Origin of the sequence: Streptomyces sp. MH60, assembly GCF_002939385.1 — a bacterium.
Taxonomy (GTDB): Bacteria; Actinomycetota; Actinomycetes; order Streptomycetales; family Streptomycetaceae; genus Streptomyces.
The window spans coordinates 1-56,057 of record NZ_MULI01000012.1 but is presented as its reverse complement, the minus strand read 5'-3'; the positions used below and the strand labels follow the sequence as shown (position 1 = coordinate 56,057).

Genomic DNA, 56,057 nt, shown 5'->3' with positions numbered 1-56,057 from the left:
GGAGGGCGGCGGTCCGCTCCTCCAGGGCCGCCACGACGCCGTTGCCGTAGAGGTCGGACGGCTCGTCGAGGTCGTACAGCCCGTCGGCCCCGTCCAGCAGGGCGAGGCGCTCGCGCAGGGTCGTGATGAAGCCCGGGCGGGCGAGTACGCGCCGTGCACCGCGCAGGGCGGCCACGCGCCGCTCCCGGCCGCGGTTGTTCCTCAGCGCCTCCGGCTCCGCCGGTTCCGCCTGTTCGTCTTGCTCTGCCGTGTCGCTCATGCCGGGATCATGTCGCGCGGACCGCCCGCCGGACACCCGGGTTTCTCCACCGGCTCCGACCCGCGGCCGCGGTGTGCGCCCCGGCACCGCACGGAAACCCACAGCCTGTGGACAAACGGACGTCGTCCGGACCGATCGCGTTAACATGACGAGAAATCGTCCGGTACCCCGAGCGGACTGGAACGGGAAGGCCGTCGTCGCGTGAACACAACCCCACAGCCAGACCCCAAGGACCGCCCCGCGCGGCTCACCGTAGGCGTCGTCGGCGCCGGACGGGTGGGCCCCGCGCTGGCCGCGTCCCTCCAGCTCGCCGGGCACCGCCCGGTGGCCGTCTCCGGAGTCTCCGACGCCTCCAGGAGGCGTGCCGCCGCCCTCCTCCCCGACGTGCCGCTCACGACGCCCGCGGAGGTCCTCCAGCGCGCCGAACTGGTCCTGCTGACCGTCCCCGACGACGCCCTGCCCGGCCTGGTGACCGGGCTCGCCGAGACCGGAGCGGTCCGTCCGGGCCAGCTGCTGGTGCATACCTCCGGGCGGTACGGCGCGAGGGTCCTGGACCCCGCGCTGCGCGCCGGCGCCCTGCCGCTGGCCCTGCACCCGGCGATGACCTTCACCGGCACCCCGGTGGACGTCCAGCGCCTGGCCGGCTGCTCCTTCGGCGTCACCGCGCCCGAGGAGCTGCGGCTGGCCGCCGAGGCCCTGGTCATCGAGATGGGCGGCGAGCCGGAGTGGATCGCCGAGGACCGGCGCCCGCTCTACCACGCGGCGCTGGCCCTGGGCTCCAACCACCTGATCACCCTGGTCGCCCAGTCCATGGAGCTGCTGCGCACGGCCGGCGTGGCGGCCCCCGACCGGATGCTCGGCCCGCTGCTCGGCGCCTCCCTCGACAACGCCCTGCGCTCCGGCGACGCGGCCCTCACCGGCCCCGTCGCGCGCGGGGACGCGGGCACGGTCGCCGCGCACATCGTGGAGCTGCGCGCACACGCCCCCCAGGCCGTCGCCGGCTACCTGGCGATGGCCCGCGCGACCGCCGACCGCGCCCTGGACCACGGGCTGCTGAAGGCCGAACTCGCCGAGGACCTGCTCGGGGTACTCGCCGACGGAGCCACGGGAGCCACGGGAGCCACGGGAGCCACCAGCGGCGCCGACGGCACCGGAGCCACCTCCGGGCAGGGCCCGGACGGAAAGCCCGGCCCCGACGAAACCCCCGGCCTCGACGGCCCCGACGGACCCCCCGGCCCCGAGGGCCCCGAAGGCACCGACGGAGGCGCCCGATGACCACCACCCCGCCCGACCTGCTCCGCACCGCCGACGAGCTGCACGCGCGCGTACGGCACGGCCGCCGGGCCGTCGTGATGACCATGGGCGCCCTGCACGAGGGCCACGCCACCCTGATCCGCACGGCGCGCGACCTCGCGGGCCCCGACGGCGAGGTCGTCGTCACGGTCTTCGTGAACCCCCTCCAGTTCGGCGCCGGCGAGGACCTCGACCGCTACCCGCGCACCCTGGACGCCGACCTGGCGATCGCCGGGCGGGCGGGCGCCGACGCCGTCTTCGCCCCCGCGGTCGACGAGGTCTACCCGGGCGGTGAGCCCCAGGTGCGCATCACCGCAGGACCCATGGGAGAACGCCTGGAGGGTGCCTCCCGCCCCGGCCACTTCGACGGCATGCTCACCGTCGTCGCCAAGCTGCTCCACCTCACCCGCCCCGACCTCGCCCTGTACGGCCGGAAGGACGCGCAGCAGCTCGCGCTGATCCGCCGCATGGTCCGCGACCTGAACTTCGGCGTGGAGATCGTCGGCGTCCCCACCGTGCGCGAGGAGGACGGCCTGGCCCTGTCCAGCCGCAACCGCTACCTCTCGACGGCGGAACGCCGTACCGCCCTCGCCCTCTCGCAGGCGCTCTTCGCCGGCCAGGACCGGCACGCCGCCCAGGAGGCGCTCCGCGCGCGGGCCCGCGAAGTACCCGCCACCCGGGCACGCGCCGAGGCGCTGGGCGCCCTGGGCGAGTCCCGCGCGGCGGCCGACGCGCACGCCGTCGCCACGTCCGCGCCCGGCAGCGCCACGGCCGTCCGGGACGCCGCCCGCCTGGTGCTGGACGACGCCGCCCGCGCCACCCCGCCCCTGGAGCTGGACTACCTCGCCCTGGTCGACCCCGCCGACTTCACCGAGATCGGCGACGACCACACCGGCGAGGCCGTTCTCGCCGTCGCCGCCCGGGTCGGCGCGACCCGCCTGATCGACAACGTCCACCTCACCTTCGGATCCCTCGGAGCCGCCTCGTGACCAGCACAGGCATACGACTGCACGCCCCCGCGCCCGGCTGGGCCATCGCCGCCGACGTGGTGGTCGTCGGCTCCGGCGTCGCGGGCCTCACCGCGGCCCTGCGCTGCGAGGCCGCCGGTCTGCGGACCGTCGTCGTCACCAAGGCCCGCCTGGACGACGGCTCCACCCGCTGGGCGCAGGGCGGCGTCGCCGCGGCCCTCGGCGAGGGCGACACCCCCGAGCAGCACCTGGACGACACCCTGGTCGCCGGCGCCGGTCTGTGCGACGCGGAAGCGGTCCGCATCCTGGTCACCGAGGGCCCCGACGCCGTACGCCGGCTCATCGAGACCGGTGCGCACTTCGACGAGTCCACCGAGGGCGGCCTGGCGCTCACCCGCGAGGGCGGCCACCACCGCCGCCGCATCGCCCACGCGGGCGGCGACGCCACCGGCGCCGAGATCTCCCGCGCCCTGGTGGAGGCGGTACGCGCGCGCGGGCTGCGCACGATCGAGAACGCCCTCGTCCTCGACCTCCTCACGGACACCGACGGCCGCACCGCCGGCGTCACCCTGCACGTCATGGGCGAGGGCCAGCACGACGGCGTCGGGGCGGTCCACGCCCCCGCGGTCGTCCTCGCCACCGGCGGCATGGGCCAGGTCTTCTCGGCGACCACGAACCCCGCCGTCTCCACGGGCGACGGCGTGGCCCTCGCCCTGCGCGCGGGCGCCGAGGTCAGCGACCTCGAGTTCGTGCAGTTCCACCCCACGGTCCTCTTCCTGGGCCCGGACGCCGAGGGCCAGCAGCCCCTGGTCTCCGAGGCGGTGCGCGGCGAGGGCGCCCACCTGGTGGACGCGGACGGCGTGCGCTTCATGCTGGGACAGCACGAACTCGCCGAACTCGCCCCCCGCGACGTCGTCGCCAAGGGCATCACGCGCCGCATGCAGGAGCAGGGCACCGAGCACGTGTACCTGGACGCGCGCCACTTCGGCGCCGACATGTGGGAGCGCCGCTTCCCGACGATCCTCGCCGCCTGCCGTGCCCACGGCATCGACCCGGTCACCGAGCCGATCCCCGTCGCGCCGGCCGCCCACCACGCCTCGGGCGGCGTCCGTACCGACGACCACGGCCGTACGACGGTCCCCGGCCTGTACGCGTGCGGCGAGGTCGCCTGCACCGGGGTGCACGGCGCCAACCGCCTGGCCTCCAACTCCCTCCTGGAAGGTCTCGTCTACGCCGAACGCATCGCCGCCGACGTAGCGGCCGGCCACTCCGACGGCACCCTCCACGCGCGCGTACCCGCCCCCCTCCCGCACCCGTACCACCCGGAACACCCCCTCCTCCCGCCCGAGGCCCGCCTCACCATCCAGCGGATCATGACGGAGGGCGCCGGCATCCTGCGCTCGGCCGGTTCCCTCACGCGCGCGGCCGACCTGCTGCACGGCCTGCACACCGAGGCCCGCGAGGCCCTGCACGAGAACGGCAAGACGTCCGAGCCGGGCGTCGACACCTGGGAGGCCACCAACCTCCTGTGCGTGGCCCGGGTCCTGGTGGCCGCGGCGGCTCGGCGCGAGGAGACCCGCGGCTGCCACTGGCGCGAGGACCACGCGGACCGCGACGACACGACGTGGCGCCGCCACATCGTCGTACGGCTGAACCCGGACCGCACCCTCGCCGTGCACACCACGGACACGCCAGAATTCCCCCCTACCGTCCACGGCGCCCAGCCGACGCACCGTCCCCAGGAGCAGTGACAGCAGTGAACCCCTCCGACCCCTCCGAACTCCCCCTCGCCTCCGGCGGAGGCTGCGGCGACGGCTGCGCCTGCGGTGCGGACACCGAAGAAGACACCTACATGGAGTGCGGCCTCGACCCGGCCCTCGCGGCGCTCCTGCTGGACTCCGGACTCGACCCGGTCGAGGTCGAGGACATCGCGAACGTCGCCATCCAGGAGGACCTGGCGGGCGGCGTGGACGTGACGACCGTCGCGACCATCCCCGAGGACGCCGTGGCGACCGCCGACTTCACCGCGCGCGAGGCGGGCGTCGTGGCCGGTCTCAGGGTCGCCGAGGCGGTGCTGTCGATCGTCTGCACGGACGAGTTCGAGGTGGAGCGCCACGTCGAGGACGGCGACCGCGTGGAGGAGGGCCAGAAGCTCCTGTCCGTCACCACCCGCACCCGCGACCTCCTGACCGCCGAACGCAGCGCGCTGAACCTCCTGTGCCGCATGTCGGGCATCGCGTCGGCCACGCGCGCGTGGGCGGACGCCCTGGACGGCACGAAGACCAGGGTCCGCGACACCCGCAAGACCACCCCCGGGCTGCGCGGCCTGGAGAAGTTCGCGGTCCGCTGCGGCGGCGGCGTCAACCACCGCATGTCCCTCTCGGACGCGGCCCTCGTCAAGGACAACCACGTGGTCGCCGCGGGCGGCGTCGCCGAGGCCTTCAACGCCGTGCGCGAGAGCTTCCCCGACGTGCCCATCGAGGTCGAGGTCGACACCCTGCACCAGCTCCGCGAGGTCCTGGACGCGGGCGCCGACCTGATCCTCCTGGACAACTTCACCCCGGACGAGTGCGAGGAGGCGGTCGCCCTGGTCGCCGGCCGAGCCGCGCTGGAGGCCTCGGGCCGCCTGACCCTCACCAACGCCAAGGCCTACGCGGCCACCGGCGTCGACTACCTGGCCGTGGGCGCCCTCACCCACAGCTCCCCGATCCTGGACATCGGCCTGGACCTGCGAGCGGCGGAGTAGACCCCATGCTGCTGACGATCGACGTAGGCAACACGCACACCGTCCTCGGCCTCTTCGACGGCGAGGACATCGTCGAGCACTGGCGCATCTCCACGGACTCGCGCCGCACGGCCGACGAGCTGGCGGTCCTCCTCCAGGGCCTGATGGGCATGCACCCGCTGCTCGGCGACGAACTGGGCGACGGCATCGACGGCATCGCCATCTGCGCGACGGTCCCCTCCGTCCTGCACGAACTGCGCGAGGTCACCCGCCGCTACTACGGCGACGTCCCCGCGGTCCTGGTCGAACCGGGCGTCAAGACCGGCGTCCCGATCCTCACCGACCACCCCAAGGAGGTCGGCGCCGACCGCATCATCAACGCGGTCGCCGCGGTCGAGCTGTACGGCGGCCCGGCGATCGTCGTGGACTTCGGCACGGCGACGACGTTCGACGCGGTCAGCGCGCGCGGGGAGTACATCGGCGGCGTCATCGCCCCCGGCATCGAGATCTCGGTCGAGGCGCTCGGCGTCAAGGGCGCCCAGCTCCGCAAGATCGAGGTGGCCCGGCCGCGGAGCGTGATCGGCAAGAACACGGTCGAGGCGATGCAGTCCGGCATCGTGTACGGCTTCGCCGGCCAGGTCGACGGCGTCGTCAACCGCATGGCCCGCGAGCTGGCCGACGACCCGGACGACGTGACGGTCATCGCGACGGGCGGCCTGGCGCCGATGGTGCTGGGCGAGTCCTCGGTCATCGACGAGCACGAGCCGTGGCTGACGCTGATGGGGCTGCGGCTGGTGTACGAGCGGAACGTGTCCCGCATGTAGGTGCGCCCGGGGTGGGTGCGGGGTCGGGGGAGCGCGGCCCGACGTAGCGGGGTGCCGCCGCGCCCACCCGTGCCGCCTGGGGGACCTCCCAGGCCGTTCAGGCACTGGGGGAGGCACGACTGCCCGCAGCCGCACCAACCCGAGGCGCTGCACGGACCCCCACCAAACCCGCACAGGCGCCGCAGGCACCCGCATCCGGGTGGGCGCGCACGCCACACCTATGCCCCCTATGCGGGGTTTGTCTGATTAGCGCGTATCGTCGCCGCATGCCCACGCCCTACGGACCCCGCGGCGGCATGGCGTTCGGTGCTCAGGAGCTGCGCGTGCTCCGGCGAGCCCTCGCCCTCGCCCTGAACCCCAGCCCGGCCTCGGACCAGGAGGTCCTGGACTGCCTCCAACTCGCAGAGTCGCTCGACGAGGCGCTGCGGGAGGGGGCCAGACTGCGCGCCTTCCTGGTGGCCGACCTGGCCCGGTACCGCGCCGCCCTCCCCGGCACCGCCACCGGCTACCTCACGCTCCTGGACGAGGCGCTGGGCGCCGGTCACCGCCCCGGCGCGGACGACCTCGCCGCCCTGGGCGCCCTGCGCGGCAACCCCGCCGCGGCCGCCCTCCTGGCCCGCTGCAGCCCCGAGACGCCCACCGCGGCCACGAGGACGTCCACGACGGCCACGACGGCCACGACGGCCACAGTCACGCTCCCCGCCGCGCGCACCCGCCTCCACGCCCTCCCCGGCGGCCGGCAGCCGGACCAGGACCCCGCGCAGAAGCCCGCCCCGAAGCCGGCCTCCCCGCAGCCCGCCCCGGCCACCCCAAAGCGCCCCGTCCCCACCCCCGGCGAGGTCTTCCCCCGCCGCAAGCCCGCCCCGCCGACGCCCCCCGCCCCTGGCTCCCGGCACCACCTCGCGGCCGGCTGACGGCGCCTGGCTACCCTGGTCCCATGGACTACGTCTCCGCGCTCCTGCCCCCGGCCGTGATGGCCGTCTTCTTCATCGGCGTGATCCGGGTGATCGTGAAGACCCAGGGCGGCGCCAACAAGGCCAAGGAGGACGCGGTCGTCGATGCCGCCCTCGCGCGGGCGGAGGGCACCCGGCAGGCGTCCCCGCAGCCCAAGGCCTGACCGGCGCACACCCCGACGGCCCGCCCCCCGTACGGCTCCCACCCAGGAGCCGTACGCCCCTTTCGTGCCCGTTTTCCGGCGGAAGCGCACGTCGGCACGCGATCGCCCCGATCTCCCACTATCGTTCGAAGCGTGCCTCGCCCATTGGGAGAACTCGAAGACGCGGTCATGACGAGGGTGTGGAAGTGGAACCGCCCCTTGACCGTTCGAGAAGTCCTGGAAGACCTCCAACAGGAACGGTCCATCGCCTACACCACCGTGATGACCGTTTTGGACAATCTCCATCAGAAGGGCTGGGTGCGCCGCGAGTCCGAAGGCCGGGCCTATCGATATGAGGCGGTCTCCACTCGCGCCGCCTACGCCGCCGCCCTCATGAACGACGCCTGGTCCCAGAGCGACAACCCGGCCGCGGCCCTCGTCGCCTTCTTCGGCATGATGAGCGAGGAACAGCGCCAGGCACTCGCCGACGCCATCCGCATCGTGCAGGGACCGGAAACCCCCGCGCCGGGACCCGGCGCGGTACCGGACGGCGGCGAGCGATAGCGTCCCCCCATGCCAAATGCCATCAGCGTCCGGCGGGCCCGCACCAGCGATGTCCCCGACGTACGCCGGCTCCTCGACGCGTACGTCCGTGACCGCATCCTGCTCGACAAAGCGATGGTGACGCTTTACGAGAGCATCCAGGAGTTCTGGGTCGCGGAACGGGACGACAACGCCGAGGTGGTCGGCTGCGGCGCGCTGCACGTGATGTGGGAAGACCTCGCGGAAGTGCGCACTCTCGCCGTGAAGCCCGGTCTGAAGGGCGCGGGCGTCGGCCACAAGCTGCTGGAGAAGTTGCTGGACACGGCGCGCTGGCTCGGTGTTCGCCGCGTTTTCTGTCTGACCTTCGAAGTGGACTTCTTCGGCAAGCACGGCTTCGTGGAGATCGGGGAGACACCGGTCGACACCGATGTGTACGCGGAGCTGCTGCGTTCCTATGACGAGGGTGTTGCGGAGTTCCTGGGGCTCGAACGAGTGAAACCGAACACCTTGGGCAACAGCCGGATGCTTCTGCATCTGTGATCGCCGGGCAGCGCCAGGCGTCCACGGTCCTTCGAGGTTTATTCCACCGACCTGCCCTTCACGGGTTCCCTATGTCCGAAACGCGCATGTTTCCGGCCCGGAGTCGGGCTACCGGTCTCCGCCGGGGGTTTGTGTTTTTCCGGCAAAAGCGGTTTGCTTTCCGGCGTACTGCAGTACTGCATATAACAAGGGGCGGCGATACGGCGGACGCCGGCGGACTCCCGGCCCTCAAGTTATCGATGAAAGGAAATCCGGTGGCACAGAAGGTTCAGGTCCTTCTTGTCGATGACCTCGACGGCGGCGAGGCAGACGAGACCGTGACGTTCGCACTGGACGGCAAGACCTACGAGATCGACCTCACCACCGCCAACGCGGACAAGCTCCGCGGTCTCCTCGACCCGTACCTGAAGGGTGGCCGCCGTACCGGTGGCCGTGCCTCGGGCGGTCGCGGCAAGGCGCGCGCCGCTTCCGGCGGCAGCCAGGACACCGCGGCGATCCGCGCCTGGGCGAAGGAGAACGGCTGGGACGTCAACGACCGCGGCCGTGTCCCCGCGAAGGTCCGCGAGGCGTACGAGCAGGCCAACGGCTGATCACCCGACCCGTGCCACGGGCCGCGTCCGCGGCGGGCCGCTCGCGGTGAGCCGGACGCGGTGGCACTGCGTGGCCAGTGTGTGGACCAGCCGGGCGAGATCGAGGGCGGTCCCGGTACGTCCGGGGACCGACAGCGCCGGCAGCGAGGACTCCACCTCGCGTCCCGGCTCCGGGGGTCGCAGCCATACGGCGGCCCCGCGCAGGCCGTCGCGCTCCGGGGGACGCGGCGGCAGCCCGGCCGGGCCGGATTCCGGGACCTGGGGCGCGTCCACGAGGCCGCCCGCTCCGACCGCCGTCAGGTCGAGCGCCAGTGAACCCCACTCCAGCCACTCCAGCAGCCCGGGCAGCTCCTCCGCGGCACCCGCCGCCACGAGCAGCAGCATCCGCCCGCCCCGGACGGCCACCGGGAACCCCGGCACCGGCGAGCCCGCACCCGCCTGTCCGGTCCGGTCGGCGCACACCGGCCGGTCCAGCCGCTCCAGCGTCGCGTACCCCGCGCCGGCCGGCACGTCGAGGACGTCGAAGCGGACGCCCGTGCGCAGCCGCACCGGCTCCCCGGGCGCCGTCGGCCACCCGAGCGCGCTCTCGTACCAGCACCGCACCCGCTCCTGTGCCGAGCCGCCGCTCTCGGTGGGCCGGCGGGGCGACGGCACGACGGGGGACGCGGGAGCGACGGGGACCGGGTGCGAGGCGCCAACCATGCCAAGTGCAACCGTCCGAAGAGCCATCGGGTTACGCTGGGTGGCAATCCGAATGCACAGAGTGCTGGATGAGGGCGGCAAGAGGGGGCGTGCGGGGGTGCGGGGAGGCGCAAGGTTGTTCGCCCGTAGCGGAGGGAACCGGTGTGCGCGGCATGGAGTGTCCGTCCCAGCGGGTAAGACATCCCTAGTGGGAGGGGGCGACATGCAGATCGGGCCGTCTCGCGTTCGCCATCGGCGTACTGGCGAGTGGGGTAAGTGCCTGGCCTGCGGGAACATCGTCTCGCACCATCGGGTTGTGGCAGATGTCGGCGTCAGGGGTCAGGAGGCCATCGACGGTGTCGGCAGTTGGAATGAGCGGTCCCCGCTTGCGGGACTAAGCTGCGGAAGGACAGGGAGGGGAAGTTCCCCTTACTGCCTGACCGCTCTGAGGAGCGATTAACGATGTTCGAGAGGTTCACCGACCGCGCGCGGCGGGTTGTCGTCCTGGCTCAGGAAGAAGCCCGGATGCTCAACCACAACTACATCGGCACCGAGCACATCCTCCTGGGCCTGATCCACGAGGGTGAGGGTGTCGCCGCCAAGGCCCTTGAGAGCCTCGGGATTTCGCTCGAGGCGGTCCGCCAGCAGGTGGAGGAGATCATCGGCCAGGGCCAGCAGGCCCCGTCCGGCCACATCCCCTTCACCCCCCGTGCCAAGAAGGTTCTGGAGCTGTCGCTCCGCGAGGCCCTCCAGCTGGGCCACAACTACATCGGCACGGAGCACATCCTGCTCGGCCTGATCCGTGAGGGCGAGGGCGTCGCCGCCCAGGTCCTGGTCAAGCTGGGCGCAGATCTGAACCGGGTGCGGCAGCAGGTCATCCAGCTGCTCTCCGGTTACCAGGGCAAGGAGACCGCCACCGCCGGCGGTCCTGCGGAGGGCACCCCCTCCACGTCCCTGGTCCTCGACCAGTTCGGCCGGAACCTCACCCAGGCCGCTCGTGAGTCCAAGCTCGACCCGGTCATCGGGCGCGAGAAGGAGATCGAGCGGGTCATGCAGGTGCTGTCCCGCCGTACGAAGAACAACCCGGTGCTGATCGGTGAGCCCGGCGTCGGCAAGACCGCCGTCGTCGAGGGCCTCGCGCAGGCCATCGTCAAGGGCGAGGTGCCCGAGACCCTCAAGGACAAGCACCTCTACACCCTGGACCTCGGCGCCCTGGTCGCCGGCTCCCGCTACCGCGGTGACTTCGAGGAGCGCCTGAAGAAGGTGCTCAAGGAGATCCGCACCCGCGGCGACATCATCCTGTTCATCGACGAGCTGCACACGCTGGTCGGTGCGGGTGCCGCCGAGGGCGCCATCGACGCCGCGAGCATCCTCAAGCCGATGCTGGCCCGCGGTGAGCTGCAGACCATCGGTGCGACCACGCTGGACGAGTACCGCAAGCACCTGGAGAAGGACGCGGCCCTCGAGCGCCGCTTCCAGCCGATCCAGGTCGCGGAGCCGTCGCTGCCGCACACGATCGAGATCCTCAAGGGTCTGCGCGACCGCTACGAGGCCCACCACCGCGTCTCCATCACGGACGAGGCCCTGGTCCAGGCGGCGACGCTCGCCGACCGCTACATCTCGGACCGCTTCCTGCCGGACAAGGCGATCGACCTGATCGACGAGGCCGGTTCCCGGATGCGCATCCGCCGGATGACCGCGCCGCCGGACCTGCGCGAGTTCGACGAGAAGATCGCCGGTGTCCGCCGCGACAAGGAGTCCGCGATCGACTCGCAGGACTTCGAGAAGGCCGCTTCCCTGCGCGACAAGGAGAAGCAGCTGCTGGCCGCCAAGGCCAAGCGGGAGAAGGAGTGGAAGGCCGGCGACATGGACGTCGTCGCCGAGGTCGACGGCGAGCTGATCGCCGAGGTCCTCGCCACGGCGACGGGCATCCCGGTCTTCAAGCTCACGGAGGAGGAGTCGTCCCGCCTGCTGCGCATGGAGGACGAGCTCCACAAGCGGGTCATCGGCCAGATCGACGCCGTCAAGGCGCTGTCCAAGGCGATCCGCCGTACCCGTGCCGGTCTGAAGGACCCGAAGCGTCCCGGTGGCTCGTTCATCTTCGCCGGCCCGTCCGGTGTCGGTAAGACCGAGCTGTCCAAGGCCCTGGCGGAGTTCCTCTTCGGTGACGAGGACGCGCTGATCTCCCTCGACATGTCGGAGTTCAGCGAGAAGCACACGGTCTCGCGTCTCTTCGGTTCGCCCCCCGGTTACGTGGGCTACGAGGAGGGCGGCCAGCTGACCGAGAAGGTCCGCCGCAAGCCGTTCTCGGTCGTCCTCTTCGACGAGGTCGAGAAGGCCCACCCGGACATCTTCAACTCGCTGCTGCAGATCCTGGAGGACGGTCGCCTGACCGACTCCCAGGGCCGGGTCGTGGACTTCAAGAACACGGTCATCATCATGACGACCAACCTCGGCACCCGGGACATCTCCAAGGGCTTCAACCTCGGCTTCGCCGCCGCGGGTGACACGAAGTCCAACTACGAGCGCATGAAGAACAAGGTCCAGGACGAGCTCAAGCAGCACTTCCGGCCCGAGTTCCTCAACCGTGTCGACGACGTGGTCGTCTTCCCGCAGCTCAGCCAGGACGACATCCTGCGGATCGTCGACCTGATGATCCAGAAGGTGGACGAGCGCCTCAAGGACCGGGACATGGGCATCGAGCTCTCCCAGTCCGCGAAGGAGCTGCTGTCCAAGAAGGGCTACGACCCGGTGCTGGGCGCGCGTCCGCTGCGCCGCACGATCCAGCGCGAGGTCGAGGACACGCTGTCGGAGAAGATCCTCTTCGGCGAGCTGCGTCCCGGTCACATCGTGGTCGTGGACACCGAGGGCGAGGGCGACGCCAAGACCTTCACCTTCCGGGGTGAGGAGAAGTCGGCCCTCCCCGACGTCCCGCCGATCGAGCAGGCGGCCGGGGGCGGCGCGGGTCCGAACCTGAGCAAGGAGGCGTAGCCCTCCGGGGGTGAGCCTGGAAAGGGGCCGGCCCGGGACTTCGGTCTCGGGTCGGCCCCTTTCCGATGTCGCGTCCTCAGATCAGCTCGATCTCGGCGTGCGGGAAGAGGGCGGCGAGTCCGGCGGCGTCGACGGGGCGGGACTCGAGAATCTGGACGCCGCGTACGCCGGGGAACACGGGCAGCGCGTCCTGGCCGTGATCGAGGAACCCCGAGTGGAGCTGTAGTGAGGTCAGCCGTGGCAACCGGGAGATTTCCGCCCAGTCGGAAGCGGTGGCCCGTTGGCTGGAAAGGCCGAGGTGTTCGAGCGTGCCCCAGTGGGACAGGCCCCGAAGCCCGGTGACCTTGGTGGCTTCCCGGCCGAGGTGGAGGTGACGCAAGGGCGCGCCCGTCGGGAGCGAGTCGGTCAGGCGGGCGCCCGGCAGCTGCTGCCGGATGACCAGCTTTCGGAGTGAGTCCAGTTCGTTCAGCCCTCCGAGATCGGTGCTGCCGTAGACCGTGAGGCTTTCGAGCCGCAGCGCGGAGAGCCGCCCCAGGCCTCGTGCCGACGGGCACTCGCGCAGGGTGAGGCGCCGCAGGGAGCCGAAGCCCAGCAGGGGGGCCAGGTCGGTCAGTTCCGGGTTGTAGGCCACGAGGAGTTCCTGGAGCGTGCCCGGCTCCGGCACGCACGCCAGGATGTCGGTCATCGCGTGCGGGCCGTCGAGCCGGAGCTGGTTCCACGGCCGCATCACGGCGACCGCGCTCCGCTGCGCCGGATTCTGGCAGGTCAGGAACAGCCCCGCTCGGTCCAGGTGATCCAGTACTTCCCTGGCGTATCGCCGCGTCTCGAACCTTTCCCACGTGCCCACCAACTGCCGGCGCACCGTGAGTGAGGGATGCTCCCGGAACCGGCGCAGTACCGCCAGGGCTCCGCTCGGTTCGCTCTCGGCCAGCAGCGAGGCCGCGACGGTCACCCTGTGGGCCTGCGCGTGCGTGAGCCCTTGTGGACCCGGCAGCAGTTCGAGGACCAGGGCCCCTGCCTGTGTCAGTGCCCTCGCGTCCTCCAGCGATCCCGGCGGGATCAACGCCCCCGCCCGCGTCTCCACCTCCGCCCGCACCGCGGGGTCCAGGGCGGTCGCGTGCTCCAGGCAGGCCAGGGCCAGCAGTGTCAGACGCGGGGTGTCCTCCGCCAGCAGGCGGCGTAGCAGCACCGCCCGCTCGCCGGGCCGGGCGTGGGCCACCGCCATGCGGATGACGTCCTCCCACTGGGTGTCGCCCGCACGGCCCGCGAGGACGTCGAGGTGTCCCTCCTCGACCGCGTACCGTGCGCCCAGGTAGTCCTGGAAGGTGCGGTGGACGAAGTCCAGGGTGCCCTCGCCGGGCCGCCGCAGCAGCCCGCTGCGCAGGACCAGCGCCCGCAGCACCGTCGCCGCGTCGCCCTGCCCCGCCGCCGAGGCCACCGACGGCAGCGCCCGCTCCACGATGCCCTCGGCGGTCTCCACCGCCATCTCCGTGCGCCCGCTCAGCACCAGCGCGTACGCCAGCCGCTGGAGCAGCTCCAGCTGGGCCTCCTCGCTCAGCTCCACCGCCTCCATGCCCCGCTCCCGGTCCCGGCGGGCCAGCAGCATCGTGAGGGCGGCGTCGTACAACTCCTTGCGGCCGGTGGGGAGGTAGCCGCGGCGCTCCCGGTGCAGGGCGCAGATCAGGCCGCACATCAGGGGGTTGGTGGCGAGCCGGGCCAGGTCGCGCTTGGTGCGCAGGGAGTCCAGCAGCCCCGTCTCGAACTCGGGTGCCTCCGCGGCCGCGTGCCAGCGCCGTACGAAGGTCGCGACCTCGGGCTCCCGCATCGGGGTGAGAGACAGCTCCCGGAAGCCCTCGGCGGTCAGCCAGTCGGCGCGTACGGCGGTGGGGCGGGAGGTGAGCAGCCAGCGGTTGCCGGGGAAGGCGCGGGCCAGGGCGAGGAGCCAGTCGCGGGTACGGTGCCGTTCGGCGGCCGGGATCTCGTCCAGGCCGTCGACGAGGACCAGGCCCCGGCCGGCGCCCAGCACCCGTTCCGCCCAGCCCTCCGGAGGGGTGAGCGGGCAGCCGACGGCGGTCAGGAAGGCGGCGGGGGAGGGCAGTGTGCCCGCACGGATCAGCGTGCGCAGCGGCAGGACGTACGGGATCCGGTCGCCGTCCCGCGCGGCGGTCACCGCCAGCCACTGCACCAGCGTCGTCTTTCCGGAGCCCGCGTCGCCGCGCAGCAGTACCCGGTCGTGGGCGGTCAGCGCGGTCTCGGCGGGGAGACGGACGGTGCTTTCCGGTTCGGCCGGCTCACCCGGGAGCGCGGTCCGTTCGCCCTCCGCGGTGGCCTCCAGGCTCAGATACGCGACCTCCAGCGGCCACCGGTCCGGCGAGTCGCGCAGGTCGATGCCGTAGATGGTGATGCGGTTGTGCTGCTCGGCGACGTACGGCAGGTAGCGGCGTTCGAACGCCGTGTCGCGGGCGTCCGGGCGGGGGACGCGGGCGATCAGCTCGTCGACCTTCGCGATCAGCTCGGCCTGGCCCCGGGTCTGCTCCACCAGCGTCCGCGCCACGAACGTCGAGCGCCGGGTGAAGAACTCCAGGATGTGCAGGCAGGCCCACTCGGTCGCCGAGTCGAGGAAGTGGCGGGCGTCGGTGGAGAGCCCGTCGCCGGACCCGGCGGCCTGCCGGCGCAGCCGGGCGGCCAGCTCACCGTGCCCGAGGCGCACCGCCTGCACGTCGTCCATGTCCAGGTCGCCCAGGGCGAGGAGCCGCGCCGCCAGGGCGTCGGCGACGGCGCCGGTCTCGCCGGGGGGGAAGGGCGGTTCGCCCGGGGAGTCCAGGGCCGCCGCCACCAGCTTCCCGGCGAGCCCCCGCACCTCCCTCTCGCCCAGGGTGCGCTGCTCGCCCCGGAAGGACACCAGGCGGGTCAGCCGGACCGGCCGGTCGACCAGTCCGGCGCCGGGGCCGCCCGTCGCGAACAGCTTCTTCACCAGCGGGGCGACCAGGCTGGACGCCAACTTCCCGCCGAGTACCGCCGGTTCCATGCGCCACCCCCGTGATCGATCGACCACGGGAGCCTATCCGGCGTCAGCACTCCCGCGTCAGGACAGCTGACCGTCGTAGTCCGGGAGCTTGAAGGTCTTCTCGGCGTGGCCGCCCGACAGGTCGGTGGCGCTGTTGCCGATGTTCGCGATGATCGTGTAGCCCTTGGACTCGATCTTCGCGCGCTGCTCGGTCTTGTACACGGCGACGTCCTTGAAAAGGTCCAGGAAGCCGCGGACGTACAGCCCGGAGGACGCGTACCCGGCGTGGGCGAGGTTCCACTCGGTGGGCGCCTCGACGATGCCGGGGCGGGCGGTCACGAAGAACAGGGCGACGCCGTGCTCCTGGGCGTACTCGGCGACCTCCAGGACCGGCCGGTTGGCGGGCTGCGGGTAGCTGAAGCCGAAGTCGGTCTCCAGGGAGGTGTTGTCGATGTCGAGGACGACGGCCTGCTGCTCGCCGGGGGCGGAGTCGGCGATCCGCTCCTTCAGGTACGGCAGCGCCGCGTCCATCACGGCCCGGCAGTCCCGCTGCCAGGTGTCGTAGTCGGCGTCGGCGGCAGCGGCCGCCGTCACCGACGCGGGCGGGGTGGACTCGGCCGGGGCGGCGACGGACGGTGTGACCGTCGCGGTGAGCGCCGCCGCGACCACGGCGGCCGTGCCCGCGGCACGCCACCAGGTGCGCCGGGTCTGTCTGGTCTGTCCGGTCTGGTCGGTCATGGGGGGTGGGGTCCTCTCATGCCTGCGCGGATGCCTGACGGCACAAAGTTGTCGCGTGCATGCTTGCCCCAGCAAGTGGCCGGTCGGCAACGATTGGGTTACTGAGCGGTAGTCAGCTCCTCGGCCTGCGGCTACGCCGTGATCTCCACCCCGTCCGGCACGTTCCGCACCCGCGGCAGACGGGGATTGACCCGCAGCACCCGCAGCCGGGGGAGGCCGGAGAGCCACGAGACGTCCGTGTCGGGCAGCTCCGCGTTCAGCCACAGGTGGGTCAGCTGGTCGGGGAGCAGTCCCGCCAGCAGCTCCTCGGCCCGCATCACCCCGGCCACCTGGATGCGCGGACGCCCGCCGAGTTCGCGCAGGGCCGCCAGCTCGGCGGTGTCGGAGACCGGGAAGTAGAGGCCGTCCGGTTCCAGGTGGGCGATGATCTCCTGGGCGTACCGCTCGGTGTCGAAGTGCCGCCAGCCCCGGGCCAGTTCGGCGCGCACCGGCAGGGCGGCACGGGAGCGCAGCCGGACCAGGTAGTCGATGGCGGCGTCGTCCTGGACGCGGGTCGCGGTGTAGGCGAGCAGCAGGGCCTGCCGGTCGTCGGGGACCTGGCCCGGGTCGGGCAGCAGCTCCAGGACGATGGGGCCGACCCAGCCCAGTCCCCGGGCGGCCAGTTCCGTGGTCGGGCGCACCAGGTTCTTCGTGCGGTCGTGGACGAGGCGCTGGACGGCCGGGTCGAGTTCGGTGACGTGGTCCAGGCAGGCCGCGGCCATCAGCCGGCGGTGGTTGATCTGCGGGCGGCGCAGTCCGGGCGCGGGCGCCAGCAGCCGTTCCAGGAACTGGGCGCACTCCTCGGGGCGGGCGTGGGCGGCGGCCATGCGGATGACCTCCTCCCACTCGGACTGGTGGGCGTGGTCCACCAGCGTGGGGAAGCGGCCGCGGGCCACGATCTCCTTGGCGGCCAGGTAGTCCTGGAAGGTGCGGTGGACGAAGTCGACCGACGCGCCCGACCGTTCGCGCAGCAGACCCGTGCGGTGCAGCAGATGCCGGAAGATCTTCGCGCCGTCCCCCTGCGCGCGGGCGGCGGGCATCGCGGGCAGCGCGGCGTCCAGGATGCCGACGGCCCGTTCGCGGGGCAGCTCGGAGGCGTCCTCCTCCAGCATGGCGTGCGCCAGCTTCTGCAACAGCCGTTCCCTGGTGCTCTGCTGGAGCCGCACGTCGTCGGCGTACAGCACGTCCCGTTCGGGGTCGCGGCGCTGGAGCAGCATCTCCAGGGCCGCGTCGTACAGCTCCTTGCGGCCGCTGGGCAGGGAACCGGCCCGATCCCGGTTGAGGGCGCATATCAGCCCGCACATCAGGGGGTTGGTGGCGAGCTGGCGCAGTTCGCGGTAGATCCGTACGGAGTGCAGCAGCCGCTGCTCGTACTCGTCCAGTGTGCTGCGCTCCCGTTCCCGTTCCCGCGGTCCCGCGGAGCGGCTCTGCTCGTCGAGGCGGGCCGCCGAGTGCCAGTCCCGGATGAACCGCGTGACCTGGTCCCGTGACATGGGCGCGAGGGACAGCTCGACGAAGTCCTCCTCGGCCAGTCCGCCCCCCGACAGCCAGCCCTCCGACACCGCGGACGGCCGGGAGGTGACCAGGCAGCCGTTGCCGGAGAAGACGCGCAGCAGCCGGCGGAGCCGGTCGCGCAGCTCGCCGCGGGTCTTCTCGGGCGCCTCGTCGATGCCGTCGACCAGCACCAGTGCCCGGCCCGCGAGCAGGGTGCGCACCACCCACCCCTCCGGTGCCCGGTCGGCGAGCGGGTGCCGGACCGCGTGCAGGAAGTCGTCCGGGGCCGGGAAGCCCTCGCGGGCGAAACTGCGTACCGGGAGCACGAAGGGGACCCGGGAGCCCTCGCGGGCGGCGGCCACGGCCAGCCACTGCACCAGGGTCGTCTTGCCCGAGCCGGCGCCGCCGCGCAGCAGGACCCGTTCGTGGTCCACCAGGGCGCGGTCCGCGAGCAGCACGGTGCGCTGCTCGTCCTCGGCGCCGCGCACGCCGCCGCTGCGCTCCTCCGCCTCCAGGCTCAGATAGGTCTCCTCCAGCGGCCAACGGTCGGGCGCGTTGGGGAAGTCCACGCCGACGATGGTCAGCCAGCCGTGCTGCCGGGCGACCCACTGGGCGTACTCGGCCTCGAACGCCACGTCGTCCTGCGGCCGTTCGGCCTGCCGTGCCGCGGCCTCGGCGTCGCCCTGGTCGACCAGCTGGGCGATCCGGCTCGCCCGCCCCGGCAGGTGCCGCTGGAGGTACGGGGAGCGCCGCACCAGGTGGTGCAGGACGTGCAGGCACACCGAGACCAGCAGCGCGTCGTGGAACCAGGCCGCGTCCGGCGACAGTTCCCGGTCCGCGCCCTGCACGGCGCCCCGCAGCCGCCGCGCGTAGTCCTGCGGCCCCAGCCGTACGGCGTCGGCGTCGGTGACGTCGACCTCGGCGATGGCGAGCAGGGTGCGGGCCAGGACGTCGACGACCGGGGCCAGTTCGGCGGTGGGCGCGGTATGCCGCTCGGCGGCGAGGTGCACCAGGTCGGCGGCGGTGCGGTGGACGTCGTCCGGTGTGGCCGTGGCCGTGGTGCCGCGCCAGGTGACGAGCCCGGGGACCGGTTCGGAGAACACCGGTGGCCGGGCGGGGTCGCGGAAGAGCCGGTGGACGAGGGGGGCGGCGAGACGGGAGGGCGTGCGGACGACGGCATCCATGAAGGTGGGTTACCCCTGGCGGTCGGCGGACGGGAAGATGAGAGACACTCCGTGCGGCACTTCGCGAGCCACGGCGGGGTCCAGCTCCGTGTACACGGTGACCTCCTGGAGAGAGGGGAACGCGGACAGCCAGGACAGCCCCTCCACGGGATGCGGAGCGTCCAGGGACAGGTCGCGCAGAGGCTCGGGAACGATCAGTTCCGTCAGATCCTCGACGCGGTAGGGGGCCAGGACGTGGATCCGTTCCCAGCCACCGAGCGAGCGCAGCGCCCGCAGGTCCTCGGCCGAGTGCACGTCGACGAGGTACTGCGCGGGCAGGTGGGCGAGAATCTCGCGGGCGTACTGCTCCCGGTCGAACGCGTGCCACGCGGCGGCCAGCTGTCCACCGACATACGGGTCCGGGTGGTCCCGGAACCGGGACAGGAACTGCAGAGCGGCCTCGCTGTGTACGTGGATCGCCGTCTGCACCACCAGTGCCGCGGTCTCCGCGTCGATGCCGTCAGGTCCCGGCAGCAGCCCCAGCACCAGATCGCCCCCGGCCCGCGCCACCTCCCGCGCCGCCTCGCCGGTGGCCGGCGGAACATGCGTGGCCAGCCCGTCCTCCACCCGCCGCCGCACGGTCGGCTCCACCTCGGCCGCGTACCGCAGCCCGGCCGCCGCCAGCAGCGTCCCGCGCGAGGTGCCCAGCTCCGTGAGCCGGCGCAGCATGTGCTCCGCCTCCTTGGGCCGGGCATGGGCGAGGGCGAGCAGGATCACGTCGTCCCACTCGTCCAGGTGGGCGTGGTTGACCAGCAGGCCGAAGTCCATCTCCTGCACGGCCAGCCGGGCGCCGAGATAGTCCTGGAAGGTGCGGTGCAGGAAGTCCACCCGGCCCTCGGCGGGCTCGCGCAGCAGCCCGGAGCGCAGCAGCAGCGCGCGGTAGACCTCCTCGCCGCCGGTGTCGGCCAGGTTCAGCGCGGGCAGCGCCCGGTCCACGATGCCGAGCGCCTCGTCCCGGTCCATCTCCTGCCGGCTGTTGCGGATCAGCCACCAGGCCAGTTTCTGCAGCAGCTGCACCTGCGTGGCGAACGCGAGGCGCACCCCGTCGGAGCCGTGCAGCTCCCGTTCCCGGTCCCGGCGTTCCAGGAGCATGGTCAGGGCGGCCTCGTAGAGCGACCTGCGGTCCTGGGGCAGGAAACCGCGCCGGTCGCGGTGGAGGGCGCACAGCATGCCGCACATGAGCGGGTTGGTGGCCAGCCCGTTCAGCTCCGAGGTGCCCCGCACGGCGGCCAGCAGGGACTCCCCGACGGACGGGTCCACCTCGGCCGCCCGGTGCCAGCGCCGTACGAAGGTGGCGACGCCGTCGCGGCCCATCGGGGCGAGCACCAGTTCGTGGAAGCCCTCGGCGGTCAGCCAGTCCTCCGGTACGGCGGACGGGCGCGAGGTGACCAGCCACAGGTTCCCGGGAAAGGCCCGCACCAGCTCGCGCAGCCAGCGCCGGGCGGCGGCCCGGCGGTCCCCGGCGATCTCGTCGATGCCGTCGACCAGCAGCACCCCGCGCCGGGCCCGCAGGACGCGCTCCACCCACCCCGGCGGCTGCTCCCCGGCGACGGGGCAGCCGACCGCGCGCAGGAAGTCGCCGGGGAAGGGCAGCTCGGCCCCCGGCCGGACGATCCGGCGCATCGGCAGCACGAACGGCACCCGCCCGATGAGGTGGGTCAGCCCGTGGTCGTAGACCCGGCTCGCCGCCGTGACGGCCAGCCACTGCACGAGGGTCGTCTTGCCGGACCCGGCGACGCCGCGCAGGAACACCTGGTCGTGCCCGGCGAGCACCTGCTCGGCGGCCACGACCCGGTACTCCGCGTCCCGGCGCCCGTCCCGCCCCGCCCGCGGCCGGGTCGCCTCCAGGCTCAGATACGCCGTGTCCAGCGGCCACTCGCGCGTCCCGGCGTCCAGACCGTAGATGGTGAGCGTGCCGTACCGGGCGGCGACGTGGTCCGCGTAACGCTCCTCGAACCCGGCGTCCTCGGCCGACTGGGACGGCAGCCGCTCCAGCAGGACGTCGACGGCCCGCACCAGCCGGGACAGCTGCTGCGTCTGGACGGTCTGCTGCCGGGCGACGTAGGTGGAGCGCTGGGTGAGGAAGTTCAGGATGTGCAGCGAGGCGGTGTGCAGCAGCCGCTCGTACAGCAGCGTGCCGCCCTCGCCGAGCCCGTACGGGGCCAGCGGCACGCCCGCGCCCAGCTCGCGGGCGAAGCGCTCGGGGCCGAGCCCGACGGCCTCGAAGTCCTCGACGGTGATCTCGCCGAGCCGGGTGAGCGTGCGGGCCAGGGCGTCCTGCACGGCAGTCGCCTCGGCGGCGTCGACGGGCTCCTCGCCGGGCCCTGCCGCGGTCAGCGCCCGGCGGACCAGCTCCCCGGCGATCCTGTCGACGTCCTTGGGCGTGACGTTCCGCTTCTCGCTCCGGAAGGTCACCAGCGCCGATATCCGCACCGGGCGGTCCACCAGACCCGCTCCCGGCCCGTCCCGCACGAAGAGCCGGCGGACCAGGGGCGCGACCGCGCTGGACGCGACACGGGCCCCGAGTGCTGTGACGTCGACCATGCTCCGAGCCTAGGTGAACCCCCTTGCGCGGGGGGCGGGTTAGCCGGGACGGGAGTAGCCCCCGTCACATTCACCGGCCCTTCGGTCAGGGCGGCCGGTGATGTGCCGCACAGGCCGATCGGGGTGTACTACGGGGAATAGTGGCCGCCACAAGAACTACGAAAACGGACATACCGGAGCAGTTGAGTGGGGGCTTTCCGGGGCTCTGAGCTGGTTTTGTCCAAAATGGCCGTTCTGGTGAGGGTCATGAAGTTTCACTCCGAAGTACTAAATACGGTCGTAGGTCACACCTTTGTGCGGTTCGGGGTCGCCGGGTTACCAAGGTTGAGCCCGCCCGGTGAGCGCCTGGTGCGTCCCGCCGGTGGGCATTCCTCTGCACCCGTCCCCATGAGGTTCGAATGTTTCCGCGTGTCACGTCCCGTTCTTCCCGTACGACCATCCGCACCCGCGCCGCGGTGATGGCCGCCGGCCTCGGAGCCTCGGTCGCACTGGGAGCCGGGGTCGCGGCCGCCACCGGCACCACGGCGGCCCCCAGCACCACCGCCGCCGCGAGCGCCGTAGAGGCCCAGGCCGCGGCGCAGGCCAAGGCGGCGAAGGCCGAGAAGGCCGCCGCGAGCGCCGAGAAGAGCACCACCGCCAAGAAGACGGCCACCAAGAAGAAGGCCGCCTCCTGGGTCGACCCGGTCAAGAAGTACGAGCTGAGCGCCAGCTTCGCCCAGAACGGCGGCATGTGGGCGCACAAGCACAGCGGCCAGGACTTCGCCGTGCCGATCGGCACCAACGTCGTCGCCGCCCACGGCGGCACCGTGGTCAAGGCCGGCGGCAACGGCGCCGGTGACGGCCCCGCCTACGGCAACGCGATCGTCATCAAGCACGGCAACGGCACGTACTCCCAGTACGCGCACCTGTCCAGGATCAACGTGAAGATCGGCCAGATCGTGAAGACCGGCCAGTCGATCGCCAAGTCCGGCAACACCGGCAACTCCAGCGGTCCGCACCTGCACTTCGAGATCCGCACCACCCCGAACTACGGCTCGGCCGTGGACCCGGTCGCCTTCCTGCGCGGCAAGGGCGTGACCGTCTGACGGACGGGCTATGCGCCCCCGGCTCCCCGGTGGGCCTGGGTGACCAGATCGATGGCGACCTCGAGAACGGCAGCACGCTGTTCCTCGGGGTCGCCTTCGAGGTCCCGGAGCACGAACATCCCGGCGTGCAGCGTGAACAGCGCGGTGATGCAGCGGACCTGGTCGGTCAGGTCCGCGTCCGGGTCCATGAGGATGTCGCGCAGGCCGAACATCCGGTTCTTGAACAGCTCGCCGATGCGCAGGTCCCGCACCGTCGCCTGGTTCTCCTGCATGAAGCGGAACAGCGGTGTCGCGCCGGCCAGCGCCTCGCTGTAGCGGCGGACGATCTCCTGCTTCGTCTCCAGGGTGTGCGGCTGCTCCCGGCCCCAGTCGATCAGGTCCTCCAGCGGCCGGGAGAGGTCCTCGAAGATGCTGACGAGGATCTCTTCCTTGGTCTTGAAGTGGTAGTAGAGCGCGGCCTTGGTGACGTCCAGGCGCTCGGCGATCTCGCGCAGGGAGGTCTTCTCGTACCCCTGCTCCGCGAAGAGCTCGAGCGCCACGTCCTGGATGCGCTGGCGGGTGTCCCCGCGGCGTCGCTGCTGCCTGGTGCCGTTCATTGTGCCGCCCATCCTCCTACGCACCTCCTGCCCCGCGCACATTCCGAAAAACTTACTTGACGCCCGGCTAGTTACGCGACTACCTTCCCCAGTGTAGACAGCTTGCCGGGCGGCAAGTAAGTGGCAAGTGGCACAGCGGTAGCTGGGGGAGTGGGAGAGATGGCCGAGAAAACGGAGGCGGTGGCCGCCGAGGCCGGCGCCGGCAAGCAGCCGAGGAGTGTGCGGGTCGTCCTGCTCGCCCTCATGATCGCGATGATGCTCGCGATGCTCGACAACATGATCATCGGCACCGCGATGCCGACGATCGTGGGTGAACTGGGCGGCCTGGAGCACCTCTCCTGGGTCGTCACCGCCTACACCCTCGCCACCGCGGCCTCCACCCCGCTGTGGGGCAAGCTCGGCGACATGTACGGGCGCAAGGGCGTCTTCATGACGTCGATCGTGATCTTCCTGGTCGGCTCGGCGCTCAGCGGCATGGCCCAGGACATGGGCCAGCTCATCGGCTTCCGCGCCATCCAGGGCCTGGGCGCCGGCGGTCTGATGGTCGGCGTCATGGCGATCATCGGCGACCTGATACCGCCCAGGGAGCGCGGCAAGTACCAGGGCATGATGGCCGGCGTCATGGCGCTGGCGATGATCGGCGGACCGCTGGTCGGCGGCACCATCACCGACCACTGGGGCTGGCGCTGGTCCTTCTACATCAACCTGCCGCTCGGCCTGGTCGCGCTGGTCGCCATCAGCGCCGTACTGCACCTGCCGAAGAAGCGCAGCGAGGCCCGGATCGACTACCTGGGCGCGGCACTGCTCAGCATCGGCATCACCGCCATCGTGCTCGTCACCACCTGGGGCGGCACTGAGTACGCCTGGAGCTCCGCGCGGATCATGGAGCTGATCGGCATCGGCGTCGCCGCGCTGGTCGGGTTCGTGTTCTGGCAGACCAAGGCCGCGGAGCCGGTCGTGCCGCTGCACATCTTCCGCAGCCGCAACTTCACGCTGATGTCCTTCATCGGCTTCATCGTCGGCTTCGTGATGTTCGGCGCCACCCTCTTCCTGCCGCTGTACCAGCAGTCGGTGCAGGGCGCGTCCGCCACCAACTCCGGACTGCTGCTCCTGCCCATGCTGGGCGCGATGCTCGTCACCTCGATGGTCGCCGGCCGGGTCACCACCAACACCGGCCGCTACAAGATCTTCCCGGTGGCGGGCGGCGCGCTGATGACCGTCGGCCTGTTCCTGCTGTCGACCATGGACACCGACACCACCCGCTTCACCTCCGGCCTGTACATGGCCGTCGTCGGTCTCGGCATGGGCTGCCTGATGCAGATCACCATGCTGGTGGCGCAGAACAGCGTGGAGATGAAGGACATGGGCGTCGCGTCCTCCTCCACCACCCTCTTCCGCACCCTCGGCTCCTCCTTCGGCGTCGCGATCATGGGCGCGCTGTTCAACCACCGCGTCCAGGACGTCATGGCCGAGCGGGCCCCCTCGGGCGGCTCCCGGGCGACGGAGCAGTCGGCGACGCTGACCGCGGACGCACTGGAGGCGCTCCCGGCAGCGGTCCGCGACGCCTACCAGCACGCGGTGTCCGCCGGTACCCACGGCGCGTTCCTGCTCGGCGCCGCGGTGGCCGTGCTCGCGCTGGTCGCGGCGGTCTTCGTGAAGGAGGTCCCGCTGAAGGGCGCGGGCCCGAAGGCGGCCGACGCCCCGGCCGACGGCGGCGACCCGGCCACGGCGAAGGCACCGGTCGCCGAGACCGTCTGACCTCACGGCGGCCCGCCGCCTGCCCCTGACGAGGCCCCCGGGTGGATGTGTCCCCCGGGGGCCTCGTCGTGGCCGTGGTCCGGTGTCAGCGCCTGCGCGCGGTGACCAGGGCGAAGGAGAGGTACGCGCCGCGGTCGGCGGTCAGCATGTCGATCACGGCCCGGTCGCCGTCGGCGCCGGCGCCGGCGCCGTTGTCCGGGCCGGCGTCCGCGTCCCGGCCGGCGGCCCGGTACCCGGCGCCCGCCCGGGCCCACAGCAGCCAGTCCCGCCAGGCGTCCGGTTGCAGGCGCGCGGAGGTGACGTCCACCAGCCCGGTGATCTCCCACTGGAAGCGCCACCACTCGGCGGTGTGCCAGGCCATCGCCTCCCAGCCGACCACCTCCCTGATGTGCGGCGGGATCGCCCCCAGCTCGCGCACCTCCCGGGTCAGGGCGGGAGTCGCCACGCCCAGCTGCCCACCGGGCCGCAGGAACCGGACGAGGTACGGCAGGTAGGTGTCCGCCGTGCCGAAGTACTCGAACGCGTCGACGCTCACGATCGCGTCGAAGCTCGCCTCCTCGAACGGCAGCGCGTGCGCCTCCGCCCGTACGGCCTCCACCCGGTCCCCGACCCCCGCCTCGGCGAACACGGCCGCCGCCTCCTCGGCCGCGATCCACCAGTCGGCCGCGACGACCTCGGCGCCGTACTCACGGGCCAGGAACACCGAGGTCGCGCCCTTCCCGGAGCCGAGGTCGAGAATCCGCATCCCCGGGCGCAGCTCCAGGCCCCCGGCGAGATCCTCCAGCAGCCACAGCGGATGGGGCCCCATGTCGAGACCGAGCAGCCAGGCGGGGTCGTAGCGGGAGGAGCGGGGATAGCGGTCGGGGCGTACGAGTTCACTGAGGGAAGTCACGATCACGGACCCAAGCGGAACGCCCCGCCGGGCACAACCGGGTTCTCCAGGTCAGCGACGGCCGTACGCGAACCCCACCGTCCGCGCACTCCCCTACTGCTCCTCCCGCGCCGCCTGCCGGGCGAGGAACTCCTCGAACGCCGCCCTCTGCTTCGGGTCCATGAAGCCCTGGCGGACACTGCGGGCCCTCTCCTCCAGCCAGTGCGCCTCGGCGGGGTCGAGCAGCTCCGCGACCACCACGCCGTCCCGGGCCACCGCCGTACGCCCACTGACACGGCGCCGGAAGAGCGTGAACGGACCGAACTCCTCGGGGTGGGCCAGTTCAAGCTCCTCCGCCCGGTCTCCCGCCGCGTAGGCGGTGGGAGACCAGTGCTCCCAGAGGGCCAGCGTCGCCGCGGGCACCAGCACCCCGTGCAGCAGGGGCCGGCCTCCCTCCCACACGAACGTGACCGTGACCGGCTCGCCGACCGCCTCGGCCAACCCCAGCACCCGCTCCACCTCGTCGTCGACCGGGTGAGCGACCTCTGCCTCGATGCGTATGCCCATGGCGATTCAGGCTACGGGCGCCCGCACCATGAACACGTCCACCGGGTCCTCGCTCTCCACGGCGAAACCGTGCCGTTCGTAGAGCCGCCGCGCCGGACTGCCCCGCAGTACGTTCAACCGGACCACGGTGCCCTCGCGGTCGCAGCGCTCCAGCAGCTCGCGCAGTACGGCCGTGCCGATGCCGCCGCCCTGCGACTGCGGGGCCAGATAGAAGTGCTCCAGCCAGTGGGCGTCCTCGGCCGGCCGCAGCGCCACGCACCCGGCGAACGCGCCACCCCTCTCGATCACCCGGGTGTGCGCGGGGACGAACCCGTCCCGCAGTCGCTGCCGCACCCGCTGCGCGTCGTACCGCCCGAGCCGCTCCAGATCCGCCCGCAGCACCAGGGCACGCAACTCGGCCACCGCCTCGACGTCCGCCGCCGAAGCCGGCCGCATTCCCCAGTCCGCCACGATCGTCAGACTAGTGCGCTCATCCCCGGGCGAGCAGCCGCTCCACCAGCAGCAGGGCGCCGACCAGGATCATCGCCGCGCCCGAGAAGCGGGACACCGCCGTGGCGATGGCCGGGCGGGCGCCCAGGACCCGGCGTGCCGTGGTGCCGACGCCCGTGTAGACCACGGCGCAGTTGGCCGTGTGCACCAGGCCGAGGGCGACGATCTGCGCGGCGAAGGGCCAGTCGGCGTCCCGGGCGGCGAACTGCGGCAGGAGGGCGAGGAACAGCAGCAGCGCCTTGGGATTGAGGCCGCTGATGCCGACCCCGCGGGCCGCCCGGCCCACCCACGAGCCGGAGCCGTCGCCCGCGTCGCCGTCCTCGGCACGGGGCGTGGCGGGGCGGGCCAGCGTCGTGGCGCCGAGCCAGATCAGATACGCCGCCCCGGCGGCCGTCAGCGCGGTCAGCACCGTGGGCGAACCGGCGACCGCGGTCGCCAGACCCGCGGCGACCACGGCGGTCAGCAGGACGTAACCGCTCAGCATGCCGCCGACGGCGGGCAGCACCGACCGGTGACGCAGCCCCGCGGTGATCGCGTAGGCCCAGTCCGCCCCGGGGACCAGCACCAGCAGGAAGGACACCGACCAGAAGGCCCCGATGCCGGCGATCTCCACGTCTCCACCTCACCCTTCTTCCGGCTCTCCAGGGCAGATTAGGAGAGATCGTCCGAAAGGTGCTTTCAAGATTTCCCCGCACGTCTCCCGTGCGTGGAAGGATTTCCCCTATGGATGACGTGGACCGGAAGATTCTTGCCGAGCTGCAGAAGGACGGTCGGCAGACCCTGACCGAACTCGCCGAGCGGGTCCGGCTCAGCGTCTCTCCCTGCCACCGGCGGCTGCGCGCCCTGGAACGCTCCGGGGCGATCACCGGCTACCACGCGGCACTGAACGCCCCGGCGCTCGGCCTCGGCTTCGAGGCGCTGGTCTTCGTCACCATGCGCTACGAGGACCGCCAGACCGTCGCCGCCTTCGAGACGGCCGTCGCCGAGATCCCGCACGTCCTCCAGGCCCAGCGGCTGTTCGGCGACCCCGACTACCTCCTGCGCGTCGTCACCCGCGACCTGGAGGCGTACCGGCGGCTCTACGACGAGCGCCTCGCCTCCCTCCCCGGCGTCCAGCGCCTCAGCTCCACCCTCGTCATGGCCAACCTGGTCGAGGCCCGCCCCCTGCCCCTGTGACATCCGGCGTCCGGCCGCAGTCGGTGCCCGTGCCGCCCTCCCCGAAAACCACTCGACCGGGGCGGCCCGCGCCAGGAGCATGGGCACCGAACCCACGGAAGGGAACGCTGTGGAGCCGACGGAACTGCGCCGCGCGGTCGAGACCGCCCGGACGACGGCTTCGGAGCTGGGCCTCCGGGTCGACGAGGTGCGCGTCGTCCACAACTCGGACCGCGTCGCACTGCGCCTGCTCCCGTGCGACGTCCTGGCCCGGGTCGCGCCTTCGGGGCACCTGGCCGAGGCCGCCTTCGAAGTGGAGGTCGCCCGCCGGCTCGCCGGCGTCGACGCTCCGGTGGCCGGACTCGACCCGAGGGCCGACCCGGAGGTCCAGGTGCGGGGCGCCTTCGCCGTCTCGCTGTGGACCTACTACGAACCGGTGGGACCGGAGATCGCGCCGGCCGACTACGCGGACGCGTTCCTGCGGCACCATGCCGCCCTGCGCCGGATCGACGTGGACGCCCCGCACTTCACCGACCGGGTGGCCGTCGCGCTGGCAGGCGTGGACGACCGGGAGCGGTCACCCGAGCTGTCCGACTCCGACCGGGCGTTCCTCCACGACACACTCGGCCGCCTGAGTGCGGAGACCGGCGCCGACAGAACACGCGACCAGCTGCTGCACGGCGAGCCGCACCCGGGAAACCTCCTGAACACGCGCAGGGGCCCGCTCTTCATCGACCTCGCGACGTGCTGTCGCGGGCCGGTCGAGTTCGACCTCGCCCATGGGCCCGAAGAAGTGGCCGGGCACTACGCGGGCGCCGATCCCGCACTGGTCCACCGGTGCCGCGCGCTGAACTGGGCGTTGTTCTCCGCCTGGCGCTGGCGCCGGGAGGACCAGATGCCCGACCGGGACCACTGGCGGGCACAGGGGCTCGACCGGGTGCGTGCCGCACTCGATCGGCTGTGACCGCCGAGCCGCCGGGCGTCACGCCCGCGTGCGTCACCGCCGCCGGGCGTCACCGCCGCCGGGACGCCTCCGGGGACGTCTCCCGGGGCGGCGACGACGTGCCGCCGCTCGACCGGTCCGGCAGCATCGGGTAGCTCCCCGTGTTGGTCGGCGCGTGCTCCGGCAGCCACAGGACGGCGACCGCCCCCTCGGCCGGTACGTGCGCGGGGGCACCGGCCGGGCGTACGTTGCGGAAGGTGAGCCGGGCGCCCAGGACCCGGGCCTGGCCCGCCGCGATGGTCAGCCCCAGCCCGTGCCCGCGCCCGGCCCGGTCCGTGCTGCCGGTGCGGAACCGGCTCGGTCCCTCGGCCAGCAGGTCCTCGGGGAAACCCGGCCCGTGGTCGCGGACCCGGATCACCCGGCCCTCCACGCTGACCTGGACGGGCGAGCGGCCGTGCCGGGCGGCGTTGGCGAGCAGGTTGAACAGCACGCGCTCCAGGCGGCGCGGGTCGGTGGTGACCGCGGACTCGTGGATCACCCGCACCTCGACGGCCGGGTCCTTGGCCGCCACCCGCCGGGTCACGAAGTCGCCCAGCATGATGTCCTGCAACTCGGCCCGCTCCGATGCCCCGTCGAGCCGCGCCACCTCCAGGACGTCCTCGACCAGCGTGCGCATCGCCTTCGCCCGGTCGAGGACCAGCTCGGTCGGCCGGCCCGGCGGCAGCAGTTCGGCGGCCGTGAGCAGACCGGTCACCGGGGTGCGCAGCTCGTGCGCGATGTCCGCGGTGACCCGGCGCTCGGCCTCGATGCGCTGCTGCAAGGCGTCCGCCATCGCGTCCACGGCGCGCGCCACGTCGTCCGTCTCGTCCCGCACGACGCCGCCGATGGCCTCCCGCACCCGGACGTCGGCCTCGCCGTTGGCCACCTGGTTCGCGGCGGCGGCCTTGCGCAGCCGGCGCGAGAGCTGGCCGCCGATGAGCACGCCCAGCGCGCTGCCGCCGAGGACGACCGCGATGGAACCGATGACCAGGGCCTGGTCCAGGTCGCTGAGGATGTCCGCGCTGCGGTCGGTGAAACCGGAGTGCAGCGACATCACGTGCCCGTCCTTGAGCGGTACGGCCGCCCAGATGTCCGTCACACCGTTCGCCCGCTCGGAGACGTACGTGGCCCGCCGCCCCGCCTCGACCTTGCGGCGCAGCTCCGGCGGCAGTTCGGGGTCGTCGATCTGGGCGTTGGGGAAGTTCTGCCGCCCGGACAGCTCGTAGTTGCGCTGGGCGATCAGGACCCGGTCGTCGGCGAGATCACGGGCGTTGTCGAGCATCGACACCCGGGCGGCGTTGTGCACGACCAGGCTCAGCGCGACCGCCACCAGCGCGCCGACCAGCGCGATGGCCGCGCTCAGCTTCCAGCGCAGCCCGGTGCGGATGCCCCGGGCACGCAGACCGCGCGCGCCGAGGATGCGCGTACGCCCGCCCGGTCCCGCGTGCTCGCCGGGCCCCGTGTGGTCGTACGGGTGCCCCGGCGGCGAGACGGTCCGGCGTTGTCGGAAGAACCCCCGCATATCCCTGTGTCCCCGCTCAGGCCTTCAACTTGTAGCCGAAGCCGCGGACCGTCTCGATCCGGTCCTGGCCGATCTTGGTGCGCAGCCGCTGCACGTGCACGTCGACGACCCGGGTGTCCCCGCCCCAGCCGTAGTCCCACACGCGTTCCAGCAGCTTGTCGCGGGAGAGCACGGTGCCCGGCGCGGAGGAGAACTCCAGCAGCAGCCGCATCTCGGTCGGGGTGAGCCCCACCGGCCGCCCGGCCCGGAGCACCTCCATGCCGTCCGTGTCCACCTCCAGATCGCCGAAGGTGAGCACGCCCCCCGTGTCCCCGGCACCGGTCGCCTCCGCCCGGTCGCCGCCCCCGGCGTGCCCGAAGCGCCGCAGCACCGCCCGGATCCGGGCCACCAGCACGGCCCCGTCGAACGGCTTGGTGACGTAGTCGTCGGCGCCGGCCTCCAGGCCGAGCACCACGTCGATGGAGTCCGCCCGCGCCGACAGCATGATCACCGGCACCGTGGACTCGTCCCGGATCCGGCGGCACAGGCTCACGCCGTCGAGGCCGGGGAGCATGACGTCGAGCAGGGCGATGTCGGGACGGTCGGCCCGGAAGGACTCCAGGCCCGAGAGCCCGTCGGGCATCGCGGTGACCGCGAAGCCGTCCCGCTCCAGGGCGAGCTGGGTGGCCTCGCGGATGACGTCGTCGTCCTCGACGAACAGGACGTGGGTCTGGTCTGCCATCCCGGTGCTCTCAGTCCTCATGGTGTGGTCGGTCGAACGGGTCGGTCGCCGGAACGCCCGCGGCGTCCCCACTCGGTCATCGGTACGAGCGGCCCGATCGGTTCACGTCGGCCGGCGCGACGGAGCGGTTCAGCTGTCCGGCTCCGGAGCCGGGGTGGGCGCATTCCCCGCGGCCTTGCTGTAGTCGTTGTGGGTGCGGTACTCCTCGGTGAACCGGTCCGACGCCCAGCGGTACGTGATCACGTTCTCGCCGGACGGACTCGACACCGGATCGCCCTTGTCGTACACCTGCTTCGTCACCACCAGGTCGCCGCGGTCGATCTCCGCGTAGACCGGAGGCTCCTCCGCCCGGAACACATTCTGGTACGCGCCGTCCTCCTCGCGGTACACGTAACTGCCCACACCCACCGCGTCACCGCACGTCAGCACGTTGACGACGACGTCGTCCGCCGAGCCGTCCGTCAGCTTCCCGTACGACACGTCGACCGGGTACTCGTCGGCGACGCACGGCTTCAGCTCGCGCTTGACCTCCGGGGACACCTTGGGGTCGGCCTTGACGAGCCGCACCGCGTCGACCCGGTCGGGGGCCTTCGAGGGGGACGCCTTCGCCGCCGGCGCGGGGGGCGACGAGGCCGCGCCGCCCACCGCGTCCGCGTGGGCCGGCCCCTCGTCCCGGGCGCCGGTGCCGCCGGTCCCGCAGCCGGACAGGGACACGCCGAGGGCGACGAACACGGCCACCGCCGTACTCGCCGCCTGCGTGGTTCTCCCGGTCTCCCCGGGTGTCCGACCGCCGGTCAGGCCGCGCAACGCTCCTGCTCCTCACGCTCCAGCGCCCGTGCGTCCAGATCGCGGGCGACCAGCTCCTCGCGGAGCCGGGCGAGCGCCCGGTGCAGCGTGCTCTTGACCGTTCCCGCCGACATGCCGAGGGCGGCGGCGGTCTCCTCCGTTGACATCTGCTCCCAGTGTCGCAGCACCACGACGCTGCGCTGCTTCGGGGCGAGCACCTTCAGGACGTCCATCAGCAGGGCGCGGTCCGCGTGCTGCTCGGTGGCGTCCTCCATAGGGGACTCGGGGAGCTGCTCGGTCGGCACCTCCTCCAGCTTCCGCGCCCGCCACCACTCGGTCCGGGTGTTGATCATCACCCGGCGCAGGTAGGCGTCCGCGAGCCGCTTGTCCTCGATGGTCTCCCAGCGCCCGTACGTCCGCGCCAGCGCGGTCTGCAGCAGGTCCTGGGCGTCGATGGGGTCGGGGACCAGGCGCCTGGCGCTGCGCAGCAGCGCGTCCTGCCGGGTGCGGACGTACTCCTCGAACTCGAGCACCTCGCCCATGTCAACCGCCTTCCGATCCCCGTACTCCGACGGTGGTCACCGCCGGCCCACTGCCTGTGGTCCGTTGTCGTGCCGCGCCCTCTGGGCACGCAAACGAAGTTAGGGAAGCGTTGTCACGGCGCTGTGCGAAGCAGCCTGCGGCAAACCCTCGGCTGTCCGTCGGTTGTGTAACGGAAGGAGGAACCGGGTAAATCGCCGCACCACTTGATGGTGACATCAGGTGATGTGCCCGATATGGGCGCCGTCACAAAGATGCCGCGGCGGCCGCCGTGTGTCAGCTCATCGGCAGCCGGTACAACCCGTCCGCCAGCGGCTCCACCAGACCGTCGGCCACCAGGCCGTCCAGAGCGCGGGCGCGCTGGACCGGTTCCTGCCACACCTGGTCGAGGGCCGCCTGCGACACCGGCCCGGCCGCGTCCCGCAGTACCGCGAGCAGCCGCCCACGCACCTGCCGGTCGGTGCCCGCGTACGTCTGGCCGCGTCGCGGCGGCCCGTCGTGGGCGGGCTTGCCGGCCAGCCGCCAGGCGCACTGGGCCGCGATCGGGCAGCGGTGGCAGGACTCGTTCTTCGCCGTGCAGACCAGCGCGCCCAGCTCCATCGAGGCGGCGGCCCAGCGGGCGGCGCTCGCCTCCTCGGCGGGCAGCAGCGCCCGGGCCAGCTTCCGCTCGGCGGCCGTGGTGGCGTTCGGCGGGTACTGCACGCCGGTGACCGCGCGCGCGAAGACCCGGCGGACGTTGGTGTCCAGCACGGCGTGCCGCTGGCCGTAGGCGAACGAGGCGACCGCCGCGGCCGTGTACTCGCCGATGCCGGGCAGCGCCAGCAGTTGGGCGTGGTCGGCGGGTACGTCGCCGCCGTGCCGCTCCGTTATGGCCGCGGCGGCGCCGTGCAGACGCAGGGCCCGGCGCGGGTAGCCGAGCCGGCCCCAGGCGCGCACGGCCTCGCCGGGTGCCTCGGCGGCGAGGTCGGCGGGGCGCGGCCAGCGGGCCATCCACTGCTCGTAGACGGGCCGGACGCGGCTGACCGGGGTCTGCTGGAGCATGAACTCGCTGACCATCACGCCCCAGGCACCGGCCTCGGGGCGCCGCCACGGCAGATCGCGGGCGTGCTCGTCGAACCAGTCGATGACGGGGGCGTGCAGCGGCACACCGGACGCGGCGGGGTCGGAGGGTCCGCCTGGCGAGGGCTTCGTGGGCGCAGTCATGACCCTCCGATCCTGCCACGGGAGGACCTCCGCACGGGAACACCGCCACCGGGTGGTTCCGGACGGTCTCCGGAATGATGATCCGTAAAAGTTGCGGGCCGGAACGGCGGGTGGGACAAGGGAACGCGCCTATGTCTCGTACAGTTTGCGCCGTGGGATCACTGCGCAATCCGGTCGGGCCGCTTCCCTCCTCCATCTACTGGCGACGGAGGGCCGTACTGCTGTCTCTTTTCGCCCTGTTGGCGCTGTTGATCACATGGATCGTGGTCTCCGGCGGCGGGGGTGGCGGCAAGGGCCGGGACGACGGGGCCGACGGCAAGAACCCGGCACCGTCGATCACTCCGGGCCCCTCGGGTTCCGGCCCGGCGATCAGCCAGGCGCCGGGCGGCCGCGACGAGTCGGGGGACTCCAACGGCTCCGGTTCCGGGTCGAGTTCCGGCGGCGACGGCTCGGGCGACGGTTCCGGGTCCGGTTCCGGCGGCGGGTCGGGCGGTGACGGCGGCGGGTCGGGCAGCGCCGGAGGCGGCGGCGCGGTGACCGGCGTCGGCGCGGGCGACGCGCTGCCGGGCGGGTCGGCCCTGCCCAACTGCACGCCGGGCGCCGTGAAGTTGAGCCTGCGCAGCGTCCGCAACAGCTACTCGCCCGGGCAGACCCCCGCCTTCGAACTGACCGCGCGCAACACCTCGGGCGGCGACTGCAAGGTCGATCTCGGCCCGAAGCACGCGGTGTTCACGATCACCCCCGCCGACGGCGACGACGCCTACTGGGCCTCCGACGACTGCGTCGAGGGCACGGGCAGCCTGCGCTACCGGGTCGCCGCGGGCAGCGGCATCACCTACACCGTCAAGTGGGACCGCAAGCCCAGCGCCCCCGAGTGCGGTACGCCGCCGGCGGGTTCCGCGAAGGCGGGCACCTACCTGGTCGAGGCCAAGGCGCCCGGCTTCGAGAAGGTCCAGACGTCCTTCGTCCTGAAGAACGACTGACCGGACGCGCGGCCGCCCCCGCCGGGGCCCGCCGCGCGTGTCAGACGCAACGCTCAGACGTCACGCTCAGACGTAACGCTCCAGGATGGACGACTCCGCCAGCCGCGACAGCCCCTCCCGGACACTGCGCGCCCGCGCCTCGCCGACGCCGTCCACCGTCTGGAGGTCGTCGACACTGGCGGCGAGCAGCTTCTGCAGGCCGCCGAAGTGCTCCACCAGCCGGTCGATGATCGCGCCCGGCAGCCGCGGCACCTTGGCCAGCAGCCGGAACCCGCGCGGCGACACCGCGGAGTCCAGCGTCTCGGGCGACCCGGTGTATCCCAACGCCCGTGCCACCGTGGACAGTTCCAGCAGCTCGGCGTGGCTGAGCTTGTCCAGCTCGGCGAGCGCCTCGTCGACCGTGCGGGAGCGCTTCGCGGTCGGCTCGGGCACGTAGTCCCGCACGACCAGCTCGCGCTCCGGCTCCACCCCGGCGATCAACTCGTCCAACTGCAGCGCCAGCAGCCGCCCGTCCGTCCCCAGCTCCACCACGTACTCGGCGATCTCGGTGGCGATCCGGCGCACCATCTCCAGCCGCTGCGCGACCGCCGAGACGTCCCGCACCGTCACCAGGTCCTCGATCTCCAACGCCGACAGCGTGCCCGCGACCTCGTCGAGGCGCAGCTTGTACCGCTCCAGGGTCGCCAGCGCCTGATTGGCCCGCGACAGGATCGCGGCCGAATCCTCCAGCACCCTCCGCTGCCCGTCCACGTACAGCGCGATCAGCCGCATCGACTGCGAAACCGACACGACGGGGAACCCGACCTGCTTGCTGACCCGGTCCGCCGTACGGTGCCGCGTACCGGTCTCCTCCGTGGGAATGGTCGGATCCGGAAGCAGCTGCACCCCCGCCCGCAGGATCTTCGACAGGTCCGAGGACAGCACGATGCCGCCGTCGAGCTTGCACAGCTCCCGCAGCCGGGTCGCGGTGAACTCGACGTCCAGCACGAAGCCGCCCGTGCACATCTGCTCGACGGTCTTGTCGGAACCCAGCACGATCAGACCGCCGGTGTTGCCGCGCAGGACCCGCTCCAGGCCGTCGCGCAGCGGGGTGCCGGGCGCCACGGCGCTCAGTGAGGCGCGCATCAGGCCATCGGCACCGGCACTCCCACCGGACTTTCCGGGAGCTGCTGCCCGGTCGTTGGCTGCCACTGCACTCCTCCGGTCGCAGGTTCTTCTGGCGCTCCCGTGTCGCACACTCGGTCGTACGGACGGGCGAGACCAGGGCAAAGTCTACCGGCGGTCCTCCTCCTCCCGTGGGGCCTCTCGCCGACGCGAGCGCGGAAGCACCCGCAGGGCGTCGCCCATGTCCGCGACTTCCAGGACCTTCATGCCGTCAGGGACCCTGCCCGGATCGGCCGGTACCAGGGCATGCGTGAAGCCCAGCCGGTGCGCTTCGGAGAGCCTGCGCTGCACGCCCGTGACCCGTCTCACCTCTCCGGCGAGGCCGACTTCGCCGATCGCGACGAGGTTCTTGGGCAGCGGAGTGTCACTGGCCGCACTCGCCAACGCCAGCGCGATGGCGAGGTCGGCGGCCGGCTCGGAGAGCTTCACCCCGCCCACCGTCGCACTGTAGATGTCCCTTTTGCCCAGCGCGCTGATGCGCCCGCGCTGCTCCAGCACGGCCAGCATCATCGACACCCGCGAGGTCTCGAGACCGGACGTCGTGCGTCGCGGCGACGGGATCTGCGAGTCGACGGTCAGCGCCTGCACCTCGGCGACCAGCGGCCGGCGCCCTTCCAGGGTGACGGTCAGACACGTACCGGGCACCGGCTCGGCCCGCCGGGTGAGGAACAGCCCGCTGGGGTCGGCGAGCCCCGTGATCCCTTCGTCGTGCAGCTCGAAGCAGCCGACCTCGTCCGTCGTCCCGTACCGGTTCTTGACCCCCCGCACCAGCCTCAGCCGCGCGTGCCGGTCGCCCTCGAAATGCAGCACGACGTCCACGAGGTGCTCCAGCAGCCGGGGCCCCGCGATGGCCCCGTCCTTGGTGACGTGGCCCACGAGCAGCGTGGACATGCCGCGCTCCTTGGAGGCGCGGATCAGCGCACCCGCCACCTCCCGCACCTGGGCCATGCCGCCCGGGGCGCCGTCGATCTCGGGCGAGGCCACGGTCTGCACGGAGTCCAGGATCAGCAGCGACGGCTTGACGGCGTCGAGGTGCCCGAGCACCGCCGCGAGGTCCGTCTCGGCGGTGAGATACAGATGGTCGTCGATGGCGTGGATCCGGTCGGCCCGCAGCCGCACCTGGCTGGCCGACTCCTCACCGGTGACATAGAGCGTCCGGTGATCCTCGCTCGCCGCCTTGGCCGCCACGTCCAGCAGCAGCGTGGACTTCCCGACGCCCGGCTCACCGGCGACCAGCACCACGGCCCCGGGCACCAGCCCGCCCCCGAGCACCCGGTCCAGCTCGGGCACACCGGTGGAGCGGGCGGTCGCCTGCCGCCCGTCGACCTGCCCGATCGGCACCGCGGACGTGGTCACGCGCCCCGGGGTGGTCGTACGCACGGCGGGCGCGCCGTACTCCTCGACGGTGCCCCACGCCTGGCATTCGGGGCAGCGGCCGAGCCACTTGGCCGTCTGCCAGCCGCACTCGGTGCAGCGGTAGGACGGCCGTTCCTTGGCGGACTTCGTACGGGCAGCCATGCACGAACCGTAACCGCCCCCACTGACAGCCGACCTCGCGGTCCGTTCGGGGGACCCGGCCCACCCCCGAACCCAAGGCGCCACGCGCACCCCCACCCGTCCCGCACAGCGGCCGCGGGCACCCCGAAAGGACGACCTCCGCCCCACCCCAGCCCCGGAAGAAGAGCTTCCTGTCCCCTTATGAGGGATCGTTTCACCCGTACGGGTTAAAAGTGTCCAACGCGCCAGTTCGCGCCACCCATAGCCCCCTACGGTCGCCGAGTGATGAGGAGCAGCCCGGAAACCACGACCCGCACGACCGGCGCACACCGGGCGCACCGGGAAGCGCGTGACCGCGCCGCGGCGAGGGCGCTGGTGCAGCCGCAGCCGCAGCCGCCTGCCCGGCGGCCGCCCGCGCGATACGCCGCGTACGACGCGTATCTGGACGGCCTGTTCACGTACTGCCTGTCCGTGCTCTGCGACCACGACGCCGCGACCGCGGCCCTGGGGGACGTCCTCGCGCTCGCCGAGCGCCGCGGCCACCGCGCCCCCGGATCCGCGGGCGACCGCAGGGCCTGGCTCTACGCGCTGGCCCGCTGGTCCTGCCTGCGCAAGCTGGCCGAGGCCAAGCAGAAACGTCCGAGCAGTCACGCGGCGGGCCGCCCCACCACGCCCACCAAGCCCGCACCCCCCACCACCCCCACCCACGACGAGGCCCAGCAGCGACACCGCAGCGAACTCGCCCTCCTCGCCTGGCCGGAGGCCGCCGGCACCACCCCCGAGCAGCGCGAGGCCCTCGAACTGGCCGTACGCCACCACCTCGCCCCGCACGAGGTCGCCGCCGTCCTCGGCACGGACCTCGCCGCCACCCGCGAACTGCTCGCCTCGGCCGCCTGCGAGGTGGAACGCACCCGCGCCGCCCTGGCCGTCGTGGAGACCGGCACCTGCCCCGGAGTCGCCCGCCTCACCGGCGACAACCGCTACGTCCTGAGCAGTGCCCTGCGCCGCGAGCTGGTCCGGCACGTCGACGACTGCCCGCGCTGCCGCCGGACCGCCGAGCGCGCGGTCCCCGGCCGCTGGCCCGGCACCAGCGTCACCCCCGCCGAGCTGCCCGTCCTGGAGGCCCCCCGCACCGCGCTGCACGCCGCCCCGGCCCCCACCCCGCGCGCGCGGAGCGCCGCCCCCCGCTTCGACCGGCGCGGCTTCCCGATGGACCCCAAGGACCGCGCGGCCCGGCGGGACCGCCTGCGCGCCCGTGCCGTCACCACCACCGTCGTCGCCACCGTCGTGGCGGCCCCCGTGCTCGCCCTGTGGGCGGCCTACCGCGGCACCCCCGTCGTCGAGGGCGAGGAGGGCCGCTCGGCCAGCGCCAGCGAGGCACAGAACCCGGACGGTTTGGAGGGCGAGTCGGCGGGCGGCGGCTACGGGTACGAGAACGCCGGCAACGCGAGCACCACCCCGGGCACCGGCTTCGGCAAGAACGGCGAGGCCGACGTCTCCGTGGAGGTCGTCGGCGTCTCCGGCGCCGCCGAGAGGGGCGCCGGCCACCTCCGGGTGACGGCCGGCCACGCCGGCGACACCACGCTGGTCACCCTGACCGCGACCGGCGACACCCCGGTGCGGTGGTCCGCGTCCGTCGGCGCCGCCTGGCTCTACCTGAGCCAGTCCTCGGGCACCCTGCGCCCCGGCGAGGCCGTGACGGTCCGGGTGTACGTCGACCACCTGCGCGAACCGTCCGGCCACTGGAGCGCACGGGTGGCCGTGTCACCCGCCGGCGCCGTCGTGACCATCGAGGGCTACGGACCCGCCCCCGCCCCGTCCCGTCCGGGCCCGCGCCCCAGTACGCCGCACGGCACCACGTCCCCGTCCCACCCGGGCCAGAACCCTGACCCGTCCACCTCGCAGCCCCCCGATCCGGACCCGACGCCCACCGGCGACCCGTCGCCGACGCCGCCCGATCCGGACCCGACGACGAGTGAACCGTCCCCGACCGGCGGCACGGGCGGCTCGTCGCCACCGCCGGGCACCAGTGACAGCGGCACCCCGAGCCCGTCCGGCTCCTAGCGGGCACCCGGGGCCCGGACTCGGCGAGCGGGCACCCGGGGGGCCCGGTCTCAGCGAGCGGGGTCCGCCGGATGCGGCGCCAGCAATGGCAGCTGCGACGCCAGCCGCTCCTCGCACAGCTCGACCAGCCGGTCGTAGCCCGCCTTGCCCATCAGCTCGATCAGCTCCGGCCGGTAGGACACGTACACCGGGTCACCCGCGCCGTGCGCCGAGGTCGCCGAGGTGCACCACCAGTGCAGGTCGTGCCCGCCCGGCCCCCACCCCCGCCGGTCGTACTCACCGATCGACACCTGGAGCACGCGCGTGTCGTCGGGCCGGTCGATCCACTCGAACGTCCGCCGGACCGGCAGCTGCCAGCACACGTCCGGCTTCGTCTCCAGCGGCTCCCGCCCCTCCTTCAGCGCCAGGATGTGCAGGGAGCAGCCCGCACCCCCGGAGAACCCCGGCCGGTTCTGGAAGATGCACGAGCCCTGGAAGGGCCGGGTCTGCCGGGAGCCCTCGTCGTCCTCGGAGGTCCAGCCGTTCCGCGTGCCCTCGGCGTGGTGCTGCCAGATGTCCGGCGTGAGCCGTGCCACGTGCCCGGCGACCCGCTTCTCGTCGTCCTCGTCGGAGAAGTGCGCGCCCAGCGAGCAGCACCCGTCGTCCGCGCGGCCCGCCTGGATGCCCTGGCAGCCGCTGCCGAAGATGCAGTTCCAGCGGGAGGTCAGCCATGTCAGATCGCACCGGAAGACCTGCTCGTCGTCCGCCGGATCGGGAAACTCCACCCACGCGCGCGCGAAGTCGAGCCCCTTCTCGTCGCCCGCTCCTTCGACCGGTACGCGCCTTTTATCCTTCTTGGCCGACTTTTCGTCCTTCGCCTTTTTCGTCTTTGGCACGGCTCCAGGGTAAGTCGCCCGAGCACGAGGAGGGCACCAAGGACGGCACCACCGCGAGCGCCGCTGGCAGTAGCGTTCCGTACATGAGACTCGGTGTCCTCGACGTGGGTTCGAACACGGTGCATCTGCTGGTGGTGGACGCGCATCCCGGCGCCCGCCCGCTGCCCGCCCACTCGCACAAGGTGGAACTGCGCCTCGCCCAGCTCCTCGACGAGGACGGGGCGATCGGCCCCGACGGCGTCGACCGGCTGGCCGCGGTCGTCCGGGAGGCGCTCCAGGCCGCCGAGGACAAGGGCGTCGAGGATCTCCTGCCGTTCGCCACCTCGGCCGTGCGCGAGGCGACCAACGCCGACGAAGTCCTCGCGCGCGTGCGCGCCGAGACCGGCGTCGAGCTGACCGTCCTCACCGGCGCCGAGGAGGCCCGGCTCACCTTCCTCGCCGCCCGCCGCTGGTTCGGCTGGTCCGCGGGCAGGCTGCTGGTCCTCGACATCGGCGGCGGCTCCCTGGAGATCGCGTACGGCATCGACGAGGAGCCCGACGCCGCCGTGTCGCTGCCGCTCGGCGCGGGCCGGCTGACCGCGGCCCGGCTGCCCGGCGACCCGGTCCACCCGGACGACGTCAGGGCGCTGCGCCGTCACGTCCGTACGGAGATCGCCCGGACCGTCGGCGACTTCAGCCGCCTGGGCGCCCCCGACCACGTGGTCGCCACCTCCAAGACCTTCCGGCAGCTGGCCCGCATCACCGGCGCCGCCCGCTCCGCCGAGGGCCTCTACGTCCAGCGCGAGCTGAAGCGCGCCTCGCTGGAGGCCTGGGTGCCCCGCCTGGCCGCCATGACCAGCGCCGAGCGCGCCGAACTCCCCGGCGTCTCGGAGGGCCGGGCGCACCAGCTCCTGGCCGGCGCCCTGGTGGCCGAGGCCGCGATGGACCTCTTCCGCGTGGAGAACCTGGAAATCTGTCCCTGGGCCCTCAGAGAGGGCGTGATCCTGCGGCGCCTGGATCACATGGGCCAGGGATAGCGCGCCCCAAAGGGGCGCGGGGAACGGCGCGAGCAACCACGAACCGTCACGCACCCGCCCTATGGCACTCACCACAACGGCGCTTGGGCACCCCGCGACTCCCAGCGGGCACCCCGTACCCTGACCCCCGTGGCAAAACCCAGGGACGTGATCCGCACCCCGGACACGAAGGTCGCCCTGTCGACGGCTTCCGTCTACCCGGAGTCGACGGCGACGGCCTTCGAGATCGCCGCACGCCTCGGCTACGACGGCGTGGAGGTGATGGTCTGGACGGACCCGGTCAGCCAGGACATCGAGGCGCTGCGCAGGCTCAGCGACTACCACCGGGTACCGATACTCGCCGTGCACGCACCGTGCCTGCTCATCACCCAGCGCGTCTGGTCCACCGACCCCTGGGTCAAGCTCCAGCGCGCCCGCGCCGCCGCCGAGAAGCTCGGCGCGAGCACCGTGGTGGTCCACCCCCCGTTCCGCTGGCAGCGCCAGTACGCGCGGGACTTCGTCGACGGCATCTGGCGGATGGCCGACGAGACGGACGTCCGCTTCGCCGTGGAGAACATGTACCCCTGGCGCTACCGCGACCGCGAGATGCAGGCATACGCGCCCGACTGGGACGTGACGAAGGACGACTACCGGCACTTCACGATCGACCTCAGCCACGCCGCCACCTCCCGCACCGACGCCCTCGACATGATCGACCGCATGAGCGACCGCCTCGGCCACGTCCACCTGGCCGACGGCAAGGGCTCCGCCAAGGACGAGCACCTCGTCCCCGGCCGCGGCAACCAGCCCTGCGCCGAAGTGCTGGAGCACCTCGCGCACACCGGCTTCGACGGCCACGTCGTCATCGAGGTCAACACCAGGCGCGCGATGTCCAGCGCCGAACGTGAGGCCGATCTCGCCGAGGCGCTCGCCTTCACCCGCCGGCACCTGGCGCAGACCGCGTCCCCGGTGCCGGGCGGCCCGGCGACGTGGACGGACCGCGGGTGAACGGCGACGCCGACGGGACCACCCGGCGCCGCGGCCGCCCGCCCGGTACGGAGTCCGGGGACACCCGCGACCGCATCCTCGTCACCGCCCGCGAGGAGTTCTCCGAGCGCGGCTACGAGAAGACCTCCGTGCGCGGCATCGCCAAGGCGGCGGGCGTGGACCCCGCGCTGGTGCACCACTACTTCGGCACCAAGGAACAGGTCTTCGAGGCGGCCATCGAGGTCGCCTTCGCACCGGCCCTGCGGGCCCCCGACGCGATCGGCGACGCCCCCCTGGACGAGGTCGGCGAGCGGCTCACCCGCTTCATCCTCGGCCTCTGGGAGAACCCGGCCAGCCGGACGCCCCTGCTGGCCATCGTCCGCTCCGCCGTGAACAACGAGACGGCCGCCGCCGTCTTCCGCCGGCTGATCGCCGCCCAGGTGCTGCGCCGGGTCGCCGCCCAGGTGGACCTGCCGGACGCGGAGCTGCGCGTCGAGCTGGCGGCGGCACAACTGGTGGGCTGCGCGATGCTCCGCTACGTGATCAAGGTGGAGCCGCTGGCCTCCGCGGACGTGGAGCAGATCATCGCCCGCGTGGCACCGGTCGTACAGGGCCACCTCACCGGCCCCTGACATCATCCGCCCACGGCGTACGACGAGACAGGCGTCCCGCATTCCGGACACCCCGTCCCGACCCCTGGATGACCGGCGTACGCTCGACGACAGTCATAACTCTCCGAAGGAGCGAGCGACGATGCCCGAACTGAGGTCCCGCACTGTCACCCACGGCCGCAACATGGCGGGCGCCCGCGCCCTTATGCGTGCCTCCGGTGTACCCGGCGCGGACATCGGGCGTAAGCCGATCATCGCCGTCGCCAACAGCTTCACGGAGTTCGTGCCGGGCCACACGCACCTGGCGCCGGTCGGCCGGATCGTCAGCGAGGCGGTCGTCGCGGCCGGCGGCATCCCGCGCGAGTTCAACACGATCGCCGTGGACGACGGCATCGCCATGGGCCACGGCGGCATGCTCTACAGCCTCCCCTCCCGCGACCTGATCGCGGACAGCGTGGAGTACATGGTCGAGGCCCACTGCGCCGACGCCCTGATCTGCATCTCCAACTGCGACAAGATCACCCCGGGCATGCTCAACGCGGCGCTCCGCCTGAACATCCCGACGGTCTTCGTCTCCGGCGGCCCGATGGAGTCCGGCCGCGCCACCCTGGTCGACGGCACGGTCCGCACCCTCGACCTGGTCGACGCGATGTCGGAGGCGGTCAACGAGAAGATCTCCGACGCGGACATCCTCCGCATCGAGGAGAACGCCTGCCCCACCTGCGGCTCCTGTTCCGGCATGTTCACCGCCAACTCGATGAACTGCCTGACCGAGGCGATCGGCCTCTCCCTGCCCGGCAACGGCTCGGTCCTGGCCACCCACACCGCCCGCAAGGCGCTCTACGAGAACGCGGCCCGCACGGTCCTGGACCTGACCCGCCGCTACTACGAGCAGGACGACGACTCGGTCCTGCCCCGCAACATCGCCACCCCCGCGGCCTTCGAGAACGCCATGGCGCTCGACATCGCGATGGGCGGCTCCACCAACACGATCCTGCACCTGCTGGCCGCCGCCCAGGAGGCGGAGGTCCCCTACGGCCTCACCGAGATGGACGCCCTCTCGCGCCGCGTCCCCTGCCTGGCCAAGGTCGCGCCGAACGTCGCCAAGGACCGCACGTACTACATGGAGGACGTGCACCGCGCGGGCGGCATCCCGGCGCTCCTCGGCGAGCTGCACCGCGGGGGCCTGCTCAACGAGGACGTGCACTCCGTCCACAGCCCGTCCCTGGCCGACTGGCTGAAGACCTGGGACGTGCGCGGCGGCTCCCCGTCGCAGGAGGCCGTCGAGCTGTGGCACGCGGCCCCCGGCTGCGTCCGCTCCGCCGAGGCCTTCTCCCAGTCCGAGCGCTGGGACTCCCTGGACGAGGACGCCGAGGGCGGCTGCATCCGCTCCGTCGAGCACGCCTACTCCCAGGACGGCGGCCTCGCGGTCCTGCGCGGCAACCTCGCCGTGGACGGCTGCGTGGTCAAGACGGCCGGCGTCGACGAGTCCATCTGGACCTTCGAGGGCCCGGCGGTCGTCTGCGAGTCGCAGGAGGAGGCCGTCCAGAAGATCCTCACCCAGCAGGTCAAGGAGGGCGACGTCGTCGTCATCCGCTACGAGGGCCCCAAGGGCGGCCCCGGCATGCAGGAGATGCTCTACCCGACGTCGTACCTCAAGGGCCGCGGTCTCGGAAAGGCCTGCGCCCTGGTCACCGACGGCCGTTTCTCCGGCGGTACCTCGGGCCTGTCCATCGGCCACGCCTCCCCGGAGGCGGCGGCCGGCGGCACCATCGCCCTGGTCGAGGACGGCGACCGCATCCGCATCGACATCCCGAACCGCTCCATCGAACTGCTCGTGGACGACGCCGAGCTGACCCGCCGCGAGCAGGCCCTGAACGGCGTGTACGCCCCGAAGAACCGCGACCGCAAGGTCTCCGCGGCCCTGAAGGCGTACGCCGCGATGGCCACCAGCGCGGACAAGGGCGCGGTGCGCGACGTCAGCAAGCTGGGCTGACACCCCCGAGGGACCCGGCAGGGGACCCGGTACGGCCTACCAGGCCGCCGGGTCCCGCCCCGACACCCCGAACACCGTCCCGTCCGGCGCCCCGGCGTACACGTACCCGCCCGCGAGCAGCGGCGCCGGCAGCGAGGCGGGCACCTTGTCGGAGTCGGGGCCGAGCCGGGGCCGGGTCTGCCCGAGGAGCTTGCCCCGGCGCGCGTCGACGCCGAGGAGCCGCCCGTCGGGCGCGGTGACGTACACGTGCCGCCCGTCGGAGACCGGCGAGGAGCCCCGGCTCACGCCCGTCTCCAGCCGCCACGCCTGCTTCCCCGCCGCCATGTCGGCGGCCACCAGCGAGCCGCCCGCGCCCATGAGGTACACGGTGTCCCCGCGCACCCCGGCCTGCGCCTGCTCCACCGGGATGGGCAGCGTGACCCGCCGGGTCGCCCCGGTGGCCGGCGTGTAGCGGACCACGGTCCTGACGTCGCCGTAGGTCGCCCCCTCGGCGGCGACGAGGAACACGGACCCGTCCGCGGCCCCCACGGGCTTCAGTTCCCCCGCCAGCTCCGCGTCCCAGCGCACGTCCCCGCTCGCCGGGTCCACCGCGGTGACCCGGGTCCCCTTCCCGTCCGCGCTCGGGCTCGTCGCGTACGCCGCCGGCCGCCGCTCCCCGGCGAACGAGGTGAAGTACGGCACCGCCTGCCCGGGGATCCGGCGCGACCACTTGGTCCGCCCCGAGGCGCTGTCCACGCCGGTGACCATCCCGTCGGCGCGGGTGAGCAGCAGCATGTCGCCGACGGTACGCAGCCCGTCGTACGGGGGCATGTCCTCCTGCCACTTCGGCTCACCCGTCGCGGGGTCGAGCGCCTCCAGCGGGCCCAGCAGGCCCACCTCGGGCTGCACGAGCCCGCCCGACACGACCGGGGGTTCGTCCCGCACGGTCTCCTCGACGGGGTGGCGCCACAGGGTGCTTCCGTCGGCCGGGTCGACCGCGAAGACCAGACCGGGCCGCGCGCACAGCAGCCGCCGGGCCGCGTACGAGCACTGCGGCATCCCGCCGCCCTTCGTCGCGGGCCCCGCCTCCCACGCCCCGAACCCGCCCGGCGCACTCTGCGCGGTGGGCGTACGCGCGGGCTCGGCACCGCCGAACGCCTGCACCGCCACGAGGCTCCCGGTCACGGCGAGCCCCAGCGCCCCGGCGACGAGCGCCGACCGCTTCCCCAGCCGCCGTACGACCCGCGCGGACCGTTCGGACCGCCCGGACGGCTCGGCGGGAGCACGCGGGGCGGGTTCCTCACCGGCCTCCCGCGGGCTCTCGGCCCGTTCCGCCCGCGGTGCCGGTATGAACACCTGCGTGTCGTAGGCCGCCGCGACCGACCGCAGTTCCCGCATCAACTCGTCCGGCGTCGGCCGGTCCTCGGGCTCCTTGGCCAGACACCGCACCACCAGCGGCGCGAGCGAGTCCGGTACGCCGGTCAGTTCGGGCTCGTCGTGCACGACCTGGTAGGCGACGACGTACGGGCTGTCGGAGTCGAAGGGCCCCCGCCCGGTCGCCGCGTGCACCATCAGCGAGCCGAGGGTGAAGACGTCGGCCGCGGGCCCCACCTCCCGGGGCCGCCGGAACTGCTCGGGCGCCATGTACGGCGGCGTACCGATCAGCTTCCCGGTCTCGGTGCGCAGTTCGCTGTCCTTCGGCCGGGAGATGCCGAAGTCGATGACCTTCGGACCGTCCTCGGCGAGCAGGACGTTGCTCGGTTTCAGATCCCGGTGCACGACGCCGACCCGGTGGATGTCGCGCAGCGCCTCGGCGAGCCCGGCCATCAGCCGGCGCAGCTGGGGCTCGTCCATCGGCCCGTTCCGCTTCACGTGCTCCGAGAGCGTGGGACCGGGGATGAACAGCGTGGCCATCCAGGGCCGACCGGCCTCCGGGTCGGCGTCCACGACCGGTGCCGTGAAGGCCCCGCTCACCCGCCGGGCCGCGGCCACCTCCTGCCGGAAACGCCCCCTGAACTCGGGGTCCCTGGCATACGTCGCATGCACGACCTTGACCGCGACGCGCATCCCGGAGGTGCTGCGGGCCAGGTGCACGACGCCCATGCCGCCCGAGCCGAGGCGGGACTCCAGCCGGTAGTGGCCGGCGTACTCCGGAAGTTCCGCTTCCGCGTCCGCTCCGGCATCCCGCTGCGGCGCCATGGAACCACCCCCGTGCTGTTCGTTCGCGCGAGCGACGCTCGGAGCCTAGTCGATGGGGCCTGCGGGACAGAGGCGGCCCGCCGACTCGCGTGTGCGAGTGGCGAACTGGTGTTTCATGGTTTGTTCTCGGGGTATCAACGGTGCCCCACGAAAGTCGTGGGGCTCAACGGGGGGAGTTCGTCCATGTCTGTCGACCAGGTCCAGAACATCGGCGGCGAAGAGGAAGAAGCGGCACAGGCCGGGGGAGTCGTCGCGGCGGCGGCCCTGAGTTCCTACCCGGTCGCGCCGGGCTACCGCCTGAACGTCCGCAGCGGACCGGGCACCAACTACTCGGTGGTGCGGGTCCTGGCCGAGGGCTCCAGGGTCACGATCAACTGCCAGCGCACGGGGGAGCGGGTCTCCGGCCCCTACGGCACCTCGAACATCTGGGACAACATCGGCAGCGGCCAGTACGTCTCCGACGCGTACATCCGCACCGGCAGCGACGGCTACGTGGCCCCTCGCTGCTGAGCCGGCCGCCGATGACCTTGTAACAGCGCCGTCCCAGCAACGTATTAGGAGGTCGCCGACGGGAACGGTCTGCCGGGCCGAGCGGCTCTTGGTGATCGGAAGCGCCGCTCGCACCGATGGGTACGGGCGGCCCGGCACGCCAACCGACTCTGAGGTAGACAACGATGCGCGTTCGCAAGCTGACCCTCGCCGCCATGGCCCTCGCCGCCGGTCTCTCGCTCACGGCCTGCCAGAACGACGACGGCACGGACCAGAGCGCCGCCCCGCCGGCCGCCTCCGCCGCGTCCTCCTCGAACGGCGGCTCGGGATCGGCCGGCTCGGACCAGGAGGGCGGGACGGACTCCGCGGGGAAGACCCCCGACGGAACCGGCGACGCCGACGGATCCGGTGGCACCGGCGGGTCGGGCGGGTCCGCCGAGGACGGCCAGGCCGCCAAGTGCCGCACCGACGAGCTGGAGATCACGGCGATGGACGCCACCGTCGGCGGCGACACCGAGGGCACCGTCGCGGTGGACCTGAAGAACGGCGGCGGCCGGGACTGCACGCTCGCGGGCTACGCGGGCGTCGACCTGAAGACCAACGCGGGAACCCTGTCCGCGGAGCGCACGGGCGAGGAGGCCTCGCCGGTGGTCCTCAAGGACGGCGAGAACGTGACCTTCGGCATCACCTACCCGGTCAACGACACGGGCGGCTCCGGCGTCCGCATCACGGGGCTGGTGGTGACCCCGCCGAACGAGACCAAGTCGGTCACCCTCGACTGGCCGGGCGGCGCCTCGCTGCCCGCCTCGGACGAACCGGGCTCCCCGGTGCGGGTCGGCCCGATGGGCAGCGCCGGCCAGGGCGGCTGATCGCACCGCTCGCCCCACGCGCCTCGTCCGGTGTGCCGGGCCCGCCCGGGGCCCGCGCCGCACCGGCGCCATAATCGACCCGTGAGCGCAGAGAACGGCAAGAACGGCAGCCCGGACATCCCCGCGGGCCCCCGCCCCGAACCCCTCCGGTTCTACGGCACGACCTGGGTGGACCACGACCACGGTTACACCGCCCGCCGGGTGGGGCTCGCCGTGGGCTCCCTCGCCGTGGCGGCCGCCGCCTGCTTCGTGCTCCGCGTCGCCTACCAGGGCCTCCAGATCGCCGACATCGGCAGCTTCGTCTCGCTGCTGATGATCGTGATGTTCGCGATCTGCAGCGCCCTGGCCTTCCGCCACACCTGGTCCGGCTTCACCAGCCGGCCCGACCCCGACCGCCAGGCCTCCATGCGCGGCCTGCTCGCCATCGGCTTCGTCGGCTCCCTCCTCGCCTACTTCTGCCGCACCTTCACCGAGGCGCCGGGCGAGAAACTGCACCGCGAGGAGTACGAGAAGGCGCGCGAGGAGTACGAGAAGCGCACCGTCCGCCGCTCGGGCAACCCGTCGCGGAAGCGCCGCGGGAAGTAACCCGAGTGGGAGCCCGCCGCCCACGGCGCTCCCGAGAACCCCCGCCCCGTCCGGGCCGGCCCGGCCACCATGGCCGTATGACGACACCGCTGACCCCGGACGACCCGGCCGCCGCGACCACCCCCGCGCGGGCCCACCACAGCGCCCGCGCGCACTCCTTCAACGCCGCCGCCGCCCAGTACGCCGCCAACCGGCCCTCCTACCCGCCCGCCCTCTTCGACGCGCTGGAGGAGCTGACCGGCCGCCCCCTCAAGGGCGCCCGCGTCGTGGACGTCGGCGCCGGCACGGGCCTCGCCACCGCCCGCCTGCACGAGCGCGGCGCCGACGTGATCGCCGTGGAACCCGGCGCCGGCATGGCCACCGAGTTCCGCCGCACCCTCCCCGGCGTGCCCGTGGTCCGCGGCAACGGCGACGCCCTGCCCCTCGCCGGCCACCGCGCCGACCTGCTCACCTACGCCCAGGCCTGGCACTGGACCGACCCCGCCCTGGCCGTCCCGGAGGCGCTGCGCGTGTTGCGTCCGGGCGGCGCGCTGGCGCTGTGGTGGAACACCGACGCCCACGACGTGCCGTGGATCGCGGAGTCGGCGCGGCGCGTCGACCGGCACTTCGCGCACCTGAACCTCTCCGCCGAGAAGCGGGACTTCGACGCCCGCTTCGCCGACCCCACCGGCACGCTCGGCTTCGTCCACCGAGAGGTCCGCTGGAGCCGCCGCGTCCCCCTCGACACCCACCTGGCCAACCTCGGCAGCCACTCGGTCTTCCTGACCGACACCGAGGAACGCGCCGCGGCCTTCTTCGCCGAGGAGCGCCGCCACCTGCTGGCCGCCTTCCCGACCGGACGCGTCGAGGAGACGTACGACGTCCACCTCCTCGTCGCCCGGACCCCCGAAACGTGAGGACGCTCGGCGGCCCTTGACGCCACGGGCACCCGGGAGGACTATTCATCACATGATGAATTACTTGCCGGAACACTCCTCCCGGCCACCCGGGGGCCACGGCGACGACCCCGCCCCGCCCGCCGTCCACGCCGAAGACCTCACCGTCGTCCGCGGTACCCGCACCGTCCTGCGGGGCCTCGGCTTCACCGTCCCGCGCGGCCGCATCACCGGCCTCCTCGGCCCCTCCGGCTGCGGCAAGTCCACCCTGATGCGGTCGGTCGTCGGCACCCAGTCCAAGGTCACCGGCACCCTGCACGTCCTCGGCCGCCCGGCCGGCCACCCGGCCCTGCGCACCCGCGTCGGCTACGTCACCCAGGCCCCGTCCGTCTTCGACGACCTGACCGTCCGCCAGAACCTGGACTACTTCGCCGAGATCCTCGACCCCGGCCGGGCGGCCGCCGACCGCCGCCGCGAGGACGTCACCCGGGTCATCGCCGACGTCGACCTCACCACCCGCGCCGATGCCCTGGCCGGCAACCTCTCCGGCGGCCAGCGCAGCCGCGTCTCCCTCGCCGTCGCCCTCCTCGGCGCCCCCGAACTCCTGGTCCTCGACGAACCCACGGTCGGCCTCGACCCCGTACTCCGCCGGGACCTGTGGGCCCTCTTCCACTCCATCGCCGCCGGCCGCGGCGCCACCCTCCTCGTCTCCTCCCACGTCATGGACGAGGCCGAGCGCTGCCACCGGCTGCTCCTGATGCGCGAGGGCGAGGTCCTCGCCGACGACACCCCCGACGCCCTGCGCACCCGTACCGGCTCCGAGACGGTCGAGGAGGCCTTCCTCCACCTGGTCGACGAGGCGAAGGCCAAGGCGGCGGCCCGCACGAAGGAGACCACCCGATGACCACGCCCACGGCCCCCGCGGCGGCTGCGCCCACCCTCACCCCGGCGCCCACCCGCCCCCTCAGCCTCCCCCGCACCACGGCCACCGCGACCCGGGTCCTGCGCCAGCTGAGCCACGACCCCCGCACCATCGCGCTCCTGATGCTGATCCCCTGCGTGATGCTCTTCCTGCTGCGCTACGTCTTCGACGGCAGCCCGCGCACCTTCGACAACATCGGCGCCTCGCTCCTCGGCATCTTCCCGCTGATCACGATGTTCCTGGTCACGTCCATCGCGACGCTGCGCGAGCGCACCTCCGGCACCCTCGAACGCCTCCTCGCCATGCCGCTCGGCAAGGGCGACCTCATCGCCGGCTACGCCCTCGCCTTCGGCGTCCTCGCCATCGTCCAGTCGGCCCTCGCCACCGGCCTCGCGGTCTGGTTCCTGGGCCTGGACGTGACGGGCAGCCCCTGGCTCCTCCTCCTGGTCGCCCTGCTCGACGCCCTCCTGGGCACCGCGCTCGGCCTCTTCGTCTCGGCCTTCGCGGCCTCGGAATTCCAGGCGGTCCAGTTCATGCCGGCGGTGATCTTCCCCCAGCTCCTCCTCTGCGGCCTCTTCACCCCGCGCGACAACATGCACCCGGCCCTGGAGGCCGTCTCCGACGTGCTGCCCATGTCCTACGCGGTGGACGGCATGAACGAGGTCCTGCGCCACACCGACATGACCACCGCCTTCGTACGCGACGCCCTGATCGTCGCCGGCTGCGCCCTGCTGGTCCTGGCTCTGGGAGCGGCGACCTTGAAGCGCCGCACGACATGATCAACCAGCCCGTCCGGCGCTTGAGGACCCCGCACCGCCCCCCACCCGCGTCCCGCGGACTGGACGCACCACCCCCACCCCCACCCGCAATGCGAGGATGACCCCGGACGACGCGCACACTCCGAAGGGCACCGAACCCATGACCCAGAAAGTCGCAGTCCTCGGCACCGGCAAGATCGGCGAAGCCCTCCTCAGCGGCATGATCGGCGCCGGCTGGGCCCCCGCCGACCTCCTGGTCACCGCCCGCCGCCGGGAGCGGGCCGAGGAACTCCGCGCCCGCCACGGAGTCACCCCGGTCACCAACGCCGAGGCCGCCAAGACCGCCGACACCCTGATCCTCACGGTCAAGCCCCAGGACATGGGCGCCCTCCTCGACGAACTCGCCCCGCACGTCCCGGCCGACCGCCTGGTCATCAGCGGCGCGGCGGGCATCCCCACCTCGTTCTTCGAGGAGCGCCTCGCCCCCGGCACCCCGGTCGTCCGCGTCATGACGAACACCCCGGCCCTCGTCGACGAGGCCATGTCCGTGATCTCGGCCGGCACCCACGCGACCGCGGCCCACCTGACCCACACCGAGGAGATCTTCGGTGCCGTCGGCAAGACCCTCCGCGTCCCCGAGTCCCAGCAGGACGCCTGCACCGCCCTCTCCGGCTCGGGACCGGCGTACTTCTTCTACCTGGTCGAGGCCATGACCGACGCCGGCATCCTCCTCGGCCTGCCCCGCGACAAGGCCCACGACCTGATCGTCCAGTCCGCGATCGGCGCCGCGAAGATGCTCCGCGACAGCGGCGAGCACCCGGTCAAGCTCCGCGAGAACGTCACGTCCCCCGCCGGCACCACCATCAACGCCATCCGCGAGCTGGAGAACCACGGCGTCCGCGCCGCCCTCATCGCCGCCCTGGAGGCCGCCCGCGACCGCAGCCGCGAACTGGCCTCCGGCACCAAGGACTGACGCACCGCCGAACCGGACCCGGCGACCTGGACGAGCCCCGCCCCCACGAGGCTCACCGCACGCCGCTCAGCATCCGGCCAGCACCTCCTCCGTCATCACCACCCGGGCGAACCCGCCCCCGTGCAGCGACACCGCCGACGCGCGCGCCAGCTCGTCCGCGCTCTGCCGCCAGCCGAAGGGCCCCTCCAGGCCGAAGGTGTACGTCGCGTCCCACGGGACCACCACGTCGTACCCGAGGTTCCCGCCCATCCGTGCCGTCGTCTCGACGCACATGTTCGTCTGGATCCCGGCGAGCACGAGCTGCGAGATCCCCGCCGCCCGCAGCCAGGCGCCCAGGTCCGGCGCACCGAGGAACGCCGAGTTCACGCTCTTCGTGACCAGCAGCTCGGCACCGCCCCCCTTCCCGCGCCGCTGTTCCACGTACTCCTTGAACCCGTTGCCCTCGTACCCCGTCCGCAACGGCGATTCGGCCTTCACCGAGTCGTGCCGCACGAAGACGACCGGCCGCCCGCTCGACTGCCAGGCGTCGATGAGCGCGGCGATGTTGTCGTCCGCCCCCGGGTTGTTGCGCGTACCCCAGAAGCCGAGCTCCTCGAAGCCCTTCTGCACGTCCACGACCACCAGTGCGGCGTTCTCAGCGATGTCCATGCCCCCGATCGTGCCGCCCGGAGAGCAACCGCCCCAGCGGTCTGAAAGTCAGCGATCGATGGTTTACTGCCACCATGGCGACGACGGACACAGCCGCGGCAACGGCACCGGCCCCCTACCGCGTCGCCCTCCTCGCCTTCCCCGGCATCCGGGCCTTCGACGTCGCCGTCATCACCGAGGTCTGGGGCACCGACCGCACCGACCGCGGCGCCCCCGCCTTCGAGCTGCGCCGCGTCGCCGCCGACGGCACCGCCACCGTCCCGATGCGCGGCGGCCTCGCCCTCCACCCCGACCGCCCCCTCGACTGGCTGGCGGAGGCCGACCTCGTCGTCGTCCCCGGCCTCGACGACCACCTCACCCCGGCACCCGCCCCGGTCCTCGCCGCGCTCCGCCGCGCCCACGCCCGCGGCACCACCGTCGCCGCCCTGTGCGGAGGGGCCTTCACCCTCGCCCAGGCCGGCCTGCTCGACGGCCGCCGCGCCATCACCCACTGGCGGCTGCTCGACCTCCTGCGCACCCACCACCCCCGGGTCACCGTCGTGCCCGATGCCCTCTTCATCGAGGACGACAACATCTGGACCGCCGCCGGCACGGCAGCGGGCATCGACCTCTGCCTCCACCTGGTCCGCCTGGCCCACGGTGCCGAGGCCGCCGCCACCATCGCCCGCTCGATGGTCACCGCGCCCTTCCGTACCGGCACCCAGGCCCAGTTCATCGAGCACCCCACCCACCCCGCGGACCGAGACGCCGACACCCTCGCCGACGTCCGCGAACACGCCCTGCGCCACCTCGACGAGCCCCTCACCGTCGCCGACCTGGCCGCCCGCGCCGGCATGTCCCCGCGCTCCTTCGCCCGGCACTTCGCGGCGGCCACCGGCACCACGCCGCTGCGCTGGCTCCTGGACCAGCGGATCGCCGCGGCCCAGAAGCTCCTCGAACGCACCGACCTGCCCATCCCCGAGGTCGCCCGCCGCGCGGGCTTCGGCAGCGAGGTCACGATGCGCCAGCACTTCGCTGCGCGCCTCGCCACCAGCCCCCGCGCCTACCGGGCCGCGTTCACCGGGGGCAGCAGCCCGATCGCCCGGTAAGCGGCGTCCACGGTCGGCCGCGCCATCGCCCGCGCCTTCTCGGCCCCCTCCCGGAGCACGCCCTCGACATAGCCGGGGTCGGCGCACAGCTCCTGATGCCGCTCCCGCACGGGCCGCAGCACCTCGACGACCGCCTCCGCGGTGTCCTTCTTCAGCGCGCCGTACGAGTCGTACCCACCCGCCAGCTCCGCGGGGTCACCACCCGTGCAGGCGGCGAGGATCTCCAGCAGATTGGCGAGCCCCGGCCGCTCCTCCCGGTCGTACACGACGTCCCGCCCGCTGTCGGTCACGGCCCGCACGACCTTCTTCCGCGCCACGTCCGGCTCGTCCAGCAGATAGACGATCCCCGGCCCGACGTCGTCGCTCTTGCCCATCTTCGAAGCGGGCTCCTGCAGATTCATGACCCGCGCCGCCACCGCCGGACTGGTCACCCGCGGCACCACGAACGTGTGCCCGTACCGCTGGTTGAACCGCACCGCGAGATTCCGCGCCAGCTCCACATGCTGGGTCTGGTCGTCCCCGACCGGCACCTCGTCCGTCCCGTACGCCAGGATGTCGGCCGCCATCAGCACCGGGTACGTCAGCAGCGACAGCCGCACACTCCCCCCGCGCTCCCGCTCCCGCGCGGCCTTCTCCTTGTACTGGATCATCCGCCGCATCTCGCCGTCGGTCGCCACACACTCCAGTACGTACGACAGCCGCGCGTGCTCGTCCACGTGACTCTGCACGAACACGGTGCACAGCTCGGGATCGAGCCCCGCCGCCAGCAACAGCGACGCCGCCTGCCGGCTGAGTCTGCGCACCCGCGCCGGATCGTGGTCCACGGTCAGCGCGTGCAGGTCGACGACGCAGAACAACGCGTCCGACCGGTGCTGGTCCACCGCGGCCCACCGCCGCATGGCTCCCAGATAGTTCCCCAGCGTCAGGTGCCCGGTCGGCTTGACCCCACTGAAGACCCGTGTCATCTCTCCACCTCCTGGTCAGGGCCGCCGCCACCCGCCGGCCGCCCCTCCTGGAGGGAGATACGAGAACGGCCGCCGAAGCGGCGGCCGTCGAGTGCATACGTGTGTACGGCCGCCGTCAGGCGGCCCGCCAGAGCTGGGTACACGTACGCGTCGTCACGAGCCCCACCGTACGCCTGCGCAGCCCGCCCCGCGCGGGATTTGACACGACCGCCCCGCACTCCTAGTGTTCTCCGAGTTGTCCGACGTGAGCGCCGACCCCGGTCGGTCCCCGGACAGTGATTCCGCAAGTACCCACCACTCTTCGACGAACCGTCGCGTTGTCGGCGTCGTCGTTCTGTCGGTGCGCGTATTAACGGAATGAGGAATCCACGTTCGAATGAACGCGGCCCCGATTAGCTCGGGAGCCGGGAGTCCGCTAGAGTCTCACCTCGTTGAAACGGCCCAAGGGCCGCGGAGACAACCCCTGCTGACGGGGAATCAGGGCCGAAAGGGTCTGATAGAGTCGGAACCGCCGGAAAGGGAAACGCGAAAGCGGGAACCTGGAAAGCACCGAGGAAATCGGGTCGGAAAGATCTGATAGAGTCGGAAACGCAAGACCGAAGGGAAGCGCCCGGAGGAAAGCCCGAGAGGGTGAGTACAAAGGAAGCGTCCGTTCCTTGAGAACTCAACAGCGTGCCAAAAGTCAACGCCAGATATGTTGATACC

The 56,057-nt window shown here is 72.7% G+C and carries 51 protein-coding genes (1 of these 51 running past the window's edge); 29 read left to right on the top strand and 22 right to left on the bottom strand.

The genetic code is table 11. From position 1 onward, the window contains the following. A protein-coding gene (locus BZZ08_RS11220; protein WP_104632031.1) for a threonine aldolase family protein crosses the window boundary here: on the bottom strand, positions 1 to 259 show its start. The gene continues 926 nt to the left of window position 1, outside the view; the window shows 259 of its 1,185 coding nt (coding positions 1-259); the start codon lies at positions 257 to 259; the stop codon falls past the left edge of the window. 201 nt (positions 260 to 460) lie between these two features. On the opposite strand from BZZ08_RS11220, the gene BZZ08_RS11215 reads away from it, so the two are divergent. The 10 genes from BZZ08_RS11215 (at position 461) to BZZ08_RS11165 (ending at position 8,838) form a co-directional block, all read left to right on the top strand. Beyond that, positions 461 to 1,534, top strand: coding sequence for a Rossmann-like and DUF2520 domain-containing protein (locus tag BZZ08_RS11215; RefSeq protein WP_104632030.1), 1,074 nt, complete (start codon positions 461 to 463; stop codon positions 1,532 to 1,534). After that, positions 1,531 to 2,541: a pantoate--beta-alanine ligase gene (gene panC, locus BZZ08_RS11210; RefSeq protein ID WP_104632029.1), complete on the top strand. Its 1,011-nt coding sequence runs from the start codon at positions 1,531 to 1,533 to the stop codon at positions 2,539 to 2,541. The genes BZZ08_RS11215 and panC overlap by 4 nt, the downstream gene beginning before the upstream one ends. Continuing rightward, complete coding sequence (locus BZZ08_RS11205) at positions 2,538 to 4,271, top strand: L-aspartate oxidase (RefSeq protein WP_104632028.1); 1,734 nt, start codon at positions 2,538 to 2,540, stop codon at positions 4,269 to 4,271. The genes panC and BZZ08_RS11205 overlap by 4 nt, the downstream gene beginning before the upstream one ends. A 5-nt stretch (positions 4,272 to 4,276) precedes the next feature. After that, positions 4,277 to 5,266, top strand: a complete 990-nt coding sequence (gene nadC, locus BZZ08_RS11200) for a carboxylating nicotinate-nucleotide diphosphorylase (RefSeq protein WP_104632027.1) — start codon at positions 4,277 to 4,279, stop codon at positions 5,264 to 5,266. 5 nt (positions 5,267 to 5,271) lie between these two features. Then, positions 5,272 to 6,069, top strand: coding sequence for a type III pantothenate kinase (locus BZZ08_RS11195; protein ID WP_003975453.1), 798 nt, complete (start codon positions 5,272 to 5,274; stop codon positions 6,067 to 6,069). 266 nt (positions 6,070 to 6,335) lie between these two features. After that, entirely contained in the window at positions 6,336 to 6,983 is a 648-nt protein-coding gene (locus BZZ08_RS11185; protein ID WP_104632025.1) for a hypothetical protein, read from the top strand. Between the two features lie 23 nt (positions 6,984 to 7,006). Beyond that, positions 7,007 to 7,186 (top strand): hypothetical protein, encoded by a 180-nt coding sequence (locus BZZ08_RS11180; RefSeq protein WP_104632024.1) that lies wholly within the window; start codon positions 7,007 to 7,009, stop codon positions 7,184 to 7,186. Positions 7,187 to 7,354: 168 nt separating this feature from the next. Beyond that, on the top strand, positions 7,355 to 7,729 hold the full coding sequence (locus tag BZZ08_RS11175) for a BlaI/MecI/CopY family transcriptional regulator (protein WP_446750250.1): 375 nt from the start codon (positions 7,355 to 7,357) through the stop codon (positions 7,727 to 7,729). 9 nt (positions 7,730 to 7,738) lie between these two features. Further along, the gene (locus BZZ08_RS11170; protein ID WP_030404798.1) at positions 7,739 to 8,248 is read left to right on the top strand and encodes an amino-acid N-acetyltransferase; all 510 of its coding nucleotides are present in this window, start codon (positions 7,739 to 7,741) and stop codon (positions 8,246 to 8,248) included. A gap of 254 nt (positions 8,249 to 8,502) precedes the next feature. Continuing rightward, the gene (locus BZZ08_RS11165) at positions 8,503 to 8,838 is read left to right on the top strand and encodes a histone-like nucleoid-structuring protein Lsr2 (protein WP_003975458.1); all 336 of its coding nucleotides are present in this window, start codon (positions 8,503 to 8,505) and stop codon (positions 8,836 to 8,838) included. Here BZZ08_RS11165 and BZZ08_RS11160 read toward each other — a convergent pair whose 3' ends face one another. Further along, positions 8,839 to 9,540 (bottom strand): SCO3374 family protein, encoded by a 702-nt coding sequence (locus BZZ08_RS11160; protein WP_104632022.1) that lies wholly within the window; start codon positions 9,538 to 9,540, stop codon positions 8,839 to 8,841. Between the two features lie 441 nt (positions 9,541 to 9,981). Here BZZ08_RS11160 and BZZ08_RS11150 point away from each other — a divergent pair, with 441 nt between their 5' ends. Continuing rightward, a complete protein-coding gene (locus BZZ08_RS11150) occupies positions 9,982 to 12,510 on the top strand; it encodes an ATP-dependent Clp protease ATP-binding subunit (protein ID WP_104632021.1) in 2,529 nt (842 codons plus the stop codon). Between the two features lie 76 nt (positions 12,511 to 12,586). On the opposite strand, the gene BZZ08_RS11145 is transcribed toward BZZ08_RS11150, so the two are convergent. The 4 genes from BZZ08_RS11145 to BZZ08_RS11130 form a co-directional block, all read right to left on the bottom strand. Then, on the bottom strand, positions 12,587 to 15,538 hold the full coding sequence (locus BZZ08_RS11145; RefSeq protein ID WP_104632020.1) for an NACHT domain-containing protein: 2,952 nt from the start codon (positions 15,536 to 15,538) through the stop codon (positions 12,587 to 12,589). 57 nt (positions 15,539 to 15,595) lie between these two features. Continuing rightward, positions 15,596 to 16,255: an HAD family acid phosphatase gene (locus tag BZZ08_RS11140; RefSeq protein ID WP_104632019.1), complete on the bottom strand. Its 660-nt coding sequence runs from the start codon at positions 16,253 to 16,255 to the stop codon at positions 15,596 to 15,598. A gap of 131 nt (positions 16,256 to 16,386) precedes the next feature. Further along, positions 16,387 to 18,972 carry an NACHT domain-containing protein gene (locus BZZ08_RS11135; protein WP_104632018.1) on the bottom strand — a complete coding sequence of 862 codons (2,586 nt, stop codon included), beginning with the start codon at positions 18,970 to 18,972 and terminating at the stop codon, positions 16,387 to 16,389. 9 nt (positions 18,973 to 18,981) lie between these two features. Continuing rightward, complete coding sequence (locus BZZ08_RS11130) at positions 18,982 to 21,555, bottom strand: NACHT domain-containing protein (RefSeq protein ID WP_104632017.1); 2,574 nt, start codon at positions 21,553 to 21,555, stop codon at positions 18,982 to 18,984. A gap of 398 nt (positions 21,556 to 21,953) precedes the next feature. Between BZZ08_RS11130 and BZZ08_RS11125 the strand changes: the two genes are divergently transcribed. After that, positions 21,954 to 22,640 (top strand): M23 family metallopeptidase, encoded by a 687-nt coding sequence (locus tag BZZ08_RS11125; protein WP_104632016.1) that lies wholly within the window; start codon positions 21,954 to 21,956, stop codon positions 22,638 to 22,640. An 8-nt stretch (positions 22,641 to 22,648) separates the two neighbouring features. Here BZZ08_RS11125 and BZZ08_RS11120 read toward each other — a convergent pair whose 3' ends face one another. Continuing rightward, positions 22,649 to 23,236, bottom strand: coding sequence for a TetR/AcrR family transcriptional regulator (locus tag BZZ08_RS11120; RefSeq protein WP_104632015.1), 588 nt, complete (start codon positions 23,234 to 23,236; stop codon positions 22,649 to 22,651). A 159-nt stretch (positions 23,237 to 23,395) separates the two neighbouring features. On the opposite strand from BZZ08_RS11120, the gene BZZ08_RS11115 reads away from it, so the two are divergent. After that, entirely contained in the window at positions 23,396 to 24,994 is a 1,599-nt protein-coding gene (locus BZZ08_RS11115) for an MDR family MFS transporter (RefSeq protein ID WP_104632014.1), read from the top strand. Between the two features lie 85 nt (positions 24,995 to 25,079). Here BZZ08_RS11115 and BZZ08_RS11110 read toward each other — a convergent pair whose 3' ends face one another. The 4 genes from BZZ08_RS11110 to BZZ08_RS11095 all read right to left on the bottom strand — a co-directional run bounded on the left by BZZ08_RS11110 (position 25,080) and on the right by BZZ08_RS11095 (position 27,528). Then, a complete protein-coding gene (locus tag BZZ08_RS11110; RefSeq protein WP_198601415.1) occupies positions 25,080 to 25,886 on the bottom strand; it encodes a methyltransferase domain-containing protein in 807 nt (268 codons plus the stop codon). Positions 25,887 to 25,979: 93 nt separating this feature from the next. Continuing rightward, positions 25,980 to 26,432 (bottom strand): hypothetical protein, encoded by a 453-nt coding sequence (locus tag BZZ08_RS11105; protein ID WP_104632013.1) that lies wholly within the window; start codon positions 26,430 to 26,432, stop codon positions 25,980 to 25,982. 6 nt (positions 26,433 to 26,438) lie between these two features. Beyond that, on the bottom strand, positions 26,439 to 26,867 hold the full coding sequence (locus BZZ08_RS11100; RefSeq protein ID WP_446750252.1) for an N-acetyltransferase family protein: 429 nt from the start codon (positions 26,865 to 26,867) through the stop codon (positions 26,439 to 26,441). Between the two features lie 34 nt (positions 26,868 to 26,901). Then, positions 26,902 to 27,528, bottom strand: a complete 627-nt coding sequence (locus BZZ08_RS11095; RefSeq protein WP_104632085.1) for a LysE family translocator — start codon at positions 27,526 to 27,528, stop codon at positions 26,902 to 26,904. A 116-nt stretch (positions 27,529 to 27,644) separates the two neighbouring features. Here BZZ08_RS11095 and BZZ08_RS11090 point away from each other — a divergent pair, with 116 nt between their 5' ends. Both BZZ08_RS11090 and BZZ08_RS11085 read left to right on the top strand, forming a co-directional pair. Beyond that, positions 27,645 to 28,097: an Lrp/AsnC family transcriptional regulator gene (locus BZZ08_RS11090; protein ID WP_104632011.1), complete on the top strand. Its 453-nt coding sequence runs from the start codon at positions 27,645 to 27,647 to the stop codon at positions 28,095 to 28,097. A 109-nt stretch (positions 28,098 to 28,206) separates the two neighbouring features. Beyond that, complete coding sequence (locus tag BZZ08_RS11085; RefSeq protein ID WP_104632084.1) at positions 28,207 to 29,040, top strand: phosphotransferase; 834 nt, start codon at positions 28,207 to 28,209, stop codon at positions 29,038 to 29,040. Between the two features lie 49 nt (positions 29,041 to 29,089). Here the strand turns inward: BZZ08_RS11085 and cseC are convergent, their stop codons facing one another. The 5 genes from cseC to BZZ08_RS11060 form a co-directional block, all read right to left on the bottom strand. Further along, complete coding sequence (cseC, locus tag BZZ08_RS11080; RefSeq protein ID WP_104632010.1) at positions 29,090 to 30,580, bottom strand: two-component system sensor histidine kinase CseC; 1,491 nt, start codon at positions 30,578 to 30,580, stop codon at positions 29,090 to 29,092. A gap of 16 nt (positions 30,581 to 30,596) precedes the next feature. Next, positions 30,597 to 31,301 carry a two-component system response regulator CseB gene (cseB, locus tag BZZ08_RS11075; RefSeq protein WP_104632009.1) on the bottom strand — a complete coding sequence of 235 codons (705 nt, stop codon included), beginning with the start codon at positions 31,299 to 31,301 and terminating at the stop codon, positions 30,597 to 30,599. A 129-nt stretch (positions 31,302 to 31,430) separates the two neighbouring features. Further along, complete coding sequence (locus tag BZZ08_RS11070; protein ID WP_198601410.1) at positions 31,431 to 32,108, bottom strand: hypothetical protein; 678 nt, start codon at positions 32,106 to 32,108, stop codon at positions 31,431 to 31,433. After that, entirely contained in the window at positions 32,096 to 32,629 is a 534-nt protein-coding gene (locus BZZ08_RS11065) for a SigE family RNA polymerase sigma factor (RefSeq protein ID WP_104632007.1), read from the bottom strand. The genes BZZ08_RS11070 and BZZ08_RS11065 overlap by 13 nt, the downstream gene beginning before the upstream one ends. Before the next feature lie 274 nt (positions 32,630 to 32,903). After that, entirely contained in the window at positions 32,904 to 33,830 is a 927-nt protein-coding gene (locus tag BZZ08_RS11060; protein ID WP_104632006.1) for an A/G-specific adenine glycosylase, read from the bottom strand. Positions 33,831 to 33,982: 152 nt separating this feature from the next. Between BZZ08_RS11060 and BZZ08_RS38965 the strand changes: the two genes are divergently transcribed. After that, entirely contained in the window at positions 33,983 to 34,813 is an 831-nt protein-coding gene (locus tag BZZ08_RS38965) for a hypothetical protein (RefSeq protein ID WP_198601409.1), read from the top strand. A 66-nt stretch (positions 34,814 to 34,879) separates the two neighbouring features. On the opposite strand, the gene disA is transcribed toward BZZ08_RS38965, so the two are convergent. Together disA and radA are read right to left on the bottom strand one after the other, a co-directional pair. Then, complete coding sequence (gene disA / locus BZZ08_RS11045; RefSeq protein ID WP_030184212.1) at positions 34,880 to 36,004, bottom strand: DNA integrity scanning diadenylate cyclase DisA; 1,125 nt, start codon at positions 36,002 to 36,004, stop codon at positions 34,880 to 34,882. Between the two features lie 81 nt (positions 36,005 to 36,085). Further along, positions 36,086 to 37,495 carry a DNA repair protein RadA gene (gene radA / locus BZZ08_RS11040; protein WP_104632004.1) on the bottom strand — a complete coding sequence of 470 codons (1,410 nt, stop codon included), beginning with the start codon at positions 37,493 to 37,495 and terminating at the stop codon, positions 36,086 to 36,088. Positions 37,496 to 37,759: 264 nt separating this feature from the next. Between radA and BZZ08_RS11035 the strand changes: the two genes are divergently transcribed. Then, on the top strand, positions 37,760 to 39,538 hold the full coding sequence (locus BZZ08_RS11035; protein WP_104632003.1) for a BACON domain-containing protein: 1,779 nt from the start codon (positions 37,760 to 37,762) through the stop codon (positions 39,536 to 39,538). A gap of 50 nt (positions 39,539 to 39,588) precedes the next feature. Here BZZ08_RS11035 and BZZ08_RS11030 read toward each other — a convergent pair whose 3' ends face one another. Continuing rightward, on the bottom strand, positions 39,589 to 40,413 hold the full coding sequence (locus tag BZZ08_RS11030) for a hypothetical protein (protein ID WP_104632002.1): 825 nt from the start codon (positions 40,411 to 40,413) through the stop codon (positions 39,589 to 39,591). Between the two features lie 83 nt (positions 40,414 to 40,496). On the opposite strand from BZZ08_RS11030, the gene BZZ08_RS11025 reads away from it, so the two are divergent. The 4 genes from BZZ08_RS11025 (at position 40,497) to ilvD (ending at position 45,002) form a co-directional block, all read left to right on the top strand. Continuing rightward, the gene (locus BZZ08_RS11025) at positions 40,497 to 41,429 is read left to right on the top strand and encodes a Ppx/GppA phosphatase family protein (RefSeq protein WP_104632001.1); all 933 of its coding nucleotides are present in this window, start codon (positions 40,497 to 40,499) and stop codon (positions 41,427 to 41,429) included. A gap of 129 nt (positions 41,430 to 41,558) precedes the next feature. Beyond that, positions 41,559 to 42,416, top strand: coding sequence for a sugar phosphate isomerase/epimerase family protein (locus BZZ08_RS11020; RefSeq protein WP_104632000.1), 858 nt, complete (start codon positions 41,559 to 41,561; stop codon positions 42,414 to 42,416). Next, the gene (locus BZZ08_RS11015) at positions 42,413 to 43,027 is read left to right on the top strand and encodes a TetR/AcrR family transcriptional regulator (protein ID WP_104631999.1); all 615 of its coding nucleotides are present in this window, start codon (positions 42,413 to 42,415) and stop codon (positions 43,025 to 43,027) included. Before BZZ08_RS11020 ends, BZZ08_RS11015 begins: the two co-directional genes overlap by 4 nt. Before the next feature lie 121 nt (positions 43,028 to 43,148). Continuing rightward, a complete protein-coding gene (gene ilvD, locus BZZ08_RS11010) occupies positions 43,149 to 45,002 on the top strand; it encodes a dihydroxy-acid dehydratase (RefSeq protein ID WP_104631998.1) in 1,854 nt (617 codons plus the stop codon). A gap of 36 nt (positions 45,003 to 45,038) precedes the next feature. Here ilvD and BZZ08_RS11005 read toward each other — a convergent pair whose 3' ends face one another. Further along, positions 45,039 to 47,180 carry a serine/threonine-protein kinase gene (locus BZZ08_RS11005; protein WP_104631997.1) on the bottom strand — a complete coding sequence of 714 codons (2,142 nt, stop codon included), beginning with the start codon at positions 47,178 to 47,180 and terminating at the stop codon, positions 45,039 to 45,041. A gap of 183 nt (positions 47,181 to 47,363) precedes the next feature. Here BZZ08_RS11005 and BZZ08_RS11000 point away from each other — a divergent pair, with 183 nt between their 5' ends. The 7 genes from BZZ08_RS11000 (at position 47,364) to proC (ending at position 52,651) form a co-directional block, all read left to right on the top strand. Beyond that, on the top strand, positions 47,364 to 47,690 hold the full coding sequence (locus tag BZZ08_RS11000) for an SH3 domain-containing protein (protein WP_104631996.1): 327 nt from the start codon (positions 47,364 to 47,366) through the stop codon (positions 47,688 to 47,690). A gap of 164 nt (positions 47,691 to 47,854) precedes the next feature. Further along, a complete protein-coding gene (locus BZZ08_RS10995; RefSeq protein ID WP_104631995.1) occupies positions 47,855 to 48,538 on the top strand; it encodes a DUF4232 domain-containing protein in 684 nt (227 codons plus the stop codon). 81 nt (positions 48,539 to 48,619) lie between these two features. Then, on the top strand, positions 48,620 to 49,123 hold the full coding sequence (locus BZZ08_RS10990) for a hypothetical protein (RefSeq protein WP_104631994.1): 504 nt from the start codon (positions 48,620 to 48,622) through the stop codon (positions 49,121 to 49,123). Between the two features lie 77 nt (positions 49,124 to 49,200). Beyond that, on the top strand, positions 49,201 to 50,019 hold the full coding sequence (locus tag BZZ08_RS10985) for a class I SAM-dependent methyltransferase (protein ID WP_104631993.1): 819 nt from the start codon (positions 49,201 to 49,203) through the stop codon (positions 50,017 to 50,019). A 52-nt stretch (positions 50,020 to 50,071) separates the two neighbouring features. Next, positions 50,072 to 50,902, top strand: coding sequence for an ABC transporter ATP-binding protein (locus BZZ08_RS10980; RefSeq protein WP_104631992.1), 831 nt, complete (start codon positions 50,072 to 50,074; stop codon positions 50,900 to 50,902). After that, entirely contained in the window at positions 50,899 to 51,699 is an 801-nt protein-coding gene (locus tag BZZ08_RS10975; protein ID WP_104631991.1) for an ABC transporter permease, read from the top strand. The genes BZZ08_RS10980 and BZZ08_RS10975 overlap by 4 nt, the downstream gene beginning before the upstream one ends. A gap of 139 nt (positions 51,700 to 51,838) precedes the next feature. Continuing rightward, the gene (gene proC / locus BZZ08_RS10970) at positions 51,839 to 52,651 is read left to right on the top strand and encodes a pyrroline-5-carboxylate reductase (protein WP_198601408.1); all 813 of its coding nucleotides are present in this window, start codon (positions 51,839 to 51,841) and stop codon (positions 52,649 to 52,651) included. Between the two features lie 66 nt (positions 52,652 to 52,717). On the opposite strand, the gene BZZ08_RS10965 is transcribed toward proC, so the two are convergent. Then, positions 52,718 to 53,299: a cysteine hydrolase family protein gene (locus tag BZZ08_RS10965; RefSeq protein WP_104631989.1), complete on the bottom strand. Its 582-nt coding sequence runs from the start codon at positions 53,297 to 53,299 to the stop codon at positions 52,718 to 52,720. A 74-nt stretch (positions 53,300 to 53,373) separates the two neighbouring features. Between BZZ08_RS10965 and BZZ08_RS10960 the strand changes: the two genes are divergently transcribed. Continuing rightward, positions 53,374 to 54,387, top strand: a complete 1,014-nt coding sequence (locus BZZ08_RS10960; protein ID WP_104631988.1) for a GlxA family transcriptional regulator — start codon at positions 53,374 to 53,376, stop codon at positions 54,385 to 54,387. Here BZZ08_RS10960 and trpS read toward each other — a convergent pair. Further along, positions 54,342 to 55,352 (bottom strand): tryptophan--tRNA ligase, encoded by a 1,011-nt coding sequence (trpS, locus tag BZZ08_RS10955; protein WP_104631987.1) that lies wholly within the window; start codon positions 55,350 to 55,352, stop codon positions 54,342 to 54,344. The genes BZZ08_RS10960 and trpS overlap by 46 nt on opposite strands. Positions 55,353 to 56,057: the final 705 nt, after the last annotated feature.

Excerpts from the sequence above, each read along its gene's own strand:
- proC (WP_198601408.1), top strand. The coding sequence starts at position 51,839 with ATGACCCAGAAAGTCGCAGTCCTCGGCACCGGCAAGATCGGCGAAGCC.
- BZZ08_RS11130 (WP_104632017.1), bottom strand. The coding sequence starts at position 21,555 with ATGGTCGACGTCACAGCACTCGGGGCCCGTGTCGCGTCCAGCGCGGTC.
- BZZ08_RS11035 (WP_104632003.1), top strand. The coding sequence starts at position 37,760 with ATGAGGAGCAGCCCGGAAACCACGACCCGCACGACCGGCGCACACCGG.
- BZZ08_RS10980 (WP_104631992.1), top strand. The coding sequence starts at position 50,072 with ATGATGAATTACTTGCCGGAACACTCCTCCCGGCCACCCGGGGGCCAC.
- BZZ08_RS11185 (WP_104632025.1), top strand. The coding sequence starts at position 6,336 with ATGCCCACGCCCTACGGACCCCGCGGCGGCATGGCGTTCGGTGCTCAG.
- BZZ08_RS11150 (WP_104632021.1), top strand. The coding sequence starts at position 9,982 with ATGTTCGAGAGGTTCACCGACCGCGCGCGGCGGGTTGTCGTCCTGGCT.
- BZZ08_RS10975 (WP_104631991.1), top strand. The coding sequence starts at position 50,899 with ATGACCACGCCCACGGCCCCCGCGGCGGCTGCGCCCACCCTCACCCCG.
- BZZ08_RS11005 (WP_104631997.1), bottom strand. The coding sequence starts at position 47,180 with ATGGCGCCGCAGCGGGATGCCGGAGCGGACGCGGAAGCGGAACTTCCG.
- BZZ08_RS11100 (WP_446750252.1), bottom strand. The coding sequence starts at position 26,867 with ATGCGGCCGGCTTCGGCGGCGGACGTCGAGGCGGTGGCCGAGTTGCGT.
- BZZ08_RS11180 (WP_104632024.1), top strand. The coding sequence starts at position 7,007 with ATGGACTACGTCTCCGCGCTCCTGCCCCCGGCCGTGATGGCCGTCTTC.
- panC (WP_104632029.1), top strand. The coding sequence starts at position 1,531 with ATGACCACCACCCCGCCCGACCTGCTCCGCACCGCCGACGAGCTGCAC.
- trpS (WP_104631987.1), bottom strand. The coding sequence starts at position 55,352 with ATGACACGGGTCTTCAGTGGGGTCAAGCCGACCGGGCACCTGACGCTG.
- BZZ08_RS11140 (WP_104632019.1), bottom strand. The coding sequence starts at position 16,255 with ATGACCGACCAGACCGGACAGACCAGACAGACCCGGCGCACCTGGTGG.
- BZZ08_RS10960 (WP_104631988.1), top strand. The coding sequence starts at position 53,374 with ATGGCGACGACGGACACAGCCGCGGCAACGGCACCGGCCCCCTACCGC.
- BZZ08_RS11160 (WP_104632022.1), bottom strand. The coding sequence starts at position 9,540 with ATGGTTGGCGCCTCGCACCCGGTCCCCGTCGCTCCCGCGTCCCCCGTC.
- BZZ08_RS11135 (WP_104632018.1), bottom strand. The coding sequence starts at position 18,972 with ATGGATGCCGTCGTCCGCACGCCCTCCCGTCTCGCCGCCCCCCTCGTC.
- BZZ08_RS11105 (WP_104632013.1), bottom strand. The coding sequence starts at position 26,432 with ATGGGCATACGCATCGAGGCAGAGGTCGCTCACCCGGTCGACGACGAG.
- BZZ08_RS10995 (WP_104631995.1), top strand. The coding sequence starts at position 47,855 with ATGCGCGTTCGCAAGCTGACCCTCGCCGCCATGGCCCTCGCCGCCGGT.
- BZZ08_RS10985 (WP_104631993.1), top strand. The coding sequence starts at position 49,201 with ATGACGACACCGCTGACCCCGGACGACCCGGCCGCCGCGACCACCCCC.
- BZZ08_RS10965 (WP_104631989.1), bottom strand. The coding sequence starts at position 53,299 with ATGGACATCGCTGAGAACGCCGCACTGGTGGTCGTGGACGTGCAGAAG.
- BZZ08_RS11065 (WP_104632007.1), bottom strand. The coding sequence starts at position 32,629 with ATGGGCGAGGTGCTCGAGTTCGAGGAGTACGTCCGCACCCGGCAGGAC.
- cseC (WP_104632010.1), bottom strand. The coding sequence starts at position 30,580 with ATGCGGGGGTTCTTCCGACAACGCCGGACCGTCTCGCCGCCGGGGCAC.
- BZZ08_RS11170 (WP_030404798.1), top strand. The coding sequence starts at position 7,739 with ATGCCAAATGCCATCAGCGTCCGGCGGGCCCGCACCAGCGATGTCCCC.
- BZZ08_RS11175 (WP_446750250.1), top strand. The coding sequence starts at position 7,355 with ATGACGAGGGTGTGGAAGTGGAACCGCCCCTTGACCGTTCGAGAAGTC.
- cseB (WP_104632009.1), bottom strand. The coding sequence starts at position 31,301 with ATGGCAGACCAGACCCACGTCCTGTTCGTCGAGGACGACGACGTCATC.
- BZZ08_RS11125 (WP_104632016.1), top strand. The coding sequence starts at position 21,954 with ATGTTTCCGCGTGTCACGTCCCGTTCTTCCCGTACGACCATCCGCACC.
- BZZ08_RS11060 (WP_104632006.1), bottom strand. The coding sequence starts at position 33,830 with ATGACTGCGCCCACGAAGCCCTCGCCAGGCGGACCCTCCGACCCCGCC.
- BZZ08_RS11120 (WP_104632015.1), bottom strand. The coding sequence starts at position 23,236 with ATGAACGGCACCAGGCAGCAGCGACGCCGCGGGGACACCCGCCAGCGC.
- radA (WP_104632004.1), bottom strand. The coding sequence starts at position 37,495 with ATGGCTGCCCGTACGAAGTCCGCCAAGGAACGGCCGTCCTACCGCTGC.
- BZZ08_RS11000 (WP_104631996.1), top strand. The coding sequence starts at position 47,364 with ATGTCTGTCGACCAGGTCCAGAACATCGGCGGCGAAGAGGAAGAAGCG.
- BZZ08_RS11090 (WP_104632011.1), top strand. The coding sequence starts at position 27,645 with ATGGATGACGTGGACCGGAAGATTCTTGCCGAGCTGCAGAAGGACGGT.
- BZZ08_RS11025 (WP_104632001.1), top strand. The coding sequence starts at position 40,497 with ATGAGACTCGGTGTCCTCGACGTGGGTTCGAACACGGTGCATCTGCTG.
- BZZ08_RS11195 (WP_003975453.1), top strand. The coding sequence starts at position 5,272 with ATGCTGCTGACGATCGACGTAGGCAACACGCACACCGTCCTCGGCCTC.
- BZZ08_RS11145 (WP_104632020.1), bottom strand. The coding sequence starts at position 15,538 with ATGGAACCGGCGGTACTCGGCGGGAAGTTGGCGTCCAGCCTGGTCGCC.
- ilvD (WP_104631998.1), top strand. The coding sequence starts at position 43,149 with ATGCCCGAACTGAGGTCCCGCACTGTCACCCACGGCCGCAACATGGCG.
- BZZ08_RS11115 (WP_104632014.1), top strand. The coding sequence starts at position 23,396 with ATGGCCGAGAAAACGGAGGCGGTGGCCGCCGAGGCCGGCGCCGGCAAG.